This window comes from Roseococcus sp. SYP-B2431 (genome assembly GCF_004336745.1).
Lineage (GTDB): Bacteria > Pseudomonadota > Alphaproteobacteria > Acetobacterales > Acetobacteraceae > Roseococcus.
Window position 1 is genome coordinate 611233 of record NZ_SJXD01000025.1, and the last position, 54915, is coordinate 666147.

The 54915-nt window shown below is 67.0% G+C and carries 54 protein-coding genes (2 of these 54 cut by a window edge); 30 read left to right on the plus strand and 24 right to left on the minus strand.

Annotated elements, in window-relative coordinates; genetic code table 11:
• Positions 1-1880: the beginning of a malto-oligosyltrehalose trehalohydrolase gene (treZ, locus tag EJV46_RS14180; RefSeq protein ID WP_240782553.1), read on the minus strand. 3661 nt of this gene lie to the left of the window's left edge; only the first 1880 of its 5541 coding nucleotides appear in the window; it begins with the start codon at positions 1878-1880; the stop codon falls past the left edge of the window.
• Between the two features lie 438 nt (positions 1881-2318).
• On the opposite strand from treZ, the gene EJV46_RS14185 reads away from it, so the two are divergent.
• The 3 genes from EJV46_RS14185 to EJV46_RS14195 are packed head-to-tail and all read left to right on the plus strand — an operon-like array spanning position 2319 to position 5232.
• Positions 2319-3377, plus strand: a complete 1059-nt coding sequence (locus EJV46_RS14185) for a type III polyketide synthase (RefSeq protein ID WP_131549280.1) — start codon at positions 2319-2321, stop codon at positions 3375-3377.
• Entirely contained in the window at positions 3377-4048 is a 672-nt protein-coding gene (locus EJV46_RS14190; protein ID WP_131549281.1) for a methyltransferase domain-containing protein, read from the plus strand. Before EJV46_RS14185 ends, EJV46_RS14190 begins: the two co-directional genes overlap by 1 nt.
• 11 nt (positions 4049-4059) lie before the next feature.
• A complete protein-coding gene (locus EJV46_RS14195; RefSeq protein WP_165585539.1) occupies positions 4060-5232 on the plus strand; it encodes an NAD(P)/FAD-dependent oxidoreductase in 1173 nt (390 codons plus the stop codon).
• A 70-nt stretch (positions 5233-5302) separates the two neighbouring features.
• On the opposite strand, the gene EJV46_RS14200 is transcribed toward EJV46_RS14195, so the two are convergent.
• The 6 genes from EJV46_RS14200 to EJV46_RS14225 form a co-directional block, all read right to left on the minus strand.
• Complete coding sequence (locus EJV46_RS14200) at positions 5303-6265, minus strand: TIGR03885 family FMN-dependent LLM class oxidoreductase (RefSeq protein ID WP_131549283.1); 963 nt, start codon at positions 6263-6265, stop codon at positions 5303-5305.
• A gap of 5 nt (positions 6266-6270) precedes the next feature.
• Positions 6271-7029: a DUF72 domain-containing protein gene (locus EJV46_RS14205; RefSeq protein WP_131549284.1), complete on the minus strand. Its 759-nt coding sequence runs from the start codon at positions 7027-7029 to the stop codon at positions 6271-6273.
• 260 nt (positions 7030-7289) lie between these two features.
• A complete protein-coding gene (locus tag EJV46_RS14210) occupies positions 7290-8246 on the minus strand; it encodes a tripartite tricarboxylate transporter substrate binding protein (protein WP_131549285.1) in 957 nt (318 codons plus the stop codon).
• Positions 8247-8257: 11 nt separating this feature from the next.
• Positions 8258-9235, minus strand: a complete 978-nt coding sequence (locus tag EJV46_RS14215) for a tripartite tricarboxylate transporter substrate binding protein (RefSeq protein ID WP_131549286.1) — start codon at positions 9233-9235, stop codon at positions 8258-8260.
• A complete protein-coding gene (locus EJV46_RS14220; protein WP_131549287.1) occupies positions 9232-10221 on the minus strand; it encodes a tripartite tricarboxylate transporter substrate binding protein in 990 nt (329 codons plus the stop codon). The genes EJV46_RS14215 and EJV46_RS14220 overlap by 4 nt, the downstream gene beginning before the upstream one ends.
• 4 nt (positions 10222-10225) lie before the next feature.
• Positions 10226-11188 carry a tripartite tricarboxylate transporter substrate binding protein gene (locus tag EJV46_RS14225; RefSeq protein WP_131549288.1) on the minus strand — a complete coding sequence of 321 codons (963 nt, stop codon included), beginning with the start codon at positions 11186-11188 and terminating at the stop codon, positions 10226-10228.
• A gap of 198 nt (positions 11189-11386) precedes the next feature.
• Between EJV46_RS14225 and EJV46_RS14230 the strand changes: the two genes are divergently transcribed.
• The 6 genes from EJV46_RS14230 (at position 11387) to EJV46_RS14255 (ending at position 16602) form a co-directional block, all read left to right on the plus strand.
• Positions 11387-11989: a TetR/AcrR family transcriptional regulator gene (locus EJV46_RS14230; protein ID WP_131549289.1), complete on the plus strand. Its 603-nt coding sequence runs from the start codon at positions 11387-11389 to the stop codon at positions 11987-11989.
• 131 nt (positions 11990-12120) lie between these two features.
• Positions 12121-13191 (plus strand): amidohydrolase family protein, encoded by a 1071-nt coding sequence (locus tag EJV46_RS14235; RefSeq protein ID WP_206020813.1) that lies wholly within the window; start codon positions 12121-12123, stop codon positions 13189-13191.
• Positions 13188-14294, plus strand: coding sequence for an amidohydrolase family protein (locus EJV46_RS14240; protein ID WP_206020814.1), 1107 nt, complete (start codon positions 13188-13190; stop codon positions 14292-14294). The genes EJV46_RS14235 and EJV46_RS14240 overlap by 4 nt, the downstream gene beginning before the upstream one ends.
• Position 14295: 1 nt before the next feature.
• Positions 14296-14709 carry a Rieske (2Fe-2S) protein gene (locus EJV46_RS14245; RefSeq protein ID WP_131549290.1) on the plus strand — a complete coding sequence of 138 codons (414 nt, stop codon included), beginning with the start codon at positions 14296-14298 and terminating at the stop codon, positions 14707-14709.
• Positions 14710-14725: 16 nt separating this feature from the next.
• Positions 14726-15685, plus strand: coding sequence for a tripartite tricarboxylate transporter substrate binding protein (locus EJV46_RS14250; RefSeq protein WP_165585541.1), 960 nt, complete (start codon positions 14726-14728; stop codon positions 15683-15685).
• A 17-nt stretch (positions 15686-15702) separates the two neighbouring features.
• On the plus strand, positions 15703-16602 hold the full coding sequence (locus EJV46_RS14255) for a TauD/TfdA family dioxygenase (protein WP_131549292.1): 900 nt from the start codon (positions 15703-15705) through the stop codon (positions 16600-16602).
• Between the two features lie 424 nt (positions 16603-17026).
• On the opposite strand, the gene EJV46_RS14260 is transcribed toward EJV46_RS14255, so the two are convergent.
• Positions 17027-17656, minus strand: a complete 630-nt coding sequence (locus EJV46_RS14260) for a TetR/AcrR family transcriptional regulator (RefSeq protein WP_165585542.1) — start codon at positions 17654-17656, stop codon at positions 17027-17029.
• Between the two features lie 156 nt (positions 17657-17812).
• On the opposite strand from EJV46_RS14260, the gene EJV46_RS14265 reads away from it, so the two are divergent.
• Both EJV46_RS14265 and EJV46_RS14270 read left to right on the plus strand, forming a co-directional pair.
• The gene (locus tag EJV46_RS14265) at positions 17813-18805 is read left to right on the plus strand and encodes a tripartite tricarboxylate transporter substrate binding protein (protein WP_131549294.1); all 993 of its coding nucleotides are present in this window, start codon (positions 17813-17815) and stop codon (positions 18803-18805) included.
• 32 nt (positions 18806-18837) lie between these two features.
• Complete coding sequence (locus EJV46_RS14270) at positions 18838-20565, plus strand: amidohydrolase family protein (RefSeq protein ID WP_131549295.1); 1728 nt, start codon at positions 18838-18840, stop codon at positions 20563-20565.
• Between the two features lie 1145 nt (positions 20566-21710).
• Here EJV46_RS14270 and EJV46_RS14275 read toward each other — a convergent pair.
• Complete coding sequence (locus tag EJV46_RS14275; RefSeq protein ID WP_131549296.1) at positions 21711-22613, minus strand: LysR substrate-binding domain-containing protein; 903 nt, start codon at positions 22611-22613, stop codon at positions 21711-21713.
• Positions 22614-22689: 76 nt separating this feature from the next.
• On the opposite strand from EJV46_RS14275, the gene EJV46_RS14280 reads away from it, so the two are divergent.
• Positions 22690-24492 (plus strand): acyl-CoA dehydrogenase family protein, encoded by a 1803-nt coding sequence (locus EJV46_RS14280; RefSeq protein ID WP_131549297.1) that lies wholly within the window; start codon positions 22690-22692, stop codon positions 24490-24492.
• Between the two features lie 43 nt (positions 24493-24535).
• On the plus strand, positions 24536-25525 hold the full coding sequence (locus EJV46_RS14285; protein ID WP_131549298.1) for a tripartite tricarboxylate transporter substrate binding protein: 990 nt from the start codon (positions 24536-24538) through the stop codon (positions 25523-25525).
• A gap of 102 nt (positions 25526-25627) precedes the next feature.
• On the opposite strand, the gene EJV46_RS14290 is transcribed toward EJV46_RS14285, so the two are convergent.
• Together EJV46_RS14290 and EJV46_RS14295 are read right to left on the minus strand one after the other, a co-directional pair.
• Positions 25628-25867 carry a hypothetical protein gene (locus EJV46_RS14290; RefSeq protein WP_131549299.1) on the minus strand — a complete coding sequence of 80 codons (240 nt, stop codon included), beginning with the start codon at positions 25865-25867 and terminating at the stop codon, positions 25628-25630.
• A 605-nt stretch (positions 25868-26472) separates the two neighbouring features.
• Positions 26473-27438, minus strand: a complete 966-nt coding sequence (locus tag EJV46_RS14295; protein ID WP_165585543.1) for a tripartite tricarboxylate transporter substrate binding protein — start codon at positions 27436-27438, stop codon at positions 26473-26475.
• Positions 27439-27588: 150 nt separating this feature from the next.
• On the opposite strand from EJV46_RS14295, the gene EJV46_RS14300 reads away from it, so the two are divergent.
• The 7 genes from EJV46_RS14300 to EJV46_RS14330 all read left to right on the plus strand — a co-directional run bounded on the left by EJV46_RS14300 (position 27589) and on the right by EJV46_RS14330 (position 33412).
• Positions 27589-28236 (plus strand): TetR/AcrR family transcriptional regulator, encoded by a 648-nt coding sequence (locus EJV46_RS14300; protein ID WP_165585544.1) that lies wholly within the window; start codon positions 27589-27591, stop codon positions 28234-28236.
• Between the two features lie 67 nt (positions 28237-28303).
• The gene (locus EJV46_RS14305; protein ID WP_206020815.1) at positions 28304-29371 is read left to right on the plus strand and encodes an amidohydrolase family protein; all 1068 of its coding nucleotides are present in this window, start codon (positions 28304-28306) and stop codon (positions 29369-29371) included.
• On the plus strand, positions 29371-30483 hold the full coding sequence (locus EJV46_RS14310; protein WP_131549302.1) for an amidohydrolase family protein: 1113 nt from the start codon (positions 29371-29373) through the stop codon (positions 30481-30483). Before EJV46_RS14305 ends, EJV46_RS14310 begins: the two co-directional genes overlap by 1 nt.
• Positions 30480-30914 carry a Rieske (2Fe-2S) protein gene (locus EJV46_RS14315; RefSeq protein WP_240782554.1) on the plus strand — a complete coding sequence of 145 codons (435 nt, stop codon included), beginning with the start codon at positions 30480-30482 and terminating at the stop codon, positions 30912-30914. Before EJV46_RS14310 ends, EJV46_RS14315 begins: the two co-directional genes overlap by 4 nt.
• Positions 30914-31219 carry a non-heme iron oxygenase ferredoxin subunit gene (locus EJV46_RS14320; RefSeq protein WP_131549303.1) on the plus strand — a complete coding sequence of 102 codons (306 nt, stop codon included), beginning with the start codon at positions 30914-30916 and terminating at the stop codon, positions 31217-31219. Before EJV46_RS14315 ends, EJV46_RS14320 begins: the two co-directional genes overlap by 1 nt.
• Positions 31219-32418, plus strand: coding sequence for an NAD(P)/FAD-dependent oxidoreductase (locus tag EJV46_RS14325; RefSeq protein WP_165585545.1), 1200 nt, complete (start codon positions 31219-31221; stop codon positions 32416-32418). The genes EJV46_RS14320 and EJV46_RS14325 overlap by 1 nt, the downstream gene beginning before the upstream one ends.
• Positions 32419-32449: 31 nt before the next feature.
• Complete coding sequence (locus EJV46_RS14330) at positions 32450-33412, plus strand: tripartite tricarboxylate transporter substrate binding protein (protein ID WP_165585546.1); 963 nt, start codon at positions 32450-32452, stop codon at positions 33410-33412.
• Between the two features lie 867 nt (positions 33413-34279).
• Here EJV46_RS14330 and EJV46_RS14335 read toward each other — a convergent pair.
• The 8 genes from EJV46_RS14335 to EJV46_RS14370 all read right to left on the minus strand — a co-directional run bounded on the left by EJV46_RS14335 (position 34280) and on the right by EJV46_RS14370 (position 41245).
• Complete coding sequence (locus tag EJV46_RS14335) at positions 34280-35374, minus strand: alpha-L-arabinofuranosidase C-terminal domain-containing protein (RefSeq protein ID WP_131549306.1); 1095 nt, start codon at positions 35372-35374, stop codon at positions 34280-34282.
• Positions 35375-36093: 719 nt separating this feature from the next.
• Positions 36094-36429 carry a hypothetical protein gene (locus EJV46_RS14340; RefSeq protein WP_131549307.1) on the minus strand — a complete coding sequence of 112 codons (336 nt, stop codon included), beginning with the start codon at positions 36427-36429 and terminating at the stop codon, positions 36094-36096.
• Between the two features lie 1111 nt (positions 36430-37540).
• Complete coding sequence (locus tag EJV46_RS14345; RefSeq protein WP_240782555.1) at positions 37541-38152, minus strand: alpha/beta fold hydrolase; 612 nt, start codon at positions 38150-38152, stop codon at positions 37541-37543.
• 25 nt (positions 38153-38177) lie between these two features.
• Complete coding sequence (locus tag EJV46_RS14350) at positions 38178-38993, minus strand: isocitrate lyase/phosphoenolpyruvate mutase family protein (protein WP_240782568.1); 816 nt, start codon at positions 38991-38993, stop codon at positions 38178-38180.
• Between the two features lie 2 nt (positions 38994-38995).
• On the minus strand, positions 38996-39466 hold the full coding sequence (locus EJV46_RS14355; RefSeq protein WP_165585547.1) for a cupin domain-containing protein: 471 nt from the start codon (positions 39464-39466) through the stop codon (positions 38996-38998).
• 17 nt (positions 39467-39483) lie between these two features.
• Positions 39484-40227 (minus strand): SDR family NAD(P)-dependent oxidoreductase, encoded by a 744-nt coding sequence (locus tag EJV46_RS14360; RefSeq protein WP_131549308.1) that lies wholly within the window; start codon positions 40225-40227, stop codon positions 39484-39486.
• Positions 40228-40327: 100 nt separating this feature from the next.
• On the minus strand, positions 40328-40543 hold the full coding sequence (locus EJV46_RS14365) for a DUF1127 domain-containing protein (RefSeq protein ID WP_131549309.1): 216 nt from the start codon (positions 40541-40543) through the stop codon (positions 40328-40330).
• Positions 40544-40660: 117 nt separating this feature from the next.
• Positions 40661-41245: a LysE family translocator gene (locus tag EJV46_RS14370; RefSeq protein ID WP_131549310.1), complete on the minus strand. Its 585-nt coding sequence runs from the start codon at positions 41243-41245 to the stop codon at positions 40661-40663.
• A 208-nt stretch (positions 41246-41453) separates the two neighbouring features.
• On the opposite strand from EJV46_RS14370, the gene EJV46_RS14375 reads away from it, so the two are divergent.
• Both EJV46_RS14375 and EJV46_RS14380 read left to right on the plus strand, forming a co-directional pair.
• On the plus strand, positions 41454-42896 hold the full coding sequence (locus EJV46_RS14375; protein ID WP_165585548.1) for a PLP-dependent aminotransferase family protein: 1443 nt from the start codon (positions 41454-41456) through the stop codon (positions 42894-42896).
• Entirely contained in the window at positions 42893-44116 is a 1224-nt protein-coding gene (locus tag EJV46_RS14380; protein ID WP_240782556.1) for an MFS transporter, read from the plus strand. The genes EJV46_RS14375 and EJV46_RS14380 overlap by 4 nt, the downstream gene beginning before the upstream one ends.
• Positions 44117-44135: 19 nt before the next feature.
• On the opposite strand, the gene EJV46_RS14385 is transcribed toward EJV46_RS14380, so the two are convergent.
• From EJV46_RS14385 to EJV46_RS14395, 3 genes are all read right to left on the minus strand, one after another.
• Positions 44136-44768 carry a glutathione S-transferase family protein gene (locus EJV46_RS14385; protein ID WP_131549312.1) on the minus strand — a complete coding sequence of 211 codons (633 nt, stop codon included), beginning with the start codon at positions 44766-44768 and terminating at the stop codon, positions 44136-44138.
• A gap of 33 nt (positions 44769-44801) precedes the next feature.
• Positions 44802-45407: a LysE family translocator gene (locus EJV46_RS14390; RefSeq protein ID WP_240782569.1), complete on the minus strand. Its 606-nt coding sequence runs from the start codon at positions 45405-45407 to the stop codon at positions 44802-44804.
• A gap of 72 nt (positions 45408-45479) precedes the next feature.
• Entirely contained in the window at positions 45480-46376 is an 897-nt protein-coding gene (locus EJV46_RS14395) for a LysR substrate-binding domain-containing protein (protein WP_131549314.1), read from the minus strand.
• Between the two features lie 123 nt (positions 46377-46499).
• Here EJV46_RS14395 and EJV46_RS14400 point away from each other — a divergent pair, with 123 nt between their 5' ends.
• Both EJV46_RS14400 and EJV46_RS23280 read left to right on the plus strand, forming a co-directional pair.
• Positions 46500-46766 carry a DUF1127 domain-containing protein gene (locus EJV46_RS14400; RefSeq protein ID WP_240782557.1) on the plus strand — a complete coding sequence of 89 codons (267 nt, stop codon included), beginning with the start codon at positions 46500-46502 and terminating at the stop codon, positions 46764-46766.
• Between the two features lie 8 nt (positions 46767-46774).
• Entirely contained in the window at positions 46775-47080 is a 306-nt protein-coding gene (locus tag EJV46_RS23280; protein WP_240782558.1) for a DUF1127 domain-containing protein, read from the plus strand.
• 20 nt (positions 47081-47100) lie between these two features.
• Here EJV46_RS23280 and EJV46_RS14410 read toward each other — a convergent pair whose 3' ends face one another.
• Positions 47101-48300: an MFS transporter gene (locus EJV46_RS14410; protein WP_165585549.1), complete on the minus strand. Its 1200-nt coding sequence runs from the start codon at positions 48298-48300 to the stop codon at positions 47101-47103.
• A 142-nt stretch (positions 48301-48442) separates the two neighbouring features.
• Here EJV46_RS14410 and EJV46_RS14415 point away from each other — a divergent pair, with 142 nt between their 5' ends.
• The 6 genes from EJV46_RS14415 (at position 48443) to EJV46_RS14440 (ending at position 54684) form a co-directional block, all read left to right on the plus strand.
• A complete protein-coding gene (locus EJV46_RS14415; protein WP_131549316.1) occupies positions 48443-49333 on the plus strand; it encodes a LysR family transcriptional regulator in 891 nt (296 codons plus the stop codon).
• Between the two features lie 546 nt (positions 49334-49879).
• On the plus strand, positions 49880-51418 hold the full coding sequence (locus EJV46_RS14420) for an ABC transporter substrate-binding protein (protein WP_240782559.1): 1539 nt from the start codon (positions 49880-49882) through the stop codon (positions 51416-51418).
• Between the two features lie 36 nt (positions 51419-51454).
• On the plus strand, positions 51455-52237 hold the full coding sequence (locus tag EJV46_RS14425) for an SDR family NAD(P)-dependent oxidoreductase (RefSeq protein ID WP_131549318.1): 783 nt from the start codon (positions 51455-51457) through the stop codon (positions 52235-52237).
• The gene (locus tag EJV46_RS14430; protein ID WP_131549319.1) at positions 52234-53001 is read left to right on the plus strand and encodes an SDR family NAD(P)-dependent oxidoreductase; all 768 of its coding nucleotides are present in this window, start codon (positions 52234-52236) and stop codon (positions 52999-53001) included. Before EJV46_RS14425 ends, EJV46_RS14430 begins: the two co-directional genes overlap by 4 nt.
• 178 nt (positions 53002-53179) lie before the next feature.
• Entirely contained in the window at positions 53180-53959 is a 780-nt protein-coding gene (locus EJV46_RS14435; RefSeq protein ID WP_206020816.1) for a DUF3489 domain-containing protein, read from the plus strand.
• Positions 53959-54684: a recombinase family protein gene (locus EJV46_RS14440; RefSeq protein ID WP_131549320.1), complete on the plus strand. Its 726-nt coding sequence runs from the start codon at positions 53959-53961 to the stop codon at positions 54682-54684. Before EJV46_RS14435 ends, EJV46_RS14440 begins: the two co-directional genes overlap by 1 nt.
• A 39-nt stretch (positions 54685-54723) precedes the next feature.
• On the opposite strand, the gene EJV46_RS14445 is transcribed toward EJV46_RS14440, so the two are convergent.
• Positions 54724-54915, minus strand: partial view of a DUF6644 family protein gene (locus EJV46_RS14445; protein ID WP_131549321.1) — the final stretch only. Its footprint extends 276 nt past the window's final position; the window shows 192 of its 468 coding nt (coding positions 277-468); the start codon falls outside the window, past its right edge — the gene reads right to left on this strand; the stop codon is at positions 54724-54726.

The window sequence follows — 54915 nt, forward strand, 5'->3', positions numbered from 1 at the left end:
TTCCAGCCGGCATCTCGCCAGGCATAGGAAGCGGGGTCGATGACCTCGCTAGGCCCGTGCACATCCTCCGGCTGGTAACGGGACGCCGGATCGGGGGCCTTCAGCCCATCCGGCAGCACGAAGCGATAGTGCGAGCCGGCGCGCGCCCGATCGGTGACGAGGGCGTGCCAACCGTCGCCGAGCGCCTCCATGGGCCGCGGAGGTGTGCCTTCGATCTCGATCTGCACGGCCGCATGCGACGGTGCCCAGAGCCGGAAGCGCACCTGGCCGTCCGGCTGCAACTCCGCGCCGAAGGGCATGGCATGCGCCCGCCGCGCCGGTCCGTTATTTTGCAGCAGCGCCAGCACGCCTCGCAGCGGAATGGCGAGCCAGTCGGGGCGGTTGGCAAGTTCATAGGCGACCTCGTAGAGCGCCTTTTCCAGCATGAAGAACCGCAGCAGCCGCTCGGCCTCGGAGCGCTCTCGCGGAAGGCTGGGGATATCGGTGGCGGCTGCCCAATAGGCCTGGGTGAAAGCTTGCGAGGCCAAGGCTTCCCAGTCCTTGATTCGGGGGGCGGCATCCGGCAGGGCGCGGGCCGCAGTGGCTGCGGCATAGGAGATCGAGCGCAGCAGGCCAGCGACGTCGCGCAGCACCGCCTGCTTGGCGCGGCGCTCCGCCAGCGGCCGCAGCGGCTCGCCCTCGAAGTCCACGATGACCGCATCGCCCGCCGTGACGAGAACCTGCCCGAGGTGATAGTCGCCGTGATGCCGCGTGCGGACGAAGCCGCGCGCCTCGCGGATGCCGTCATGCAGCGCGGCCCCGATCGCGGCCCGCTGCCCCAGCACCTCTGCCGCGAGGCTTCGCGCTTCGCCGCGCAGGCGGGGCAAGGCGCCCTCAAGGCCCGTCAGGGCGCGGCCGATCATTGCCTCCGCGGCGGTCGCCCAGGCGGCGATGTCCGCAGGCCCCACGGCTTCAGGGCCGAAGGCCTCGTCCGCGGTGGGCGTGCCGAAAGCCCGATGCATCTCCGCCGTGCGCGCACCGAGGCGATGAAGCCAGGTGGTCGCCTCCGCCTGCGCAGCGTCGTCGCCGGCCAGGCGGTCCAGGATCCAGGACCAGCCATCGCCTTCGTTGGGCACAAAGCGCTGCAGGAGGGCCAAGGTGCTGCCATCCAGCTCCAGCCAGCCGAGCATGGCCGGCGTGGCAGAAAAGCCGGCTACGTCGGTCAGGAAGCGCCCGACCTCCAGTTCCGGATGGATGCCGTCCTCCAGCTTCCGGATCACCTTGAGAATGAGGTCCTCGCCCAGCCTGATCGACGTGTTCGACTGCTCGGCACTGCCTCGACGGATGTTCCAGCGTCCTTGCATGTCAAGTGTCTGAAGTTGGGCTGTGATGCCACAGCTGAGCGGGTCCGGTGCTGCCCCGCTCAACAGCATTTCGGCGAAGCCCCGGACGAAACGGTCGTCAGCGAAAGCTTCGACCAGCTGCATGCCGCCGCCATCTCTCGCCCGGCCAAGATCCAGTATGACATCGCCGTCCGGCGCGAGACCGGTTGGGAGCAGGGCCAGCGGGACGAAGAGCCGCATCTGCGGCTGTCCCGGGGGTGTTACCCGCCAGACGGCGATTGCGGCGGCGACATCCTCTGTCGTGAGGGGATGCAGGCGATCCAGGGCGACATCCGGGGGGCCGGCATCCTTGGCGGGGTACCAGCGCTTCGACAGCAGGAATCCCGCCATGGCCGCCTGAGCCCCGTCGAGGACAGCGCGTGACCAAATTTGTTGGAGGGGATCGCCAGGTAAAAGGCCATCTCGGGCGTTATCGGACACGGCAGACTCTGCAATTCGGATGTGGAGCAGAGCAAACTGCCGTGGAAGGCGAGGGTTGCTGTAATAGAGATAGGTCATTTCGGATGTATCGCAAATGTTAGTACGAGAAATTACCTTCTGAACCAGGGAGGCATGCTCCTCCAATCTGCTTCATGCAAATATCGCTTTCGGCCACCGATATGAGCCTTGCCGGCCGGCCAGGGGCCAAGCAGACCACTTGGCTAAGTCGCTTGCCCGGGCGGGGACGATGCCGGGGTCCCGGCCGTCGCTCGCGAACGAAGGCAGGCTCCCTCCTTCAGATGTCGCAAGCGCCGCTCAATCGCCGGCCGCAAATCCAATTGGCGCATCAGATGTTGGCAAAGAATGCGGGCGACACAGCAACCGGCCCCGAGCCCCGCCGTTGGGGTGAAGACGCAATAGTGGGTGCATTTGCATCTGCCCGACGCTCTCCCGCGTTGAGCTTCTTTTTACCGGCCCCTGAGTCAGTGACTCCGGCCTGCACAGGCAAGAGGAAGCATGGGCCTCCCGCACATCAACCGAATCGCCACGGCCGTGCCCCGACACGAGGTTCACGAGGCATTCCGGGCCTTTGCGGAACGTCAGCTGCAGGAGCCGCACTCGAGAGAAGCCTTCGCCCGGTTGGCGCAGCGCGCGCAGATCGCCTCGCGCCACTCCGTCCTGGAACCCTTGCCGGATGCGACGGGCAGCGTCTGCGGCTTCTACACCGTCGCCGCCTTCCCGAGCACCGGCGCGCGGATGGCGCGCTTCGAGGCGGAGGCCCCGCATCTGGCGGAGCAGGCCTGCATGGCCTTGGGAATGGAGACGGAAGGGTCAGCCGTCACTCACCTCATCGTCGCGACCTGCACAGGCTTTGCGGCCCCCGGTCTCGACCATTGGCTGATGCGCCGCTTCAGCCTGTCGCCCAGCGTGGAGCGGAGCATTGTCGGCTTCATGGGGTGCCAGGCCGCGATCAACGCGCTCAAGCTCGCCTGGCACATCGCGCGCGGCGACCACAGGGCGCGGGTGCTCGTGGTGAATTTGGAGCTCTGCACGCTGCACCTCCAGCCGGCCCGCGAGGCGGAGCCCCTGCTTTGCTCGCTTCTCTTCGCCGACGGCTGCTCGGCGGCGCTCGTCAGCCAGGATGCCCGCGGCCTGCGGATGGACGGCTTCCACGCCACGGTGATGCCGGAGGCGGCGCATCAGATCACCTGGCGCATTGCGGACAGCGGCTTCGACATGCGCCTCTCCGGCCTCGTGCCGCTGACCCTGGCGCGCGCCCTTCCGGACCAGATCGACGCGATGCTCGGCGGCATGCCGCCGGCCGAGGTCTCGCATTGGGCCGTCCATCCTGGCGGCCGTTCCGTTCTCGACGCCGTCGCCCATGGCCTTGGCCTGCCGGCGGCCGCTCTGGACACGAGCCGGCAGGTGCTGCGCGAGTTCGGCAATATGTCCTCGGCGACCGTGATGTTCGTGCTGGAGCGCATGATGCGGGACGCTCTTCCAGGCTCGCCGGGATGCGCGCTGGCCTTCGGGCCGGGCCTCTCGGCGGAGTCCATGCGCTTCACGGCTGCGTGATGCTGCGCCAGCGCTCGCGCCAGCCGGAGTGGATGGACGATCCGGAGGCGGCGGGCTTCGACACCGCGCTGGCCGAGTTGGCCCTCATCAACCGACTCAGCCTCGCCGCGCGGCCGGTGCTCGGCTTCCTCGACCGCGTGGCGGCGCGCCAGGGCGGCCGCCCGCTTTCGATCCTCGACGTGGGTGCAGGCGGGGGCGACCTGCTGGCCCGCATCGCGGTCTGGGCGCAGCAGCGGCGGATCGCGGTGGAACTGACCGGGCTGGATGTCAGCCCATGGGCAGCCCGGCATGCCATGGCGCGCGGCGTTCCCGCGAAGTGGATCACGGCCGATGCCTTCGCGGTGGAGGGCAGCTACGACGTCGTGCTGTGCAGCCTCTTCGCGCATCATCTCGACGACGCCGCCCTCGCGCGCTTCCTGGTCTGGCTGGAGGCGAGGTCGCGCGTCGGCTGGCTGATTTCGGACCTGCACCGGCATTGGCTCCCATGGGGCTTCATCTGGGGTGCTTTCCGCCTGCTGCGCCTACATCCGATGGTGGTGCATGACAGCACGGTCTCGATCGCCCGCGGCTTCACGCGGGCCGATTGGCGGCGTCTGCTGGCGGAGGCTCAGGTTGAGGCGCAGCTGCGATGGGCCTTCCCGTTCCGCTGGCAGGTGAGCGTCGTGCGGTGACAGAGGGGGCGATGACGGAGACGGCGGTAATCGGCGCGGGTCCGGCCGGCTGTGCCGCCGCCATCACCCTCGCCCGCGCAGGCCGGCAGGTCACCCTCATCGACCGCTGCGCCTCGGCGCCGGAGAGCGTCTGCGGCGAGTTCCTGAGCGAGGATGCCGTGTCGCTGCTGCGCGGGCTGGGACTGACTCCCCTGTCGCTCGGTGCGGTGCGGCTGCATGGCCTGCGCGTGGCCGCAGGTGCCCGCGTGGCCGCCGCCTCCCTGCCATTCGCGGCCTACGGCCTGCCTCGGCAGCGGCTGGATGCGGCGCTCCGCGATCTGGCCATCTCGTGCGGCGTCAAGCTTATCGCCGGCGTGACGGTGCAGGGCGCCGATCCCGCTCCGGAAGGATGGTCGCTCCGCGGCACTCCGGTGCGCGCCCGGCATGCCGTCCTGGCGACGGGCAAGCATGCCTTCCGCGGCCAGCCAAGAGCCTCCCGATCTCGAGCGGTCGGGCTGAAGCTGCATCTGGAAGAGCTCCACCTCGCGCCCGAGATCGCGCTGCTGCGCTTCCAGGGCGGCTATGCCGGTCTGCAGCCCGGACCGGACGGGAGGGCCAACCTTTGCCTGGCGCTGACCGGACCGGTGCCATCCGGCACCGAAGGCCTGCTGGAACGGGTCCGAGGTGGATCCGCCCTGGCCGGGCGATTGCTGGCGGAGGCCCGGCCTGCCTGGACCAGGCCCCTGGCCGTCGCGGGGCTTCCCTTCGGCTTCGTTCACTGCGGTACGGGTGATCTGTACCGCGTGGGAGATCAGCTCTCCGTCATCCCGAGCCTGGCTGGCGATGGGATCGCCATGGCGCTCGCTTCCGGCATCGCGGCGGCGGAATCCATTGTCCTGGGCCGGAATGCGGCGGAGTTCCATCGGGCATGGGGGCGGCGCATCGCGCCGCAGATGCAGCTCGCCATGGCCGGCGCGTGGCTGTTCCGCTCGATGCCGGCTGTCTTCATGGCCGCCCTGGGCAGCGCTGCCTTTCGGGGATTGATGCGGGCTACCCGGCTGAGTGGCCAATCGGCGGCAAGAGCCGACGCCGTCAGCCTGTCCAGGGCCGGCCTATCCGGCGCCTTGGGCGCCTCAGGATTCTACGGCCCGATCCGTGGCACTGCGCCGGATCCGCCCCGACCGCCGGGAAGAGCGCGCCCATGATCCGGCCACGCCCGCTGCCGTCATGGAAATGCCGAGGAGCGGCGAAATGCCGAGGCGCCGCATCTGCCGCTCACCTGAACGCGGGAAGCACCCGCGCCCCGAACGTCTCGAGGAAGGCCTGCTGGTTTCGGCCGACCTGGTGGAGCTGCACCTCCTTGAAGCCGATCTCCGCCAGTTCGGCGATGCGCCCGGCATGCCAGCCCGGATCGGCCGAGATCCATACAGCGTCCCGCACGTCCTCCGGCCGGACGAAGCGCGTGGCGATGTCGAACTGCTCGGGCGTGCGGAGTTCCCAATTCACATCGCCGCCCAATACGTTGGTCCGCCATTGCTCATGTGCGCCGGCCAGCGCCTCCGCCTCAGTTGGCGCCCAGTTCAGCGTTACCTGCGCGACGAGCCGCTTGCCTGCGCCGCCGCCACGGCGGAAGGCCTCGACGACGCGGCGCATCCGCTCCGGGTCGGCCGAGACCGTCAGCAGCCCGTCCGCCCATGCGCCGACCGCCTCGGCCGTCTCTTCCGTTACGGCGGCGCCGAGCAGCAGCGGCGGCTCGGCGGGCCGGCTGTAGAGCTTCGCTTCGACGACGGTGACGAGCCCGTGATGCGTCACCGTCTCCCCGTCGAGCAGCGCGCGAATGACCTCCGCGCATTCACGCAGCCGGCGGTTGCGCATCCCCTTCTCGGGCCAGGCCAGGCCGGTGATGCCCTCGTTCAGCCGTTGCCCGCTGCCCAGCGCGAGCCAGAAGCGGCCAGGGAACATTTCCGCGAGCGTCGCGGCGCCCTGCGCGATCACCGCCGGGTGGTAGCGGTAGCCCGGGGCCGAGATGACGCCGATGGGCAGGCGGGTCCGCGCCAGGGCTGCTCCGAGCCAGGACCAAGCGAAGCCGGAATGGCCCTGGGCGGCGCCCCAGGGGCGGAAGTGATCCGAGGACATGGCGCAGTCGAAGCCCGCGGCCTCGGCCGCCTGTGCCAAGTCCAGGAGCTCCGAGGGCGGAAACTGCTCGTGCGAGGCGTGGAAGCCGATGCGGAGGGACAAGGCGGTCAATCCTTTTGTGGACTTTCATACGCCGGCCGGAGACTGATCCACTCCCGCAGTTCCAACGCGTTCCGTGTGGCCTCACCAAGCGTCGTATTGTCGAAGATGCACCAACATTGCCTCCCGGCCTTCGCATCGAGGCAGATTTGCGCGGCCAGTCCAGCAATCGCGTCGGCGGAATAGGCAGATCGATATACGTCCGGGGCGCCATGCAGGCGCCGATAGGTCATGCCGAGCCAACCACCCGGCGAGGCTGCGCTGGGAACGATCGCGGGATCGGCTGCGACCCGCGCAACCTCGTATTTCTCCAACTGCTTCTCTGCCTCATCCGTGAACCAGGTTCGATGGCGAGGCTCGCAAACCACGGAGTCGAAGCGCCTTCGGATGGCACCGAAAAAATGGTCGGCAACGCCAGCGCTGAAAGCAAGTGACGGTGGAAGCTGTACGAGCACAGGCCCCAGGGCAGGGCCCAATTCGCTGACTTCCTCGCGAAAACGATCGAGTAGCTCCTCAGCGCCGACCAGCTTAAATTCGTGAGTAATGGATTTGGGGACCTTCACAGAAAATCGAAAATCACCAGGTACCGTGGCCGCCCATCTGCGATATGTGGCGGGACGGTGCGGCCGATAGAACGATGAGTTGATCTCCACAGCCCGGAGTTGCTGTGCATAGCGCGCTAGGTGCGAGCCCTCGGCCGGAAAGCAGCTTGAATGCTGCTTCGGAATTGCCCAGCTTGCCGTTCCTACGAAGCTGCCGCCGACCATCGCGCCTTCCCGGGATCTGAGGTTGTAGCGCCAGCAGAGCAAAAGCGTTGCACGACCCGCCACATGGCCGCGACCGTATGAACGCCTGCTTGCTATCTCACCTGAGCGCCCGGGGCGCGACGGCGCGATCCCTTATCCGAAAGCGCGATGCGCGGCATATCGGAGAGGCGGCCGCGAGGGCTGGTGCCGCTCATCGGCGATGCTGGCGAGGGCAGACTGGAGCAGGGATAGGAACCAAGACGACAGTGTTCTCTGGCCCATCACTCCGCGCGAATGTTGGAAGCCTGGATAATTTGCCGCCAGTTCGTGCGATCGGCGGCAATACGCCGGGCGAAAGTTTCCGTGTCTTCAAAAAGGGGCGTGATGCCGCCGTCTGATAGCCGCTGCCGCAGTTCACCACTGGCTAGCACCTGCTGGATCGCCGTCAACCAACGCGCCATGGCCGCCGGCGGGATGTCACGCCGTGCACAAAGGCCGAACCAGCCCACGACCTGGAAGCCCGGCACGGTCTGGCTGACGCGCGGCGCGTTCGGGAAGATGGGCGAGGGCGTTTCGTCAGCGATCGCGAGCAGCCGGAGGTCGCCGCCCTGCACCTGCCGCGCGATGTCGGCGATGTTGGTGAGGCTGAAATCCACCCGTCCTGCCAGGATCTCCACCATGGCCGGCGCAGCGCCACGAAAGGCCACGTGCTCCATCTGCGTGCCCGTCATCTGCTTGAGCAGTTCGCCGCCCAGATGCTGCGCGGCTCCGACGCCAGGGCTGGCGAAGGTGATCTGGCCGGGCCGGCTGCGCGCGTCCGCAATGAGGTCGGCCAGGTTCCGATACGGGCTTTGGGCGCGGACGACGAGGCCGTAGCTTGATAAGCCCACCATCGCGATCGGGCCCAGATCCACTCCGGGATCCACCGGCATGGTCATGCCGACGAGCTGGGGGGTGATGGTGACGGTGCTCATCGGGCACACGAAAGCAGTATAGCCGTCTGCGGGGCTGTTCACGACAGCCTCTGCCCCGATCACCCCGTTCACTCCAGCGCGGTTCTCCACGACAATGCGCTGGCCGAAGATGTTGCCGATCTTCTCCGCGAAGAAGCGCGCCACGAAGTCGTTAGAGCCGCCGGCAGCAGAGCCGCTGATGATGCGGAGCGGACGGTTCGGAAAGTCCTGGGCCGCCGCCGGTCCGGCAAGGAGCAGGAGGGCGCCGAGGATGAATCGGGTCATGCGGGTTTCCTTCAGCCGGCTGTGATGCCGCGGTCGCGGATCAGGCGGCCGAGCCGCTCCACGTCGCCGCGAACGAGGTCGCCGAGCGCTTCCGGCGTGGTGACCTCGGAGATGAGGTCTGGGGTCAGCATTGCGCGGAAAGGGCCGCTGCGCATAGCGTCGGCAAGGCCTTCGTGGAGCTTCCGGATGACGGGCGCCGGGGCGCCTGCCGGCATCAGGAACGCGTGGAACCAGGTGTAGACCATGGATTCGAAGCCCTGCTCACGGAAGGTCGGCAGGTCCGGCAGGCCGGGCAGGCGCTCCGGGGTGGAGATGCCGATGATGCGCAGCTCTCCCGAGCGATGCTGCTCCAGCAGATTCATGGTCGCGCCCACGACGACGGGGATGGTGCCGGCAAGCACGTCCAGCACCGCCGTCGCCTCGGAGCGGTAGACGATGTTCTCGAAGCTTGCGCCGCTTTCTGCGGAGAGCATCTCCACCAGCAGATGGGAGGGCGTGGCGCGGCCGAGCGTGCCGTAGCTGATGGAGCCGCGCTCGCGCGAGAGCGCGACCAGCTCGCGCAGGTTCCGCACCGGCAGGCTCGGAGAGACCCCCATGGCCGTCGCGCCTCGATAGGCCACGGTGAGCGGCTGGAAGTCCGCATTGCGGAAGGGCAGGCGGGGGACCATCAGCGTGGCCAGCACCAGCGCCGAGGAGATCATATGGCCGATCGTGTGGCCATCTGGGGCGGCGCGCGCGAGCTCGCCCGCGGCGATCACGCCATTGGCGCCCGGCTTGTTGTCCACGATCACTGGCTGGCCGAGGCCTTCGCGGAGGCGATCCGCGACGAGGCGGTCGAGGATGTCGGTGAAGCTCCCGCCCTGAGCCGGGCAGACGATCCGCATCGGCCGCGAGGGGAAGGTGCCCGTGTTCTGCGCGAGGGCCGGCATGGCGAGCCCGAGCGTCGCGCCGGCGGCGACGAGGCTGCGGCGGGTGGTGGAGCGGATCATCGGTTCTCCCTTCCAGCGGCGCCGCGCAGCAGCCCCAGCGTGTTCAGCACGCCGCGTTCCTGCGAAGCGATGCGGCGCATGGCCGCATCGAAGTCCGGCCCGTCGACGAAGCCGGGCGTCAGGTCGAAACGGTCGAAGACCGCGCGCACGCCCGGGTCCTGCATCGCCTCGCGCATCGCGACCTGGAGCGGGCGGGCGGCCTCTTCCGGGATGCCGTGCGGCCCGATGATGCCGAGCGAGGCGGTGCCGTCGAATTCATAGCCGAGCTCGTTGAGTGTCGGCGTGTCGGGATAACGCGGGATGCGCCGGGCGCTGCTGCTGATCGCCAGCAGGCGCAGCGACCCGTCCCGCACCGCTCCGGCCCAGAAGGCACCGTCCGATATGACGTTGACCGAGCCTGCGAGCAGCGCGCCCAGCACGTCGCTGCTGCCGCGGTACGGCACGAAGACCGCCTCGATCCCCGCCTGGCGCGCCACGATCTCCATGGCGATGTGTCCGCCCGTGCCGATGCCCGAGGCCGCATAGATCAGCTGGCCGGGATGGGCACGGGCCCAGTCCATCAGCTCGGCCCAGCTGCGCCAGGGCGCGTCGGCCTTGACCGCGATGCCCACGGTATAGCCGCCGAGCTGCGCGACATAGCTGAAATCGGCCATCGGATCGTAGGTGACCGAGGGCGTCATATAGGCAGCGCGCAGGACGCTGACCGTGCAATTGCCGAGCGTATGGCCGTCGGCGCGCGACTGGACGACGGCCTGGGCGGCGAGCGCGCCCCCGGCGCCCGAGCGGTTGTCGACGATGACCGGCTGGCCGAGCCGGCGCGCCATGAAATCGGTCACTGCGCGCAACGGCAGGTCTGTCGAGCTGCCGGCCGGGCCGGTGCAGAAGACCCGGATGGGGCGTTGCGGAAAGCCCTGGGTGCGGCCGGGGCGTGGTGCTGCGAGCGGGGCGGCCATGGCCGCCGCAAGGGTGAGGCGTCGGGACGGCATCGCGTCAGCCCGCCGTGATGCCGCGTTGCTCGATGAGCGTGCGAAGGCGCCCCTGATCCTCGCGGATCAGCGCGCTGTAGGCCTCCGGCGAGATGAGGTCCGGCACGAGGTCGGGGCTCAGCAGCGAGAGGAACGGTTGGGTCCTCATCACCTCGCCGATGGCGCCGTGCAGCCGGTCCACGATGGGCCGCGGCGTGCCGGCGCGGACCACGAAGCCGTGGAACCAGGTGTAGACCATCGACTGGAAGCCCTGCTCCCGGAAGGTCGGGATATCGGGCAGGCCGGGCAGCCGCTCGGCGGTGGAGACGCCGATGATCCGGATGGCGCCGGCACGCTGCTGCTCCATGAAGTTCATCGGCCCGCCCACCGCCACCGGGATGGTGCCGGCCAGCACGTCGAGCACCGCGGGCGCCTCGCCGCGATAGACGACGTTCTCCAGCGTCAGGTTCGTCTCGGCGGAGAGCATCTCCATCAGGATGTGAGCGGGGCTGGCCCGGCCAATGGAGCCGTAGCTGAGCGAGCCGCGCTGCCGGACATAGGCCACGAGGTCGTTCATGTTCTCGATCCCGAGCCGCGAGCTGACGGCGATGGCCATGGCGCCGCGGTAGATGGTCGTGATGGGCTGCAGGTCGTCCAGCGTGTAGGGCAGGCGCGGCACCATCACGGGCGCCAGGGTCAGCGACGCGGAGATCAGGTGGCCGAGCGTGTGGCCGTCCGGCGCCGAGCGCGCGATCTCGGCTGCGGCGATCACGCCATTGGCGCCGGGCTTGTTGTCGACGATGACGGGCTGGCCGAGGCTCGCCAGTTGGTCGGCGAAGACGCGGTCCACCAGGTCGGTGAAGGAGCCTGGCGGAGAGGCGCAGACGATCCGGATTGGCTTGTTGGGAAAGGCCTGGGCCAGGGCCGGGCTGGCGAGCGCGCCCAAGCCGACCGCCAAGGCGCCACGGCGCCCAAGGGCATGTGCCATCCTGTTCCGTCCCTCCTGGCCCTGTCCGCGAGGTTCGACCCTTGCGGCAGAAGCCGTTCTTGCCTGTCGAGCAGGTAGGGCGAGGCTTCCATTATCTTACTTACTCGTCAACAACAATATGCCGGAGCGGCATCGTGCTTGACGGCGGGCAGGCCGTGGCGCCATGGCGGGGCGGCGAAGGCGAAGGACTCCTGCAAGATGTCGATGCGCGACGAGATCCTGCGCGTGGCCACGGAACTCTACACTCTCCGCGGCTACCGTGGTGTGAGCTTCAACGACATCGCCGAGGTGCTCGGGATCACCACCACGAGCATTCATTATCACTTCAAGAACAAGGTCGGCCTGGCCAAGCAGGCGCTGGACGAATATGCCGCGGGGGTGGAGCACGAGATCCGCGCGATCTGGACGGATCAGAACACGACGCTGGCGCGCAAGATGCAGGCCTCGCTCGACTTCAACCGGCGCTCCTATTTCCGCTTCAACAGGCAAGGGGAGGAAGGGCGAGTCTGGAGCCTGCTGAGCCGCTTCGCCAACGAGCTGGACGCCTTCCCGCCGGAGTTCCGGGCGCGCATTGGCGCCTTCCGCGCGGAGGTCCAGGCCTGCGCGCGCCACGGCCTCGAGATCGCCACCGCGCGGGGGGAATACCGGGCCGAGGTACTCCGGACGGACATGTCCCGGATGCTGGCGCAGAGCTTTCTCTATGCCGGCTACATCGCGCGGGACGGCGGCAACTTCGAGGCCGTGGAGCGCAACTATCGCCTTGTGATGGATCTGCTCAAGCGTTCCTACGGCACGGGCTAAGCGGCCGCCACGGCTCCGAATCGCCGGTCCCGCCGTCGCCCGCGAAGTCGTATTGTCGACGACAATGTTATTGACGAGTAAGTCTACGCCTGCCTAGCTTCGCGCCCAACGACGAACCAAGGAGGATGCGCGTGGGCTTCGATGGTCTGATGCCGATCGACTGCGATATCCATCCAGCGGTGCCCGGCATGCAGGCGCTGTTGCCCTATATCGACGACCACTGGCGCGAGACGATCATCTCCCGCGGCATCGACGGGCTCGATCTCAACCTCTACCCGCCAGGCGCTGAGATCAGCTGCCGGCCGGACTGGCGGCCGGAATCCGGCAAGCCCGGCACGAGCTTCGAGCAGCTTCGCACGCAGGCGCTGGACGGCTTCGGCGCGCGCATCGCCATCTGCAACTGCCTCTATGGCGGCCCTGCCATGTACAGCGAGGATCTGGGCGCGGCGATCTGCCGCGCGACCAACCTCTGGATGGCCCGAGAGTGGCTGGACCGCGACCCCAGGCTGCGTGCCTCCATCGTCGTACCGGTGCAGAGCCCCGAGCTCGCCGTCGAGGAGATCGAGCGCTGCGCACCGGACCGGCGCTTCGTGCAGGTGCTGATGTTCGCGGCGGGCGAGCAGCCGCTCGGCCGCCGGCCGCATTGGCCGATCTACGAGGCTGCCCAGCGCCACGGCCTGCCGATCGGCATTCACGCCGGCAGCTCGCACCGTCACCCTAATTCCGGTATCGGCTGGACGCAGTACCTGCTGCAGGACCACGCGGCCTTTGCGCAGACCTTTCAGGCGCAGCTGCTGAGCCTGTTGGCCGAGGGCGTCTTTAGCCGTTTTCCCACTCTGAAGTTCGTCCTCATGGAATCCGGCTTCACCTGGCTGCCGCCTTTCATGTGGCGCGCGGTCAAGATGTGGCGTGGGCTGCGGCGTGAGATCCCCTGGGTCGACCGCTCGCCAGCCGACATCATTCGCGAGCGGGTGCGCATCACCATCCAGCCCGCGGACGCGCCGCCCGACCCGGCGCAAATGCGGCGCACGCTGGAGATGATCGGCGCGGACGAGATGTTTCTCTTCTCCTCCGACTATCCTCACTGGCGCTTCGAGGGCGAGGCAGCCTTGCCTGGCGGCTTCTCGCCGGAACTTGTGAGAAAGATCCTCGTAGACAATCCGCTTGCGACCTATCCCCGCCTGAAGGAGGTACTGTCATGAACGACGGACCCGTGATGCAAGCCGAACGGCCTGCGGCGCAGAAGATCGGGATGATCGACTGCGACATCCATCCGATGATGCGGTCGCCCGCGGACGTGCTGCCCTACCTCTCGACGCGCTGGCGCGAGCATTACCAGACCATCGGGCCGCGCTATCGCCAGCCCTTCCTGGGATCGAGCGCCTATCCGAAGGCGACCCCGCAGCTCTCGCGTCGCGATTCCTGGCCGCCGGCCGGCGGCCCGCCCGGCTCCGACCTGGACTTCATGCGGGAGCAGCACCTGGATCCGCTAGGGATCGAGCTGGGCATGCTGCAGCCGCTCTTCCCGCGCGGGATGGACGAGCGGAACCTCGACTTCGCCGCGGCCATGTGCCGGGCGGTGAACGACTGGCAGGTGGAGGCCTGGACCTCGAAGGAGCCGCGCCTGAAGGCCAACATCACCGTGGCCTGCGACAACCCGATCGCCGCCGTCGAAGAGATCGAGCGCTGCGCGAAGAGCGGGCACCATGTGCAGGTCTCCTTCGCGACGCGTGCGATCGAGCCGCTGGGCAGCCGGAAATACTGGCCGATCTACGAGGCCGCGGAGCGCCACAACCTGCCGCTCGGCCTGCACAGCGTGGGCAATAACGGGAATGCGGTGCAGCCGGGCGGCGCGCCCTCTTATTATTTCGAGGAGCATCAATGCGTCTCGCTCAGCCTGCACGCGATGGTCGCGAGCATGGTGATCGAAGGCGTCTTCGAGGCGTTTCCGCAGCTCAAGCTGATCGTCATCGAGGGCGGTTTCGCCTGGGCTGCTTCACTTGGATGGCGGCTGGATGCGCATTGGCAGCGGTTCCGTGCCGAGGTGCCGCATCTCAAGCGCCCGCCGTCGGAATACCTGCGCCGCAACGTCTGGTACACGACGCAGCCCATGGATGAGGCGGAGAAACCGGCCTACCTGCGCGACATGATCGATTGGGTGGGCTGGGACCGTGTCCTCTTCGCGACGGACTACCCGCACTGGGATTCCGACGATCCTCGATTCTCGCTGAAGTTGCGGATGAGCGAGGACGAGCGCGCGCAGATCCTGGGCGGCAATGCCCGGGCGCTCTTTGGAATCGCGTAACATGGCGCGTCATGTCGTGGCCACGACGGGCGAGATCGCGCCCGGCAGCAGCAAGCTCGTCACGGTGCGCGGGCGTTCCGTCGCGCTCTTCAATCGCGACGGCGAATATTTCGCGATCAGCAACACCTGCCCGCATGCCGGCGGAAGCCTGTGCCATGGCGCGCTCGTCTCGCTGGTGCAGTCCTCGCGACCGGGCCAGTACGAGCTCTCGCGCCGCGGCGAGATGCTGCAATGTCCGTGGCATGGCTGGGAGTTCGACATCCGCACCGGCCAGTCCTGGTGCGACCCCGAGAGCTTCCGCGCCCGCGCCTATCAGGTGACCGTCGAGCCCGGCGAGACTCTGGCGAAAGGCCCCTATGTGGCCGAGACCTTTCCCGTCGCGGTTGAGGGCGAATATGTCGTCGTCGAGTTCTGAGATTGGCCGGCGGCCCTTGCTGGCCGCGCCCTTCCTGGTGCTGGCGACCTCGGCCCGCGCCGCCGACTGGCCGCAGCGGGCCATCCGGCTGATCTGCCCGTATCCGCCCGGCGGCATCACCGACATCGCCTCGCGCCTGATCGCGGCCGAGTTGCAGGCGGCGCTGGGCCAGCCGGTCGTCGTGGAGAACCGGGCCGGCGCCTCCGGCAGCATCGGCGTCACGGCGGCGGGCCAGGCTTCGCCGGACGGCTACACCATCGTGATGGGCACCAACGCCACCTTCGGCACCAATCCCAGCACCTTCGCCTCCTTGACCTATGACCCGATTCGTGGCTTCGAGCCGATCGTCGCGGTGGCGCGCGGGCCGCTCATCGTGCTCGTCGCGAACCGGCTGCCCGTCAGGTCGATGCAGGAGCTGGTGGATTACGCGAAGGCACGGCCGGGGGAGGTGACCTACGGCTCGCCGGGAATCGGTGCCCCGGTCCATCTGACGACGGCGCTGCTCGGCAGCCTCACGAGGACGGAGCTGGTGCATGTCCCCTACCGCGGCAGCGCGCCGGCGCTGAGCGACCTCGCGGCGGGCCACCTCGCCATGATGATCGACAACTTTCCCTCTGGCATCGCGCTGGCGCGCTCCGGCGGGGCACGGGCGCTGGCGATCACCAGCCGCGAGCGCAGCGTCCTCGCGCCGGAGATTCCCACGGTCGCCGAGGCGCTGGGCATTGAGTTCGAAGCCGGCTCGTGGGTGGCGCTGATGGCCCCGGCGGGCACCAGCCCCGCCATCGTCGTGCGGCTGAACGCCGAGGGCCGTAAAGCGCTGGAGAGCGAGGCGCTGCGCGAACGCTTCGCCGCCTCCTGGCTGGAGCCGATGGGCGGGTCGAGCACCGATCTCGCCGAGCTGATCCGGCGCGAGATCGCCCAATGGCGCGGGGTCGCGCAGCGCGCCGGCATCACGCCCCAGAATGCCACGAACTGAACGGGAGGAATTGACTCATGGCTGTCACCTTCAAGCCCCTCAAGGGCGACGACTTTGCTGCCGAGGCCGGCGGCGTGGACATCTCGCATCCCCTGGACGCCACGGATATCGCGGTGATCGAGAAGGGCATGGACAAGTACGCGGTCCTGGTCTTCCGCAACGCGAAGCCGCTGGAGCGCGAGGCGCATATGCGCTTCACGCAGTATTTCGGCGAGTTGGAGGAGGCTTATCAGGTGCCGCAGGCCGGCGGCGCCGGCACGCGCCGTCTGGCGGAGGGGCTGGGCGATATCTCCAACCTGACGCAGGACGGCAAGCTGATGGCGCGGGACGACCGCCGCCGGCTCTACAATCTCGGCAATCTGCTCTGGCACAGCGACAGCAGCTTCAAGGCGGTTCCGGCGAAGTATTCGATGCTCGCTGCCCATGTCGTGCCGCCGGAAGGCGCCGGCGGCGCCACGCAGATCGCGGATATGCGCGCCGCCTGGGACACGCTGGATCCGGCGACGCAGAAGCTGGTCCGCGACATGGTGACCGAGCATAGCCTGCTCCACTCGCGGGCCGTCCTGGGCTTCGGCGACTTCACGCCGGAGGAGCGCGAGCGATACCGGCCGGTGCAGCAAAGGCTGGTGCGGCGCCATCCCGGCAGCCATCGGCTCTCGCTCTTCCTTTCGGCCCATATCGGTCAGATTCTGGGCTGGCCGCAGCCCGAGGCGCTGGCGCTGATCCGCGAGCTGACCGAGCATGCGACGCAGCGCGAGCGCGTCTATGCCCATGAATGGCGCGTGGGCGACCTGCTCGTCTGGGACAACCGCACCACCATGCACCGGGCGACACGCTTCGACGACCAGACCTATCCGCGCGACATGCGCCGAACCACGCTGACCGACGTGGCCTCCACCCTGGAACAGGCTGCCTGATCGGGAAACCAAGCGCGGGTGGGTGCGACGGGACACCGGATCGGCTGCCATTCGCTACGAAAGGAACGGCCAGGTTCCCTGCTGCAGCTGATCGCCGAGAAGCGGGTTCAATCCTGGCCGGAGCGTTTCGGCGCGGCCCTGGCGCCAAGGATGCCGCAGCCGTCACAGCGCTTTTCCGGACGGACGGGCGCTGGCGCGATGTGCTGTGCTTCACTTGGTCCATCGTCACGCTGGAAGGGCGAGACGCGATCGCGGCCATGCTCGCATTCCAGCTTGGCCGTCGCAGCGCCGCGGGGCTTTGCGATAGAGGCTGGCAGCATGCGCGAGGCCGACGGTGTCGCCGGATGCTGTGTGTTCAACGCAGAGTGGGATAGTGACGGAGGTTCGTGGCGCGAAAACGCTGCATGCGTGGGCGGATCCGCCCCTACCGTTTGGCGCGCCTTGAAGGCCGACTTTGGACTCCATATGCAGCACGCATCATGTTGTGTACGGCGGCGTAGTTTCGGATCGCCCCGGCAAATCCGCCCGTGTCACGCGCGATATGCGGCGCGTAGAGGAAGGCGCTGCTCAGGATCCGCGCCATCTCCGCTCGGGGCGCGTCGTCTCGGAACTCCCCCGCGTCCATGGCGATGTCTACACCCCGACTAACGAAGGCGTGTGCATCGCTTCGGAATGCGGTGATCCGCTTGCGGATGTCGTCATCCAGCGCATCCGCATCGCTGGCGAAGCGAGACATCAGGCTCCAAGCGCGGCCAGGGGGACCATCGCCGTTAAATCGGTTGTAGCTGTCCTGAGTGAAGGAGATCGTGGCTTTGATCTTGCTCTCGAGATTACTGCCCTCGTCGCACCAGATGCACCGCATTCGCTCGGTCACCTGGTCGGCATATGCCTCGAGCGCCGCGGATGCCAGGCCGAGCTTGGTGCCGAAGTGGTAGTGGATGTTCGCCGTTGTCATGCCAAGCGAACGCGCGATGTCAGCGTAGCTCACGCCATTGAACCCGTGTCGAGTGAAGAGGTCGGTGGCGATTGCCAGGATGTCGTCTCGAGCGGCCATGATCGCCCTAATTGACATCGCGGGCGCAACTTTCCAAGGGACGGACTGCGCGGCACCCTGATTGACTAGTTAATAGATTTGATGGTTTTATCTGCGTGCGCACCGGCATCGGTGAGAACGGCATAAGCCGCGGTGGAACGAACGTCAGGAGTGGAAATGTCCATATCGCAGATTGCGCGCCGTCGAGTGCTGGCGGCGCCTGCCGCGCTGGCTTTGGCAGCCGAGTCGAGCAGCTCGGCATTCGCTCAGACCCCCGGATTTCCGTCTCGACCGATCCGCATCGTCGCGCCTGGATCCGGGGGGTCTTGGTCAGACCTCATTTGCCGAGTCGTCGGTGAGCACATGCAGGTGTCGCTGGGGAACCCGGTCATTGTTGACAACCGTCCAGGCGCCCAGGGCGTCATCGCGGCAGGTGAGGTGGCCAGAGGGGCGAAGGACGGCCATGTCATTGGCTACGCCATCACCTCAGCGCAGGTGCTCGCGCCACTGATGATCCCGCGGCTGCCCTATCGCAACGAAGATTTCCAATCGATCACCACCATCTTCCGAGGCGCGATGGCCCTGGCGGTGCCGGCTACGCTGCCCGTGCGCAACGTTGCGGAATTCGTCGCCCATGTGCGCAGCCAGGGAGGCCTGAGCTATGGCTCTAACGGTGTTGCTACCTCGTCACACCTGCTGATGGAGATGTTCCAGGCGACGGCTAACATTGCATTGCAGAACGTGGTGTATCGCGATGAATCAGCTGCGACGATGGATCTGCTGGCAGGGAATGTGCCGTCGGTGGTCACCGGCCTCACGCCGCTCCACCAGTTCCACAAGGAAGGCAAGATCCGCATCATCGGCATTTCCTCCGAAGAGCGGCTGGAGGGTGCGCCAGATATCGCGACCTTCCGCGAGCAGGGCTTCCCAGACCTCGTTTACACTTGGTTCCACGGCTTCGTGTCTCCGTCTGGTGTGCCACGTCCCGTCATCGATCGGCTTCGCGGGGTCATCCTCGAAGCCATGGAAACCCAGCGCTTCCGCGACCGCATGACGCCGGACTTGATCGTGCGCTCGAGTACCCCTGAGGAGTTCACCGCGGAGGTGCTCCGCGATCAGGAACGCCTCGGGGCAATCATTCGTGAACGCAACATCCGTCCCGCCGGTTGAACTCGGAACAACGCGGTCACAGGAGAAGATCCATGGGCGAGCAAGTGACCCTGATTCTACGTGGCGGAGCCGTAGTGGACGGAACCGGACGTCCACCCTTTGAAGCGGACGTCGCGCTGGCGGGATCGCGGATAGCTGCCATCGGTGCGGTGCCGCCGAGTGGCGCGGAAGAAATCGATGCACGGGGCCTGCTGGTGACGCCGGGTTTCGTCGATGTGCACACGCATTACGATGGGCAAGCGGTGTGGGATTCCCGCATGACGCCGTCAAGCTGGCATGGTGTCACCACGGCAGTGATGGGCAACTGCGGTGTGGGCTTCGCTCCGGTTCGCGAGCAGGACCGCCAGAGGTTGGTGGAGCTTATGGAGGGTGTCGAGGACATCCCCGCCCCCTGCCTCCACGAGGGCCTCGACTGGCAATGGGAGTCCTTCGGCAGCTATCTCGACGCGCTCGACCGCAATCCGCGCGACATCGATCTCTGCGCACAGCTTCCGCACGCCGCGCTGCGCATCTTCGTTATGGGCGAACGCGCATCCCGTCTCGAAGCGGCGACGCCCGAGGACTCGGCTGAGATGCGCCGCCTCACGGCGGAGGCCATGCGCGCGGGCGCCTTGGGCTTTTCCACCTCGCGCACGATCGGTCATCGTACCCTGAAAGGCGACCGGGCGCCCTCGCTTCGCGCCACAGAGGACGAACTCACCGCCATCGCTTGCGGCATGTCGGACGCGGGACATGGCTTCATGGAACTTGTCTCAGACTGGGACACGCCGGACGCCGCAACGGAGTTCGCGATGTTGCGCCGGGTGCTGAGCGTGTCGAGGCGCCCATTGCTCTTCTCCATGGCGGAACGGCACGACAAGCCGCAGCTTTGGCGCGAACTCCTCGCGATGACGCATGATGCGGTGGCGCAGGGGCTTTCGATCCGCCCCGTCATTCCGCCGAGGCCCATCGGCATCCTGTTCGGACTGCACGGCACGCAGAATCCATTCTCGGCCACGCCGAGCTACCGCGCGATCGCCGACCTTCCGGTGGCCGAGCGCGTGGCGGTCATGCGCGACCCGGAGGTTCGCAGGCGCATTCTCTCCGAAGACCCAGTGACCGGAAGCACCTTCCCGCTGCTCACCAGGCTCGGACACGAGCGCATGTTCCTTTTCAGCGATCCCCCGAACTATACGCCCGACCGGGAGAACTCTCTCGCGTCGATCGCCGCGCGCGAGGGGCGGAGCGCGCCAGAGGTGGCATACGACCTTCTGACCGCCGACGAAGGACGCAATTTCATCTTCGCGGCCCTAGTGAACTATGCGGGTTACACGCTCGATCCCTGCCGCGAGATGCTGGCGGATCCAGTCACGCTCGTTGGACTGGGAGATGGTGGCGCCCACGTGGGCTTTGTCTCCGATGGCAGCTTCCCGACCTTCCTCCTGAGCTACTGGGGCCGCGACCGGGGTGATGGCACTTTCCCCATCGAGGAACTCATCCGCCGTCACACTTCGGACACCGCCGCGGCCGTCGGCCTGAACGATCGTGGCGTCCTTGCGCCAGGGCTGCTGGCAGATGTGAATCTGCTAGATCTCGACCGCCTCCGCCTGGGGGCACCTTATATGGTCCATGATCTGCCCGCTGGTGGGCGCCGCCTCATGCAGCGTGCGGACGGCTACGCCGCGACTATCAAGTCGGGGTCCGTCACCTATCGCAACGGCGAACATACCGGCGCGCTTCCTGGACGGCTCGTTCGCGGACCGCAAGCGGGGTGGTCGTGAGCGCAGGCCTTTCGCACGGACGAAGGAACACGCTGTCTTTTGCGGCCGCGTGAGCATCTGCTGGGCTATGCCAGGCACCTATCGCCCGTGAGGCCGCGTCGCAGGTTTCGGTTGTTTCGGCTGTTGCCCGACGTCGGGCCGAGGGCAGCCCGCGCGGGTGGCTCGAGCTTGGGGACGTCAAGAAGCTCGAGCTTCAGGCAGGTGAGCTTGAGCGTTACGGCTCCGACGGGGCCGTGCTGAAGCTCCTGCGCGAGCCGTACGCCGGCCGCGTCTTGCCCGGGTTCGAGGAGATCGACCTCGGGTTTTGGGAATTGGAAACTCTGGTCCGGAAGGGCGCCCCAACTGGAAGGCAGCCCTGGAAAGCGAAAAGGGCGTCTACCTCATCACCGACGCTGTTACGGGCCGCCGCTATGTCGGCTCGGCTGCGGGCGAGGGCGGCATCTGGTCTCGGTGGTGCAAACTATGCGGCCACGGGACATGGCGGCAATGTGGAGCTGCGTAGCTCGCGACAGACTCGAGCCTCGCCTATATCCGCCAGGCTTTTCGCTTCGCCCTGCTGGAGCACCGGCCGGTTGGGGCGGCGGACGATGTCATCCTTCGGCGGGAGGCCTATTGGAAGCGGGTCCCTGCTGACGCGGGATGAGTTTGGTATGAACCGCAATTTAGGGAAGGCGCCGGGCGGCACGTGCGGGCGTTCATGAGCACCATCGGCATCGACTACTCCGGCGCGGAGACTCCCACGTTGAGCCTGAAGCGGGACACCCGAGGGAACCGGCCGAGCATCCGAGATTCGAGTTTCCGGTACCCTGTCCCCCGCTGCCTCGGAGCCGAAGCGGGATACTCGCTCATCGATTCTTTGGTCGGGCGGTGAAATGCTGAATCCGAGCAGGGCAGCCGTACTGGAGATAGCATAAAACAAGGCCTTAGACCTTGTTGGAAAATCGGCCACCCTCAAAGTTCGGAAACTCTCTGCTCTCCGGAGACCGAAAGCTCGCCCCGTTGCGCGTTCGCACCATCGAGGTCAGCGCGGTAAGGCCGGCCGAACCTGGGCCACAGCGCGGTGTCGTCCAACGAGAGAATGTTTGTCCGGGGAAAGACTGGAGCAGCGATAGGAACCGAGGCGACAACGTTCTCTGGGCGGCTGGCTAGGCTGGGCGGCTATAGGGTTCTGGACTACGATGCAGTTGCTCACAAAGCCAATCGGCAAAGATCGCCAGCGACGGATCCTCCGCGAGGCGTGCGTCATATTGCAGCACAAAGTTCCGGTGCGTCGGCCGTCGGGCTGGATGCGCGATGGCCAGCCGGCCGGCGGCCAGATCTGGGCCAAGAAGGCCCTCAATGGCGATGGCCAGGCCCAGATCCGCGGCCGCCGCCTCGAGTGCCAGGCTCACGCCGTCGAAGGTGCTTCCGCCGCGCACTGGGATGGCTCCCAGACCGGCGTGGTCCAGCCAGCGTCGCCAATCCTCGGGGCGCGCCCGCGTGTGGAGCAGGGTCACGCGCGCGAAGTCGATAGGGCCATCCTTCAGCCGTCGCGGCGCAGCGACGGGCACCGTCGTGATGGGCATCAGTGGGCGCATGACCAGCCCCATCTGCTTCCTTGCGCCGGCAACGACGATGGCCGCGTCGAAGCGTCCGGGAAGGAGATCAAGCGGGCTGGTGCTGGCATGGACATCGACATCGAGGTCGGGATGAACTGCCCGCAGGCGTGGCAGCAGCGGCAGCAGAACGCGCGAAAGGAAATGACTGTAGACGCCGATCGCCAAGCGGCGGTGATGTCTGAGACGCACGCCGGTGGCCGCCTCCGCCACCCGGTCGAGCGCCTCGCGCGCACCCTCCGCCATGGTGCGGCCGACCGGCGTGAGCTCCAGTCCGGTGGCACGCCGGATGAACAGTACCGCAGATAGATCAGCTTCCAGCCGTCGCACGAGGCGGCTTACCGCCCCCGGCGTGACATGGAGCTCCGATGCGGCGTGGGTCATGGACAGATGACGGGCCGCCGCTTCAAAGGCGCGGACAGCATACAGCGAGGGCAGGGAACGACCCGGCATGGCTTTGAGTCTAACTCAAAATGCTCAGCTTTGAAATCGTTTGCGGCGGGCGCCGAAGGCATGGACGCTGCCCGCCATGAATGAGATCACGATGGTGACCCGCCCGACCCCCGACCCGGCCGACCAGGCCCGTCGCGGCGCCGTGGCCCGCCGATCCCAGCACCTTGCGCCCGATTGCAGCGGCCTCAACTTCTTCGAGATCGACCGCAGCCTGTGCGACCTGCTCCCCCTCTACATGGAGGATCCCCTGCTGGCGCATCTCGCGCCGCATCTCCAAAGGCTGGGCGTGCTGGCCGGCAGCCGCCTGAACGACCTCGCCCACCTCGCCGACAGGCACCCGCCCCAGCTCCATCAACGCGACCGCTACGGGCGGGATGAGGAGTGGATCGAGGCCCATCCCGCCTATGACGAGATCCGCCGGATCGCCTTCGGCGAGTTCGGCATGCACGCGATGACGCACCGTCCGGGCGTGCTGGGCTGGGACCGGCCCATGCCACTCCTGGCCAAGCAGGCCTTCTTCTACCTCTTCGCGCAGGCGGAGTTCGGCGTGCTCTGCCCGGTGAACCTGACCGACTGCACCTCCGACCTGATCGCGCGATACGGCAGCGAGGAGCTGAAGGCGCGCTATCTCGATCGCCTATGGACGCAGGACATGGACCGCCTCCTCTACGGCGCGCAGTTCATGACTGAGAAGATCGGCGGATCGGATGCCGGGTCTGCCGAGCTGGTCGCCGTGCGGGATGGCGAGCATTGGCGGCTCTATGGCGAGAAGTGGTTTTGCTCCAATGCCGACGGCGATGTGTGCGTGCTGCTGGCGCGGCCGGAAGGCGCCGTGGCGGGCAGCCGCGGGCTCGGTCTCTTCCTGCTTCCCAGGACGCTGCCCGACGGAAGCCGCAACAGCTACCGGATCGTGCGGCTGAAGGACAAGCTCGGCAGCCGCTCGATGCCGAGCGGGGAGATCGTCTTCGACGGTGCCGTCGCCTACCAGCTTGGCGCAATCGATCGCGGCATGAAGCAGATGCTGGAGATGGTGAACCCGAGCCGGGTGTCGCATCTCACGCGCGCGGCGGGGATGATGCGCCGCTGCCTGAACGAGGCGATGCAGGTGGCGCGCCATCGCAACGCCTTCGGCAAGCGCGTGATCGAGCATCCGCTAATGCGCCGGCAGCTCGTGAAGATAATGATCAAGACGGAGCAGTCGCTCTCCGCGGTGATGCTGGCCTCGGTGCTCGACCCCTCGACGCAGCAGGCCGCGCCCAAGATCGCGCGGCTGCTGACGCCGATCTGCAAGTACCGCGCCTCGCGCGACAACATCGCCGTTGCGACCGCGGCCATGGAGGCGCGCGGCGGCAATGGCTATATTGAGGATTGGGTGAACGCCCGGCTGGTCCGCGACGCGCATCTGGGCGTGATCTGGGACGGCACCAGTAGTGTGAACGCGCTGGATGCCATCCACCGCGCCGTTCGAAAGGAGCGCGCGCACCACGCCCTGGGGGAGGAGCTCGTCCGGCGCCTGGCCGAGGCCCGGGGCCTGCCAGGGCAGTTCCGCACGCGCATGGAGGGGACGCTGGCCCAGGCGATCCGCCTCGCCGAGCAGGTCGCCGATACGCCGGAGCACGAGCGCTTCGTTCGCGTCGCCGCCAGCGCGCTCTACCATGTGACCACCGCCATCCTCATGATGAACGAGGGCTGCCGCCTCGGCGCGGCGGGCGGCGATGCCCGGCGCTTGCTGATGGGGCGCTTCGTGCTGGAGCACCGCCTGGCCGATCGGCCCAAGCTGGCCGTGGAGGATGCGCGGTGGGAGGAGGAGGCGATCTCGCTGCTGCTCGAGGATGCGCCGGTTCCGCTGGACGCCGCGGCCGCGCTGATGACCGCCTAGCCTCGGCTGCCGCACAAGGCGCGCCGGCACAAGGGAACGATAGATGACGACTAAGATCTTTCGGCGCGGCGTCCTCGCCGCCGCGGGCCTCGCGGCTCCGGACCTGGCGGGAAAGGGCTGGGCGCAGTCCAGCTATCCCAACCGGCCGATCCGGATCGTCGTGCCTTTCTCGCCCGGCGGCACGACAGACCTCCTGGCTCGGATCGCGGGGCAGCATCTGTCCGACGCCTGGGGACAGCCGGTCGTCGTCGAAAACCGTAGCGGGGCAGGGGGCAATATCGGCGCGGAGTTCGTCGCGAAGGCGCCGCCGGACGGATATACGCTGCTCTTTGCGACGGTGGGCGCATTGGTGACCAACCAGTACCTTTACCGGCAGATGCCCTATGACAGCGCTACCGCCTTTGCGCCCGTGGCCCTATTCGGCGAAGTCGCCAATGTGCTGGCTGTGCATCCAAGCCTGCCGGTCAACTCCGTCTCGGAATATGTGGAGCTTTGCAAGGCGAGGGGCGCCGGCGGCCTGAGCTTCGGCTCGCCCGCCATCGGCGGCAGCGGGCATCTGGCCATGGCCTACTTGGAATTCAGGGCCGGATTCAAGGTGGAGCATGTCGTCTATCGGGGCAGTTCCGACGTGCTGAAGGACCTCCTGGCCGGGCATATTCCGAGCACGATGGACAATCTGCCGCCCTATCTCCCGCATTTCCGCACCGGGGCGCTCCGGCCCCTCGGGGTCACTTCCTCGCGGCGTTCGCCGGCCATTCCGGAACTGCCAACGATCGCGGAGCAAGGCTATGCTGGCTTTGACGCGGCACCTTGGTGGCATGTCTCGGCGCCCGCGGGCACGCCCACGGAGATCCTTCGGAAGCTCTCCGATGAACTGGTGCGGGCCATGACGCTGCCCGATGTGATCCGGCGTGTCCGGGAGTCAGGTGCTTCGGAGCTTGGAGGATCAGGAGACGAACTTGCTCAGCGCATCGTGACCGAAACTCCAAAGTGGAGACAGATCGTCGCGGCTGCGGGCCTTGAACCGCAGTGAAATGCCGATCCGCTCCGCCCGATTCACCCCCGGCCGGCTGGGGCTGGATTGAGCCGCTGACTCCGTAAGCTCCGCCGCGCGGGCGCCGACCGCGTTCCGTCGTTAGCCCGCCTCGGCCTGATCGATTTGCCGCCAGGTGTCCTGAAGAAAGGCGGCAGACGGGAGATCGCCCAGGCCCGTAAACACACCTCGCTCGCGGAAGGTTCGCGCCACGATGTGCCAGTCGACCTCATCGTTGGCGACGAACTCGGCGAGATCATGATGGTTCGCACGCATCCACTTCGCAACGCTGGATTGCAGCCATATCGTATTAGCTGAATGTCGTTTTGCGGCTGCACTCATTTTGGGATCCTGGTGGGCTGAAGCGGCGCTTCACCTCGGGAGGCTCAAGGGAGAGTTCAATGATTTGGACGACGGCCGGTGAAATTTAGGCGGGGCACTAACGCCACCCCCAGGCGCCACTGACGAGTGAGCAGGCGATGGACGCGCAATTTTTTCTGCTGCCCGCAGGCCCACGTCCCAATATTTGATAGGTGTTGAGGCGAGCGCGGACGCTTACGCTATCGCCGCTGCGGCGGCGCTGAAGGAAGCGCTATTTTGCTGGGGGACGCCCTGGCGAATGGACCATGGCGGGTTGCCCGCGGAGCGATGAAGCCGGTTCGAATCCGGCCCGCAGTAGCGTGGCCCGGCACGGTCCACCGGCCAGGCCACGCATTGATCGGGGATCCGAAGCGGCCGTTCCCGCCACCATAGGCAGGACGAACCCGCCCCACCGGCCTCAAACGCCCCGGGAGGCTGTCCGCGTCTTTTTCATGAGGCGGTCGCCAGGATTGCCACCCAGCACCCAACCGTGGCCTGCGGGTCAGCCTGAGGTCGATCCGCAGGCAGCCGCCGCGCCAAATCGAGCAGCCTCGCGGCTATGGTGCAGAAGCTGGCGCTGGGGCGGCCTATTGCAGCCGGATGCCGCGAGTCTGAACCAGCTCGCCGAGCTTCGATGTCTCTCGACTCAGCATCCCAGCGAACTCGGCCGAGCTCAGCACGAACGGCTGCATATCTGGCGTCATCCGCGTCCGAAGCTCCGGGCTCTGTAGCCCGGCGCCGATGCTGCGGTGCAGGCGAGCGGCCACTGCCTCCGGCGTCCCCGAAGGCATCATGAGCCCATGGAAATAACTATAATCGATGGGAAATCCGGCTTCGGCGAAGGTCGGCAGGTCCGGAAGGTCGGGTAGTCGCTCGGGTGTGGATATTCCGATGATCCGGGCGTTGCCGGCGCGGTGTTGCTGAAGCACGTTCATGGTCGAGATGCAGACGGCTGGCAGGTTGCCCGCGACCATGTCGGTGACAGCGAGAGTCTCCCCGCGGTAGCCGACATTCTCTAGCTCGATGCCGGTGAGGCCCCGCAGCATCTCCATCAGAATTTGCCCAGTGCTGGCATTGCCGAGCGTGCCGTAGCTGAGCGTGCCCTGCCGCTTCACGTAGTCTACGAACTCACGGACATTGCGGACCGGTACGTCCTTGCCGACGGCGAGGACCATGGGGGCCTTGAAGGTGGGTGTAAGCGGCAGGAAGTCGCTCAACCGGTAGGACAGGTTTGGGATGAGCAGCGGGTTCAACGTCATCGCCGCATAGAGCATATAGCCGATGGTATAGCCGTCCGGGGCCGCGCGGGCGATCGCCTCGCTGGCGAGGATCCCATTGGCGCCTGGCCGGTTCTCGATGATGACCGGCTGGCCAAACTCCGCGCGCATGCCCTCAGCGAGGAAGCGCGAGATAGTGTCGGAGATGCCGCCGGCGGCGACGGGAACAATGATGCGCAGCGGCCGATCCGGAAACCGCGCTTGGGCGAGGGCTGGCGCTGCGAGGCTGGCGAGGCCGGCTGCGAGAATCGTGCGGCGCGGTAAGCTAAGGGTCACTGGGGTTCCTCCGGACGATTTTTGGCGGCCAGAGCCGCGCATTGCCCCGATGAAGCCCGCCACTTACTTGTGCGTCAAGAGCGATGTCCCGCGGTGTCGGGAGAAGGATGCGGAATGATAGAGCGTGTTGAACCGATAGGCCGAGTGCCGATGCGCGACGAGATCAAACGCGTCGCCACACGACTGCTGATGCTGCGCGGGTACCGAGGGGTGAGCTATGGCGACATCGCTCAGGAACTCGAGATCACCACGACCAATATCCATTACCATTTCGGCCCCAAGGCGCGGCTCGTGGCTACGGTGATGCATGACTACGTCGAGCAGGTTGGCGGCCGATACCACGGTATCTGGACCGCGGCGCGGACCGGCCTGACCTCGAAGGTGGAGGCTACGGTCGCCTTCAACCGCGAAGCATTTACGCGCCTCAATCCTCACGGCAGCGAGGGCAATTCCTGGAGCCTCATCACCCGGCTCTCGGCCGAGGGCGAGGCGCTGGACGATCTGATGCGCGAGCGGGTCCTGGTCTTCCGCCGCGACATCCAGGCGAGCGCCATCACCGGCATGGAGCAGGCCGTGGCCGAGGGTGAGCTGCGTCCCGAAGCGCCGTGCCACCAGCTGGGTCGGCTGATGGCCAGCTGTTTTCTCTACGCAGTCCATATCTCACGGGACAGCGGCGGATTTCGTGGACTGTCGCAGCACTACGCCGCCCAGCTCGACCTTATCGAGCGGAGTTGGGGCACGGCTGCGAGACCAGCCGTGGTTGGGTCCGGAACGTCGGGAGGACTTATTGACACGTAAGTTTTAGACCGATAGCTTCCAGGCAATTACCGCGGGCCAATTCCGCGTTGCTCAGGGAGGTTCTCGGATGGGGCATATCGCCGCCACTGGTTTGATCGACTGCGACATCCATCCCGCCGTCCCCGGCATGAAGGCGCTGCTCCCCTATTTCGACGCACATTGGCAGGAGGTGATCGACGCCCGTGGCGTCGACGGGCTCGACCTTGCTTACTACCCGCCCAGTGCGCCGATCAGCGCCCGCCCGGATTGGCGGGTCCCCGGCCGCAAGCCGGGCTCCACGCTCGCGGACATGCAATCCCAGGCGCTCGACGCCTTCGGGATCAGCCGGGGCATTCTCAACTGCCTCTACGGCGGACCGGCCATGTACAGCGCCGACCTCAGCGCCGCGATCTGTCGTGCGACCAATGCCTGGGTCGCCGCCGAATGGCTCGACAAGGACGACCGGCTACGCGCCTCCATCGTCATCCCCATCCAGAACACCGAGCTCGCGGTGGACGAGATCGAGCGCTGGGCGCCCAACCGCCGGTTCGTGCAGATCCTGCTGCTGGGTGCGCACGAATCCCTGCTCGGCCAGCGTGAGCACTGGCCCATCTACAAGGCGGCTGAGAAGCATGGACTCCCTATCGCCATCCATGCCGGCAGTGCCATGCGGCATGCGCCGACCGCCAATGGCTGGCCGTCCACGCTCTATGAGGAGCATTGCAGCTTCGCGCTGACCTTCCAGAGCCAACTCCTCAGCCTTATCGCCGAAGGCGTCTTCACCAAATTCCCAGCGCTGCGCGTGGTGCTGCTGGAATCCGGGATCTCCTGGCTGCCGAGCTTCTTCTGGAGAGGCACGAAGATGTGGCGCGGCATGCGCAAAGAGATTCCCTGGGTCGACGCCTCTCCCGCGGCCATTGTGCGCGACCGCGTTCGCTTCTCGCTGCAGACATGGGACCTGCCGCCGGATCCGACGCAGCTCGACCAGCTGCTCGAGCAGATCGGCGCAGACGACATCTTCCTCTTCTCGACCGACTACCCGCATTGGCGCTTCGATGGTGGCGATCCGACCCGGGGCCTGCCTCCAGCCTTGCTGGGCAAAGCCCTGCGCGACACGCCGCTGGCCACCTATTCCCGCCTGAAGGAGACCGCGTGATGAGCAGCTCCACCCTCCACGCTCCGACCAGAGCAAAGGACCCCACCCTTAAGCTGGTGGATTGCGACATTCACCCGACGGTCCGGTCCATGAAGGACCTGCACCCCTACATGTCCACCCGCTGGCGCGAGCATCTCGCCACCTTCGGCCAGCGCTTCCGCCAGGCTTTCGTCGCCTCCACCGCTTTTCCCAAGGCCACGCCCCAGCTTGCCCGCCGGGATGCTTGGCCCGAGGACGGCAGCCCGCCCGGCTCGGACCTCGCGATGATGCAGCGCCAGCACCTCGACGCGAACGGCATCGACCGCGGCATGCTCTTTCCGCTCTTTCCGCGCGCGCTGGACGAGCGGAACATCGATTGCGCGCATGCCGTTTGCCGCGCCATCAACGACTGGCAGGTAGCCGAGTGGATCGAGCCGGAGCCTCGCCTCAAGGGCACCATTACCGTGATGGCCGAGGACGCCGACGGCGCTGTCGCGGAGATTGAACGCTGCGCCAAGCTGAAGGGCTTCGCGCAAGTCGCCCTCGTGACGCGGCCGATCGAGCCGCTCGGCCGGAAGCGCTACTGGCGCATTTACGAGGCCGCCGTGCATCACGGCTTCCCGCTAGGGCTGCACAACTCGGGCAATAACGGCCATTCGGTCACTGCCGGCGGTGCGCCCTCTTTCTATTTCGAGGAGCATCAGGCGGTCTCCATGAGCCTGCACGCAATGGCGACCAGTTTCATCATCGAGGGGGTGCCAGAGCGTCTGCCGGAACTGAAGATCGTGGTGGTCGAAGGCGGCTTCGCCTGGGCCGCACCGCTGGGCTGGCGCATGGACGGCCTCTTCGACCGCTTCCGCGGCGAAGTGCCCTATCTGAAGATGAAGCCGTCGGAGTACCTGCGCCGGAACTTCTGGTGGACCACCCAGCCCATGGAAGAGCCGGAGAAGCCCGAGGAGCTGCGCCAGATGCTCGACTGGATGGGCTGGGACAAGATCGTCTTTGCCTCCGACTATCCGCATTGGGACTCGGACGACCCTCGCCATGCTTTCAAGATCCGCATGAGCGAAGCCGAGAAGCGCGGCATCTTCGCCGGCAATGCCGAGGCGATCTACGGAGAACGGCTGGCATGAGTGCGTCCGCGACCCTGACGCGACATGTGGTCGCCAAGGTAGGGGAGATCCCGGAACGGGGGAGCAAGCTCGTGAAGGTGAAGGGCAGGCCTATCGCGCTCTTTCACGTGGACGGCGAATACTTTGCCATTAGCAACGTCTGTCCGCACGAGGGCGGCAGCCTGTGCCACGGGAAGCTAGTGGGCCTGATCCGCTCCAGCGAACCGGGAGTCTATGAGCGGACACGACCGTTCGAGATGCTGCAATGCCCTTGGCATGGCTGGGAGTTCGATATCCGCACGGGGCAATCCTATTGCGACCCCGACAGCATTAAGGCGCGGTCCTATGCCGTAACGGTGAAGGACGGGGCAGAGCTCGCTGAGGGACCTTTCGTGGCGGAGACATTCCCAGTCTCGGTGGAGGACCAGTATGTGCTCATCGAGATGAAATGATGACTTGGCACGACGTGGCGCCGGAAGGCGATTTCGAGCCGGACGTACCGAAGGTGGTGCAGGTCGGCGACGACCGCATCGCGGTCTTCCGATTGGACGACGGCTTCTACGCCATCAGCGACATTTGCACCCATGAGTATGCGCTGCTCTCCGACGGGTTCTGCGAGGAGGGCAAGATCGAATGCCCGCTGCACCAAGCCTGCTTCGACATCCGCTCCGGCAAGGCATTGGACGAGCCTGCCGAGATCGACCTCCACACCTATCCTACCCGCGTCGAGGGCGGCGTGGTGCAGTTCCAACTCTGATGCGAACGGTCATCATCGGTGCGGGCCAGGCTGGTCGCCGCACGGCGGAATTGCTGCGCGGGTTGGACGCGGAGCGCGAGATCCTACTGCTCGGCGAGGAGGCGGAGCCGCCCTATGATCGACCGCCGCTCTCCAAGGAGATCCTGCTCGGCGAGGAGCACCCGCGCGGGCTGATGCAGCGAGATATCCACGCCTATGAGACCCAGCGCATCGCGCTGCTGCTCGGTGAGCGGGTGGAGGGCATCGACGTGGGCACGGCGCGCGTGGCGAAGGCGGACGGGGAACGCATCGCATTCGATTCTCTGGTGATTGCGACCGGCGCGCGGGCACGCGGCCTTCCAATTGCCGGCGCCAACGACCCGCGCGTGCTGACCTTGCGCAGCATGGCCGACGCCCGCGCGCTGAGCGCGCGACTGCGGCCTGGCCTTCGCCTCGCGGTAGGGGGCGCGGGGCTTATCGGTCTGGAAGTTGCAGCGGCCGCGATCCAGCTCGGCTGCGCGGTGACTGTGCTGGAGATGGGCGACCGCGCCATGGCGCGCTGCGTGCCCGAGACCATCAGTTCGCGGATCGAGACCTGGCATCGCGCGGCGGGCGTCGTGTTGAAATTCGGCTGCCGACTGACTGCAATCGAGCCCCGGCGCGAGGCGCTTCGCCTCTACACCAGCGGTGGCGAGATCGAGGCCGACCTGCTGCTCGTCGCCATCGGTGCCGTACCCAATGACGAGCTGGCGCGTGAGGCGGGCATCGCCGTCGAGGACGGGATTCTCACAGATGCCTCTGGCCGCACCTCGCACCCGCAGGTCTTCGCTGCCGGCGAGGTCGCGCGCATTCGTCGCCCCAGCGGTCGCCATGTCCGCTTTGAGACCTGGCAGGTTGCGCAGCACCAGCCGGTGGCGGTCGCTCACGCGCTCTGCGGAACAGAAAGACCCTATGCCGAATTGCCTTGGCACTGGACGGACCAGTTTGGGCACAACGTCCAGATCTTGGGCGCACACAGCTCCGGCCTCGATTGGCTCCTGCGCGCAGAGGGTGAACGTCTCTCCTGTCTGGGCCTCGATGCCGATGGCCGCGTTCAGGGGGCTGTGCTCATCGACAATGGCCGCGAGGCGACGCCGCTGCGGCGGATCATCGCCGCCGGTAAGCCGCTCGGGCGCCAGAGGTTGCTGGATCCTTCGGTGCCTCTACGCCAGCTCTGCTGAGCAATCCAAGAATTCTCGGGAGGATAAAACAATGAAAACGACACGGCGCCTGATGATCGGCGGCACGCTCGCCGCCCCGCTGACTGCCCGCGCGCAACCGCGGCTGATCGACAAACCTGTCCGTTTCGTCGTTGCCTATACGGCAGGCGGCGCGGCCGACGTTACCGCCCGCACCGTGGCGCAGCGGCTTACCGAAAAGATCGGCGTGCCCGTCGTGGTGGAGAATCGGCCGGGTGGTAACACGTTGATCGCGACGCAATCCGTGCAGCGAGCGCCGGCTGACGGTACGAGCTACCTCGTGGTCTCGCTTAACTTCGCGTTGAACCGCGTGCTCATTGCTAACCTTCCCTACGATCCCTTCGGGGATTTCACGGCGGTCGGCCTAATGTCCTCCGCTCCGAACATCCTGGTCGTGCACCCCTCCTTTCCGGCGCGCAATGTGCAGGAATTCGTGGCCGAGCTCCGGAAGCGCCCTGGCGAGATCGCCGTGGCGCATACCGGCGTGGGCACGATCACCCATCTCGCCGGCGAGCTGCTCTACGATATGTCGGACACGCGGGTAAACCTCATCGCCTATGGCGGCAGCGCGCCGGCACATAGCGATCTGCTGGCAGGACGGGTTTCGGCCATGTTCGACAGCAGCAGCATCCAGCACATCGCCGACGGGCGCTTGCGCGCGCTCGGCATCACCGGCGCTCAGCGGCTCGCGATCCTTCCAGATGTGCCAACGATCGCCGAACAAGGCTTCCCGGGTTACGAGGCGAGTTCCTGGTACGGGCTCGTAGCGCGCCATGGAACCTCACCGGAGATTATCCGACAGGTCTCGGCGGAGGTCCAAGGCATCATGCGTCTGCAGGACGTTCGGGAGCTGCTTGGACAGCGCGCATACATTCCAGGCGACACCACAGCCGAGCAGTTCGACGCCTTCATGCGCCATGAGGCGCAGCGTTGGACAGATCTCGTGCGCAAGCGGAATATCCGGGCGGATGTTTGATTAGCGATCAGCCTCAGGTTAGGAACAGAGATCAGCTTCATTTCGGCATGCTTCCGCGGCACGTCTTTCTCCCGCACGCTTAGAATGAGCGCCGAGCTGAGTTCGGGATTCGTTCGGGGAAAACCGGTATGTCACGGTTGCATGGTAACGCCAGGCGACTGATCCGGACGCACCTGATCTGCTCACCCCAGCCCTTGAGCCTCTTCAAGCAGCGCGCCTCAAAAGCTGCGCGGTATCGCGATCTGTCAATGGCGGCAGGTTCGAGCGACCGCGGATCGTCCTTGGGTGATCGGGGGGACAGTGACGGGTGCGCCGGCCCAGCCTTTACGCATAGGGCATGACAGCCGTCACCCTCACTGCTCCGTAGCTAGCAAGCCACCAAGATCCGGCCTTATCTGGCGAGCTTCGATAATTCGGCGGTGAAGCTTTGGTCGGGCGGATCTCTCTCATGCTGCCAGCTCGGGCGCCGTGAAGCTCTCAGTCCTTCGGCGGTTGAGAGCTCAAAGCAAATCCACCATGCGAAGCAAGCGCTGGCCTTCCTCGGGACAGAACAAATGCTCAACGACGCGCAGCACTTAGCGCGGCCTCGCTGGTCTGGGCACGCGGGGCTCGGGCTCGTAGCACCCGGCTGATCAGCCAGGCGAGCAAGCACGAGGCAATGCTGGCTCCAGCGCCGACGAACCTGCCCGCTGCCGCGCGACAGGCGGTCTCCCGCAACATGCTCAAGAACTCGCTGCTGGAGGAGCTTTCGACGGCGACCGAGCTCCGCCACCTTACCTGGCGGGAGGACGAGAAGGTGCCTGGCTTGCTCCGCGCACCATTGCCGGTGGCCTGGATGAACGGCATCGAGCCCAGGCTGCTGCTGGCTCAGTTCGGGATTAGGTCGACTTCTACCACACTCACCGACGCCGCCGGAAAGCGCCAGGTCACGTTAGGGCCCGGCAAGACAGGCAGTTCAACTGGGGTGAATACGTCAGGCTGGTCCTGTGTGACGGCCTGCCGGGGGCTTGCCGGTGAGATCTCCAGGATCCGGCCTCCTGCGACGGACCGTCCGTCGATCGCGAGAGTCGCTTCAACTGCGCCGTTGTAACGAATGTTCGCAACGTGCAGAAACACCCGCTCGCCCGTCCGACTGGCCGCGATGTCGAGGTCCGGCGGAGCCGTCGTTACGGCGATCGCTTGCTGTCCGCTGTGCCGCCCGAAGAGCCGCATCACAGAACCGGCAGGTGTCAGGTAGCTTATACCGCGTGGCACTTGCAGCCGAAGAGCCGCGACGGTCCAGCGAGTGGCACAGAAGTCGGCGGCCGTGGCGATCCGAACGCGGTCACCGTGCCGCTGATAGATATTGAGTGCACGCGCGTGATAGGCCCCGGTGAGCCACTCCTCCAGTATGGCATTGGCGTTGTGCGGAACGAGGCTGAGGTGCCCTTCGGTCACAGCTATGCCGGTTCGCGCTCCCTGTGCGCGGATGACATCCTCGAGTTCCACAATCCTGTCCTCGATGCCCCCCGACATTTCCATCAGCTCCGCCCAGGCCTGCGCGGGATCTTGCTGGTAACGCGTGCCCCTGAGGACCGTGTCCGAAGCCCGGGGGATCTGTTGCATCATGTGAATCGCAATGTCGTCGATATATCCGCCCGCCTGCCGCAGCATATCGGCCGCCCAAAGAGAGCGGTCATCGCCAGAGCCTCGGTCGCCCCAGGCGATCAGCCGGATTGAGGGGTCGCGTGCTCGCATAGCCCTCGCGAAGGAGACGGTGTGAGCAATGGCTTCGGTTTTCGAGAAGCCGCCGTCACCGTATGAGGTTTCGTTGCCGATCTGCCAAATATTGACGTCGTGTGGCGTAACAGCACCGTCGGCTCGCCGTGCGCCGTGCGCCGTGATCGGGATCGTTGCAGTAGGATACCCAGTCGGCGGCTTCTCGCTCGTCTCCGGTGCGGTCACCTTCTCGGGTGTGCGCAAGCGATCTGTGACCGTCGCTTAGGAAGTTCACGCAGAGCATCGGCGCAGCCCACACGCGGCGGCAGAGGTTCACCAGCTCTGCAGTCCCCACACGGTTCCCAGCCTCCCCATTGGTGGTTCCGCATCGCGCGCCTGCTAGCCACCGGGCCAACGCCCTCACGCCAACGATAGTATCGGCTTACCAGACCACCCCATCGTATTGCTCCTGGCGCTAGATCTCTGGCGGCGTCCACGAAGTCAGGTCGCCAATCGTCAAGATCATAATCCCAAGCTGCGTCGACAGCGCTGTCGGTATCACCGAGTGGCTCCGTGAACTGCATGTACAGGTAGGGTGAAATTGCGAATAGCGGCGTGAGGTCGATGCGGATGAGGCCCGGTGGTTCCCGCCTAGCCGCAGCGGCCATGCTCGATTGATCCGCTGCCGCTCGGTCAATGGCCGTGACGGCACCAGAGGCAGCAAGCAACCGGCGTCGAGTGGCATCCATCGCACTCCTTCGCCCATTGCAGGGCACAGAGAAGGTGACGGGCTGCTGGCCCGGCAAAGCCAAGCTTCGAATCGGTTGATCGTCCTCGCGGCTGGCCGTCCCGGGCAGTCCGAAGCACCTCGGTGCCAGAAAGAAATCCAGCGCTCGAGAACTTAGTACCTGCGTGAACGAACCTCCGTCAGACTGGCGGCCCGTCGCTGCGAGCGTCTCTCCGGATGAGCGTCCCGAAGTTCTTCACCGGTGACGCTCCTGGGAAAGCCGGCGGCGCTCCACGTCCAACTCGCGCTGACGCTCGGCGAGGCGTTCCTGCCGCTGCATGATCTGACGTCGTTCCTCACGGGAACTCTGGCGGGGAGCACGCTCATAGCCGCGTTCCTCCCGTCGTTCGCCACGTCGACGGCCGGGACCCTCGTCCCGATAGTCCCGGCGGCCGTCGTCGAGCTGCTGCTGCTGTGGCTGGCCAAGGACCTGGGGCGCAACCTGGCGAAGAATATCGGTCAATTCTTGTGCTCGAACTGACGTGATCGAAAAGGCGAGCGCGATGGGGATCGCAGCGATGATGAATTTCATAGGTGTTCTCCGGCTGGTTTGAGGGTTGGAGAGGCGGCGACTGGTTCTGCAAAAGTGCTGGTGAAACGGGCACATCTAGGCTCATCCGTATGCAGGTGACCGCTCGGTGCCGCCCGCGTCTTCACGGTGCGCCGAAACGGGTCGCGGCCGCCCGATGTCGAGGTCTGGCCAGCGAAGCCGCTACCGTGCTCAACCCAGGCTCTCACGCATCGAGCCTCGGTTTGGAGAACGCAGGAAACGGTGGAACGTTGTGCAGGCCCGGCCGAGCACGGGTACTACCGGGCAAGTGCGCGTTCCAGCGGACTCAGCGCAACCGGACAGCACAGCGACGGATCAAAGAAGGTCGCAGCGAAGGCGACAATGGCGCCTGCAGCTGAGCTCAGGAGCAGCTAGGGAGAGCCCGCGGCAAGAGGCGGTGCTGGCCGGCGGAGGTGACGGCCAGCGCCCGCGCGCCAGCCTAGCCGATGGGGGAATGGGGGCCAACCGCCACGGTGGCTAAATGGTGGTTCCAGATTTGCCCGGTAGGCGATCGAGATTCGCAACCAGCCGGCGCATCTCGGAAGAAAAATTCGTCAATTTTAAACTTAAAGCTTGTAGACTAAATCACCCGAGTCCCGAGCTTCGGAGACTTCGCGTCGCCAGAGAGCAATTTCCAGGGTCGCTGCGTTCTCCAACCCTCAAGCCTCCCCAGCAAAACCCCAGGAAACCTGCGGTTCAGAGCGGCAATGGGGCAAGGGAAATGCGAGCTTGGGAAACCGACTGGAGCAGCGGTGGGAACCGGAATCTAACCTTCTCTGGAGACAAGAGAGCCGCTGGTTACCTTCGAGCCCCGATCGTGTCCTGCGGCACATTTGCTGAGGCTATTGGGATGTCGGCTCGCTGCTCCACGGATTGATGCCATCTCTGAGCCACTGAATGGTGGAAGCCCAGAACGTCTCTTCATGGCGAGCATGAAACAAACCAAAATGGCCAACCGCCTCGCTGCCGAGCGAGCGCGGCTGCAACACGACCATCGTGCGGGGTGAGTGGCAGTAATACGAAAGGCCGCGTCGCATGGCCGCCGGTGTCGCATATTCATCGTCCGCGGTAGCGACGGCCAGGATGGGCGCCTTCACCGCAGCGAAGCGTCTGAGAAGCGCGGCCCGCTCTCCTGCTTCGTGGCAAGTCTCGAATCGAGAACCACGAAAGCTCCATTCATTGGCGACGCCGGCCGGCAGATCCTCCAGCCAGCCCAGCCGCCGACCTGGAAATAGCCAAGCGCCGCTGTGAGCATGGGCATCGCGACATGCCATTTCAGCAGCAGCCTCAATCGGCGATGCGCGGCGTAGTCCCGCCAATAGGCGTACTGCGCCCCGACGGTCAGGATGCGCGACAGGGCAGGTGCAGCCTCGGCGTATCCCGGCAGGAAACCGCCGATGCTGTGGCCGACCACATGAAGCGGCATGCCATGCCGGGCATCACACAGGAAGCGCAACGCCGCATCGAAATCCAGCATTCCCCAATCCCGCCAGCGGTAGCCACAACCGCGAAGGCGCGGAGGCCGCGACGCCCCGATGCCCCGGTAGTCATAGGTGAGGGCGTGGAAGCCATGGCGGGAGAGGAATTGCGCATAGCGATGATAGTACCGCGCGAGGACGCCGGTCGCCGGGTTCACCACACCGCCCCGAGCGCGGCCCCTTCGGCGTGCCACAGATGCCCGCCCAGCAGCACGCCATCCCGGCATGGGATGTTGACGGTCTCACCGCCACTCATCGCCCGAGGCGTTCGACCGCGGCGCTCCGGTAGCGGAAGCGCCCATCCCGCAGCACGGCCGCAGCCGCGGCGGTCCAGGCCTCCTCCGCCACCTTCGCCAGGGCGTGCCCCAGGCTGACCCGCCGGACGCCTGCCGCCCGAAGTTCCTCCAGGCTCCAATCCGGGCTTGTGGGCCCCATCAGCACATTCACCGGGCGCTTCACGGCAGCGCAGACGGCGCGCACGGCATCCATGCGGGGCAGGTTAGGCGCGAACAGGACATCCGCCCCTACTGCCTCGAAGGCGCGCAGACGCGCGATGGTGTCGCCCAAGTCCTCGCGCCCCCAGGCATGGTTCTCCGCCCGGGCGGTCAGCACGAAGCCCGTACCGCTCGCCTTTGCGGCAGCGGCCGCCGCAGCGACACGCGCGACTGCGAGATCGAAGTCATGGATCGGGCGCATCTCGTCGCCGGTGAAGTCTTCGATCGAGCCGCCCGCCAGCCCGGCGCTGATGGCCATGCGGATCGTCTCCGCGCAATCCTCGGGGCGTGGGCCGAAGCCATCTTCCAGATCGGCCGAGACCGGCAGCGAGGTCGCCGCCGCTAGGGCGGCGGCATGGGACAGCACCCTGTCCCGTCCGGCCTGATTGTCCGGCAGGCCGTATTCGGCCGCCAGCGCTGCGCTGCTGGTGCCGATAGCTGCAAAGCCCATCGCCTGGAGGCGCATGGCCGAACCTACGCTCCAGGCATTGGCGAGGACGAAGGGGCCGGCGCCCTCGTGCAGATCCCGGAACCTGGTTCCGGGCCCGCATGCCATCACGGTTGATCCGGCCATCGTCAATACGACCTCCCGTCCTTGCGCCGGAAGCGCCAGCCGGCCCCGGTATTAACGGCGATAAGATCGTCAGCGGGGTAGGACACTTCGTCCCCCTCGGTGCGATCGCCCGACTCGAGATAGCGTGCGGCCTCGGTGCCACGGTTCTCCAGGTGGTGCGCAGGCCCGCCTGCGGGGAAGCCCGCGCAGTCCCCCGGCTGCAATAGCGTCTCCTCGCCGTCGCCGGTCACGAGCACCAGCCGGCCTTCCAACACGTAGATGAACTCGTCCTGGCGGCTGTGCGTGTGGTGCAGCGCGGAGGCCGCGCCCGGCGCCAGCTCGGTGAGGTTCACGCCGAAATTCCGCAACCCAAAGACATCGCCCAGGGCTCGCTTGACCCGACCGGCCATGCGCAGGGCGAACTCAGGTGGATAGTTCGAGGGCCGTGCCCGCGGCGCGACCTCCATGGCCGGTACTGCAACGGGACGTGTCATGGCCGTTTCTTCCTGGCTCACAAGCCGCCCGAGACGCGGAGCACGGTCCCGGTGCAGTAGGAGGCCGCGTCGGAGAGCAGCCAGCCCACCGCCGAGGCGATCTCCTGCGGTTCGCCCACCCTTCCCATCGGCACCCGCATGGCGACGCGCGCGGGGCGGCTTGGGTCCCCGGCCAGCGCATGGATGCCGGTGTTCACGGTACCGGGCGCCACGGCGTTCACTCGGATGCCGAGCGCCGCCACCTCCCGCGCCAGACCCAGCGTGAAGGCTTCGACGGCGGCCTTGCTGGCGGCGTAGTGCACGTATTCGCCGGGACTACCGGTCTGGGCTGCGATGGAGGAGATGTTCACGATAGATCGCCCCTTGGCCCCGGCCGTCCCGAAGCAGCGCAGGGCGGCCTGGGCGCAGAGCATGGTGCCTGTCAGGTTCACCTCGACGACCCTCCGCATCCAGACGGCGTCGAGCTCGGCGAAGGCACCAAGCGGCCCGGTGATGCCGGCATTGTTCACCAGCGCATGCAGGGCGCCGAAGCGGGCTTGCGCATCGGCCAGGAAGCGCTGAATCCCGTCCTCGCTTGTCACATCGAGCGGCATGGCGATCGCCTCGCTGCCTTCCTGGAGAATGGCGGAGACCACATCGGCCGCCTCCTCCGGATGCCGGCAGCCGATGGCAATCCGATATCCCCCGCGAGCGAGCTCGATCGCGATGGCGGCACCGATGCCCCGGCTGCCACCGGTGACGACGACCAATTCAGACGACATGTGGACCATCTCCCGTGCCTCAGCCTGGCGCGCCGATCCCCGGCGACAAAGTCAGAAATGCTTATTCGCCGCATCGGCAATCCTTCGGTTTCTGCGCACGTCACAATTGCCACCACCATTTGCGCTGCTCGTGCCAGACCGTGCTCCGACTTGCGCCGATGTCGCGCAGCATCCGCTCGTCCATCTCGGCCAGATGAAGGCGCTGGCGGTGACAGCGCAGGCGATGCACGAATCTCGCCCAGGCGCCGGCCAGCCGGCCGATGCGGCGGATGCCGGCGGCGACGCCGGGGCCCGAAGGGGCGGGACGGTTTTCCATGACCGCATCTTCCGCCTTGCAACCGCCCCCGACAGGCCACGGCCGGCCTGCTTGGCGTCGAACTGCATCTCCACCCGGCCAGCACGGTTTCTGCCATGGGGATGCGAACCGGAATGCTCAAAGCCAGATGGGAATGATCGAGGCGGCGAGCAGTGCGCCGAGCGTGCCATTCACGATCGCCCATTGCTGCCTGCTGTGCAGCCGGCGCCCCATCTCCTGGCCGGCCATGCACCAGAAGGACAGCGCCAGCAACGCGCAGGCCCCGAAGCTGGAGCCCAGCAGCAGCGCCAGGCCGGCAGGCCCTTCCGCGAGCCCCGAGAAGGATGCAGCCGCGCTGAGTGTGACGGCCCAGGCCTTGGGGTTCTGCAAGGTCAGCAGCAGCCCCAGCAGCACCCCGCCCGGCGCCGCAGTGCTACCACAGGGTGGCCCGGCCCGAGCGATGCGCCCAGCGAGCCAGAGCAGATAGGCCGAGCCCAGCACTCGCAGCATGTCCTGGACCGAAGGCAGCACGAGGAGCGCCGCGCCAAGACCGCTGCCGACGAGGCATCCCAGCAGGCCGAGTCCGGATCCCAGGCCCAGGACGAGCGGCAGCGACCGCAGAAAACCAAATCGAGCTCCCGAAGCGATGGCGAGGACGGTGGCAGCACCTGGCGTGAAGGCGGCCACTGCGGCAAAGGCCCATAACGGCCAGATCGCTGTCATCGGATGCTCCGAACGGGATCGCGCAGGGTCGGCCGCCCTCGGGTTGTCGGCCAGGCACGGATGCCACGAACTGTGCTGCCGGAACGCCGCCACAGTTGGCCGGGACGGGGCCCCACCATGCCTTGCCTGGCGCGCCTTGCCTGCGGATGCTCGCGTAAAGCGATGAGGTGGAGGCAAGAGCATGGCTAGGGAATCGCCATCTGTCGCAGTGGCCAAGCCGCCGCTGCGGCTGGTCCTCGGCGGGCATGCACGGCTTGCCGTGGAGGTCGACCGCAGTGCGTCGCAACCGCTGGCCGACCAGATCGCGAGCCAGCTGGCCACGCTGGTCCGGGCCGGCACCCTGCCGCACGGCGCCCGACTGCCGTCGATCCGAACCCTGGCGCGGCGCAGCGGCATCGGCGTGCACAGCGTGGTGGAAGGCTATGCGCGGCTGATCGACATGGGGCTGGCCAGTTCGCGCGCCGGCTCCGGCGTCTACGTCGTCCGTCCCTCCGAGCTGCCGCCGCCGGCGCCGCTGCCTGTCCCCGATCCGACCCTGGCCGAAGGGATCGCGATGGCGATGCTGGAAGCACGGGAGGATGTGCTCTGCCCCGGTGGCGGCGTGCTGCCCGAAAGCTGGACAGAGGCCGCCTGGCAGAGTGGTGTGCTGGCCCGCTTCCATCGCAACCTGTCCGCTCATCTGCGCCGCGCGGCGCCGCCGCAAGGCGGGCAGGAGATCCGCGAGCACATCAGCCAGCGCCTCGCCTCGCGCGGCATCGTGGCCGCCCCGGAAGCGCTGCTGATGACGGCGGGCGGTTCCCAGGCGCTCCAACTCGTCATCCAGACCTTCCTGCAGCCGAGCGATACGGTGCTGGTGGAGGATCCCGGCTACTTCATGCTGTTCCCGATGCTGGAGCAGCGTGGCCTGCGCTTGGTCCCTGTCCCGCGCCTGGCCGACGGCCCCTGCCTGGAGACGCTGGAACGCGCCTGCCGGACGGAAGCGCCGAAGGCGTTCTTCGTGCAGCCGGTGTTGCACAATCCCACGGGCGGAACCGCGACCGCGGCCAACTTGCATCGCCTGCTGCGCATCGCCGAGCGGAACGCGCTGCTGCTGGTGGAGGATGACGCCCATGGCGACCTGCACGGCGGCGAGGCGGTGCGGCTGATGCAGATGGATGGCGGCGCCACCGTCCTCCACATTGGCAGCTTCACCAAGCTGGTCGGGCAGGGCCTGCGGACCGGCTTCGTGGCGGCGTCGCGGGAGCGCGCGCAGGCGCTGCTGCGGACGAAGGTGACGACGGCCCTGACCGGATCCAGCGTCGAGGAGCGACTGCTGCTCGAACTGCTCTCCTCCGGCCAGTACAGGCGGCACCTGGAGACACTCCGGGCGCGGCTCTCGGCCGCGAGGGGGCTGGTGGCGACGCGGCTGCGCGGGCTGGGCTTCGGCATCGCCGACGGGGATGATGGCATGTTCCTGTGGGCCGAGGCGCCGCGTGATGCATCCGCCGGGCTGATTCCCGCCGCCCGCGCACGGGGGCTGGCTCTGGCCGGCGGCGCACTCTTTCGGCCCGGCCGGCAGCCCAGCCGGCACTTCCGCTTCAATGTTAGCCGCAGCACCGATCCGCGGATCATGGAGGTGCTGGCGGCGCTGCTGCCGGGAGAGGGCAAGTGAACACCACTGCCCGCATGGGCGCGACCTCGGCCATTCTCGCCGGCTGCGCCATCATGAGCATCGCCATGGGCGCCAGGCAGAGCTTCGGCCTCTATCTGGAGCCGTTGGCCCAGGGCTTTGGGCATTCGCTCGGGCTGATCGCCTTCGCCATCGCCCTGCACAATCTGGCGTGGGGGTTTGCCCAGCCATTCGCCGGCGCAGCGGCGGACCGTCTCGGGCCTGCACCCGTGGTCGCGGTCGGTGCTGTGCTCTACGCGCTGGGGCTCGCGCTCGTTGCCCTGTCCGGCACGACGACGGCGCTGCTGGTCGGCATGGGGGTGCTGGTGGGCATGGGCGTCAGCTGCACCACCTTTGGCGTGGTGATGGCATCCTTAGGCCGGGCCGTCGCGCCGGAGCAGCGAAGCATGGCCATGGGCCTGGCCAGTGCGGGCGGTTCCCTGGGCCAAGCGCTGTTCGTGCCATTGGCGCAGGGTGTGAACAATCATGCCGGCGTCACTGCCTCACTGCTGACGCTTGCCACGTGTCTGCTGCTGGCTGCTCCGCTGGGCATTCTGTTGGGCCGCGCCCCTGCCGCCACAGTGGCGGCCGAGCCCGAGATGACGTGGCGGTCAGCCGTGAGGCAGGCGATGGTGCATCGCAGCTTCCGTCTTCTCACCCTCGGCTTCTTCACCTGCGGATTCCAGCTGGCGTTCATTGGTACCCATCTGCCGGCCTATCTTACGCTGTGCGGCATGCCCTCCGGCTCTGGCGCCATGGCGCTGGCGGTGATCGGGCTGTTCAACATGCTCGGCAGTTGGGCGTGCGGCTGGCTCGGCGGACGTCTGCCGCAGCAGCAGGTGCTGGGCTGGCTGTACCTGCTGCGCGGCATCGTGATTCTGCTGTTCTTCATGGCACCGAAGACTGGGCCAGTGGTGTTCGCCTTTGCCGCCGCGATGGGGCTGATGTGGCTGGGCACGGTGCCGCTCACGAGCGCCCTGGTGGCCAGGCTGTTCGGCGTGCGGCATCTGGGCATGCTGTTCGGCCTGTGCTTCCTCAGCCACCAGTTGGGATCCTTCGCTGGATCCTGGTCAGGAGGTCTGGTGTTCGACTTGACCGGTTCCTACGGGGTGGTGTGGATTGCGACCGCATTGGCCGGCTTCGTCGCGGCCGCGCTGCATTTTCCGATCGATGCGCGCCCCAGCCAAGCGGTGTCCGTGACGGCTGCAGCCCCGGCGCCCTGACGCGTCAACGCGGCGCACGCTATTTCCGCCGCGGTGGATCGAAGGTCTGCACCACAGCCTCGAACACCTCCATTGCCTCGCAGTTTGCTGCGTGCGCCGCCAGATGCGGATGACGTCCGGGCGCATGTAAGGCCGGATGCGCTTCGGAAAGGAAGCGCAGTGCACAGCCGACTGCGATATCGGCGTGACCCAGCGCGGTGCCTGCCCAGAATGGCTGCATGCAGGCCGCTCGCTGAGCCTCCAGGGCATCCAGAACACCGGTGATCTGCGCCGCGCAACGTGACATCCAGACTTCGGACGGCCGATCGTGCAACACCTGCTCATAAACCAGGCTGACCATCTTGTCGCATAACCCGGTCGCCAGGGCGGTGATGCGCAGCTGGGCCCTGCGCGCGGCGCCGGATGCGGGCATCAGCGCGCGTTCCGGGCCCGCGATGTCGTCCAGATGGTCGAGGATGGCCACGCTGTCGATGAGGGTCTCGCCATCGTCGAGAATGAGGGTGGGCACGCGCCTGAGCGGATTATGCGCGGCCAGGCGATCCGCATCGCCGAAGGTGGACCAGGGCAGGTGCTGATAGGACAGGTCGTAGAGCCGCAAGGCGATCGCGACGCGCCGCACGAAGGGCGAATCATACTGGCCGATCAGAATCATTCTCGCTTCCACGGATTGAATGGGCCGGCATCCTCACCGCCCCAGGATCACGGGCAGCATCGAGGCGATGAGAAGGCTTGCCATCAGCACATTGAACATCCGAATACGACGCCGTGACCGCAGAATCCTCGCCGCACCCAGCCCGACCAGCGTCCATGCCAGCGTGGACACCATGCTGACGCCGAGGAAAACGAGTGCCAAGATCACGGCAGCGTCCGCGCCATAGGCGACCGCACCGCTGCCCGCGGCCAGCCAGGCCTTCGGATTGACCCATTGGAACAGCGCCGCGCCCGCGAATCCCAGCGGGCTTCCGGCAACCTCGCTGCCGCCACCAGCCATGGCGGGCTCCGCGCGGGCCAAACACCAGGCGAGCCACAGCAGATAGCCGAAGGAAAGGTAGCGCAGGACGAGCAGCGCCCCGGGATAGGCAGTCAGAAGGACTGCGGCGCCGAGCGCGGCGGCAAGCACCAGGGAGGCCATGCCGATGGCGACGCCAGCGATCTGCGGCAGGGTCGCCCGAAGCCCAAAGCTGGCGCCGGATGCGGCGGCCATGGCGTTGTTCGGCCCCGGCGTCATCGCCATCGAGACCGCGAAACCGAGGATCGGCAGCAGGCCAGGATGGGTTCCATCCTGCAGCATCACGAACGGGAAAACAGGCTAGCGTGCGCCGAGGGTAGCGGCGAGTCACGGGGCGACCCCAGAGACTTCTCCTCACGGCTGCTGAGCGCTGTTCATGGCCGCATTCGCGTCCAGTTCCTCACGCAGCCAGTTCGCCAGCATCCGGCCCTCCGGCCGCCGCAGCAGGCCCGGGCGGGTTACCAGCCAATAGGAGCTTCCGCCTTCGACCGGGTCATCCAAGGCGCGAAGCTGACCGGAGGCGATGTCGTCCGCGCAGGGCGGCAGCCGCGCCAATGCGACACCCAATCCCCGCCCCGCCGCGTCCAGCGCCATCTGAATGGTGTCGAAGCGCAGCCCACGGGAATGGTCGGGCGGCGCGACCGCCCGCAACGCGGCCCATTCGGCCCAGTCCTCCTCGGTGGAGGTGACATGGATGGCCGGAAGCCGGGCCAGTGCCTGCGCGAGCGACATGCGGCAATCTGGCGCCACGACCGGCACGAGCCGAACCTGCGCCAGGCGATGCCATTCAGCGGGGCCGGTTCTCGCCAGGGCCATACGAATGGCGAAGTCAATGCGCCCATCGCCCAGCTGGACATGCTCTCGCTCCGTCGAAATCGCCAGGTCGAGCAGGGGATGCCGCCTTCGCAATTCCGGCAGGCGCGGTAACAGCCACCTGGCGGCAAAGGTCGGGGCGATGCTGCCGACGAGCCGGTTCCGCGGCTGCTTCCCACTCAGCGCTTCGACGCAGCGCGAAAGTCCCTCGAAGGCACGGCTCGCCTCTGCGAGCAGCGTCTCTCCGGCGGGGGTAAGCGCCAGGCCGCGGGGCGATCGATGAAACAACGACAGGCCCAACGCATCCTCGAGGGCGCGGACGCCGTGGCTGACCGCACTCGGCGTCACGCCCAGTTCGGTCGCAGCGGCGGTGAAGCCACCATGGCGGCCGGCGGCCTCGAACAGGCGAAGGGCGGCAAGCGGCGGAAGCCTGTGCATGGTTGCTCCTGTTCTACGGGTCGGCTGACGCTTCCTCGCCGCCGACAACCCGGATGACTCCTGCTCACAGGCGGTGATGAATTTGCGTTCGCGGGCGCCACGGTGCCTCTGCAGGGTATCGGCATGAAACCGCTCCCGCCCGCCCTGCCCAAAGCCACCTTGCGATCGATGATCCCGGCGGAAGCCGCAGCTTGGAGTCCTGCCAAGTGGCCCCCGCTGCGCTGCGTCCTGGTGCTGATCGAGCACGGCATCGCCGCCATGTGGTTGTGGACGGAGCGTGCGCGACAACGTCGTCGCCTCGGGGAACTCTGCGACCGGCTGCTGAACGACATCGGCACAACGCGCCACGACGCGATGGTCGAGGCACGCAAGCCGCGCTGGCGCCGCTAGAAGGCGAGATGTCCATGCACAACGAGGGACGTGAGCGGCGCTTCTCACCACGGATCCGGCCCAGCCTGCGCCGGGAGGAAGGAAGCCATCTGGTCAGCATCGTCGCCCAGCGGGCCCACCGGTTGCGGGCACGGGCGATGCGGATGGCCGCTCGGCGCGCCCTGAGGCGACTGCTGTCTCGCCTGCGGCGGTGGCGACAACAGCGCCTGGAAGCACAGGAGTTGGCGGCGCTGTCGGACCGCGAGCTGCGGGACATGGGCGTCACCCGCTATGACGCCCGGCATGAGGCCCGCGAGGCCTATTGGTGGCGATAGCGGAGCATAGCGTTGGGCTTTCACGCTTGTGCCCTGCCTGCCCGGGTGATGGCGCGCAGCGGCGGGATGCAGAGCAGGCAGAGCACCGCGACAACGGCCATGCCCGTCGTGTAGCTTCCGGACCACTCCCGTCCCCAGGCGACCGCCAGCGGGCCGAAGGCGCGCGCAATGGCATGAACGGCGGAGAGCAGGCCCGAGATCGAGCCGTAGCGGCTGGCGCCGAAAAGATGGGCGGGAAGCGCGCCGCGCATGATCGTCAGCACGCCATTGGCGGCGCCGAACATTACCAGCGCAGCGCCCAGCATGAGGGGCGAATGCCCCAGCCCGAAGGCGAGGAACGCAGTGCCGAGAAGGGCGAGGGACAGCGCTGTCATGGCGCCCAGCGAGATGCGGGCGCCGAGCGCGAATTCCAGCAGGCGCCCGCCCACTTGGGCGATGCCGAGGAGGGAGGCCAGCAGCACCGCCGATCCGCCGACACCCTTCTCCACCAGCAGGGGCACCAGATGCACGGCGACGATGCCACTGGCCAGGCCCATGGTCGCGTAGCTCAGCAGCAGGGCGACATAGACAGGGCGCGGCGATACTGCCTCGGGGACCGATCGCGACGATCCATGGCTGCGCGGCGCGGCGGCGCCGGGCATCAGAAGATGCGGCAGTGCGCAGGCGAGCGTCGTCGCAGCGAGCACCGTGCAGGCCTGGCGCCAGCCGATCGCATCCACGAAGAAGGCGGTCACGGGCCAGAACACGGTGCTTGCCAGCCCGCCGGCAAATGCCACCACCGCCATGCCCCGCCGCGCCGACCCCGCGCCGAAGGATAGCGTGACGGCGGCAAAGGCCGCCTGGTAGAGCGCGGCCGGCAGGGTGGCGCCGATCAGGATCCAGGCAGCATAGAACTGCCACACCGCCTGCGCCTGGCCGGCCAGCCAGAGGCCCAGTGCGGCGACAGCCGAGCCCAGGACCATGACCCACCTGGCTCCGACACGGTCCAGTAGCACGCCCACGATCGCCGCCGTGCAGGCCTCCGCCACCAGCGCTGCCGAGAACGCGCCGACCACGACGTCGAGCGTCCAACCAGTTTCTCGCATGATCGGCGGTAGGAGGATGGAGAAGCTATAGAACAGCGTTCCCCACTGGATGGTCTGGGTGAAGCCCAAGGCGATCGGGATGTGCCAGGGCAGGCTGGCGACCCCCGATTCGCCCGCCGGCTGTGCGACCGTCATGCCCCTGGATCTCGCTTCATAAACGCCTCCGGCTTCTAATCGCATTGTGCGGAGGCAAATGCCGCGGAGAAGAAAATCTTTCCGATGCGCCGCATTCATATAATATTCCCTTGTGTCCCTCCCCGCCTTCAGCCTGCGCCAGATGCGCACCTTCCTCTCGGTCGCCGAGACCGGCAGTGTCTCGGCATCGGCCAGAGCGCTCGGCGTGACGCAGCCCGCCGCCAGCCAGCAGCTGCGGGAGATGGAGCGCCGGCTGGGCGTGCGCCTGTTGGAGCGTGCAGCGGGCCGTTCCATTCCCACCGCGGCCGGGGAGGCGCTCATTCCCGCGGCCCGGCGTGCGCTAGCGGCTGCGGCCGACGCTGAGGATGCGGTCGTCGCACACCGCGAGGGCGCCGTCGGTCGCATTCGCCTCGGAACCGGTGCCACCGCCTGCATCCATCTGCTGCCGCCGGCGCTGGCGGCGTTGCGGCGGCGGGTGCCCGGCGTCGAGGTCATCGTCGAGACCGGGAACACGCCCGAAATCGTGCAGCGCGTGGATGAGGGACTACTGGACATCGCCGTCGTCACCCTGCCGGTGTCGCGCCGCAGAAGTCTTGAGTTCACCCCGCTTGTCAGGGAGTCGTTCCTAGCGCTCGCTCCGGATGGGCTTGTAGCTGGGTCAGGGCCGATTGGGGCGGCCGCGCTCGCTCGTCTGCCACTGATTCTATATGAGGCAGGCGGCGTCATGCGCCGGCTTGTCGACGACTGGCTGGCCCGCGGAAACACTGACCCGCATGTCACCATGGAACTCGATAGCATCGAAGCGATCAAGGTCCTGGTAGCGATCGGGCTAGGTGCTTCCATTTTACCAGAATTTGCGCTCAGGCAGCCGATATCCGGCACGCTCTGTTATCCGCTGCGCCCGGCTCTGGCCCGGCAACTGGCCATCGTGCTGCGGCGGGAGAAGACCCGTGACAGGGCATTGAGGGTGTTTCTCGAAGAGGTGACGAAGCTGACGTCAAAGTCACCGGCTCAGGCGAATGCTGCGCGATAGTCGCATTCGTCGGCATCGAGATTGCTCCGGTGGCAACGCGAGAGATGCTCGCTCTATTGGCCACGCCATCAAGGGCCCGCACGAACAGCCGCCCGCTATCGAGGCGCCGCCCGCAAATCAGCAATTTAGTGATGCGGAGATGCCTGGCTTTCTCCGCGCAGCAGAGCGAATGCTCGTCTACGCGCAGCACTTCGCGGGGCCTCGCTGAGCGGGGTCCGGGCTCGTAGCACCTGCCTCATCGGGTGCGGAACCGGAGCTCGACGACGACGAGCTTTCCGAGACGGTGGCGGTCATCCTTAGCGGGCCGGTCGCCCGAGCGACGTTCTAGCGAGACGAACCGGCATCTGCAGCTTGGGTCAGAGTGAGCCAAGGTCACGGGCGGCAAGAACTCGGGGAAGCGATGAGATGGGCTTGCTCTCGCACGCGGTTTGGGCCCTAGTTACCAAACGAATAAAGCTAGTTGCAGATGTATAGGCGTAGGAAATCAGAATGAGCTTTCGTCTCTCATTGCGCGCACTGGCGCTCGCTTTTGTATCATTGGTTCCGATGAGCGCAGCACATGCGCAGCCGGAACGCCCGCTCCGGCTCGTCATGAACACCGAGCTCCAGGTCCTGGATCCGATCATGACGACCGCGTTCTCGACGCGGACCTTCTCCTATATGGTCTTCGACACGCTCGTGGCGGTCGACAGCCGGGGAGAGATGCGGCCCCAGATGCTGGATTCCTGGGAGATCAGCACTGACCGGCTGACCTATACCTTCCGGCTGCGGCCGGGCCTGGAATGGAGCGACGGCAGGCCCGTCACGGCCGAGGACTGCATTGCCTCGCTCCGGCGCTGGGGCGCCCGCGACGGCCTCGGCCGCCAGCTCATGCAGGCGACAAAGGATCTCACGGCCGTCGACGCCAGCACCTTCCGCCTGGAGCTCAAGGAGCCCTTCGGCCAGGTCATCGAAGCGCTCGGCAAGACCGCAATGCTGGTGCCCTTCATGATGCCGGCGCGGATCGCCAATACGCCGGCCACCACGCAGATCACGGAGATCGTCGGCTCCGGGCCCTATCTCTTTGTGCGGGAGGAGTGGCGCCCTGGCGACCGGGTCGTCTTCCGGCGCAACCCGCGCTACCGGCCGCGCAGTGAGCCGGCGGACGGCCTGGCCGGCGGCAAGGTCGTGCATATCGAGCGCGTCGAATTCGTCTCGATTCCGGACGCCTCCACCAAGGTGAATGCCCTGCTGGCCGGCGAGGTGGATCTCCTCGAGCGCGCCCCGCCGGACTTCCTGGCGAGGCTCCGCCGGGACCGGCGCGTGACGGTCACCGAGGCCCGCGGCGCCGGGCTCGAGCTCTATGGCGCCCTGGCGCTGAACCACCTGCAGCCGCCCTTCAACAACATCCGGATCCGGCAGGCCCTGCAGCTCGCCCTCCGCCAGCCCGAGATCGTCGCGGCCCTCGGCTTTCCGGACAACATGGTTCATCAGCAGTGCCTCACGCTGTTCCTCTGCGGCGGACCCTATGCCACGGATGCCGGTGGGGAGCGCTTCGCCCGGGAGGATCTCCCGCGCGCCCGACAGATGCTACAGGAGGCCGGCTATAACAACGAGCGCGTGGTCGTGCTGCATGCCTCCGATTCCGCGCTCATCGACCCGATCGGCCTCGTGGCGATCGAGCAGATGCGCCGCCTCGGCCTCAACCTCGACGTGCGCATCACAGACTGGGCGACGGTGTCGCAACTCCGCAACCAGCGCGGCCCGACTGGGGAGGGCGGGTGGAGTGCGCTGCCGCTTGTCTGGACGGGGTTCGACATGGCGAACCCAATGACTAACCCGGTGATCCTGTACAACTGCTCGGATGCCTTCCCGGGCTGGTGGTGCGACCAGCGCCAGGTTCCGCTCCTGCGGGAATTCGCCGCCGAGCCCGATATGGCCCGGCGGCGCGAGCTGGCCGCGCGGATCCAGGAGCTCGCGCGCGAGCATGTGAATCTCGTCACGCTCGGCCAGTTCGCCAGCCCGGCCACCTACCGGGCCGATCTCCAAGGCGTGATCGAGATGGGCGTGCCGGTGATGTGGAACATCCGCCGCGCGCAGCGCTGACCGGCATCGCCCCAAGGCACTAGGAGAAACAGAAGCATGATGCAGCTTGAGGGCAAGACCGCCCTGATCACGGGCGGCGCGAACGGGATCGGCGCGGCCATCGGCAAGCGCTACCTCGAGGCGGGCGCAAACCTCGTCGTTGCGGATCACCAGGATGTCGCGATCGACGCCTTCAACGCGGTGCAGGGCCCGGGCCGGATCCTGCCGCTGAAATGCGACGTGACAAAAGCGGGGGATTGTGAGGCGGTCTGCGCCGATGCGCTCGCCGCCTTCGGCTGCATCGATATCCTGGTCAACAATGCGGGCGGATCCGGGCCGACCCTCGCCAGGACGATCGAGGAGACCACCGACGAGATCTTCGACCACATCCTGGAGCTCAACCTCAAGCCGATCCTGCGGTTCAGCCGTGCCTTGCTGCCGGCGATGAAGAGGTCGGGCTGGGGACGCATCATCAACATGTCGTCGCGGGTGCGCTACGGCGTGGCGGGCTCCTTCCCGACCATGAAGTGTCCTCTGGGCTATGTCACGGCCAAGGGCGCCATGGTCTCGCTGACCACCCAGTTCGGGAAGGAGCTGGGTCCCTTCGGCATCACCTGCAACGCCATCGCGCCAGGCATGATCCTGCCCGGCGCGGAAGCGCGCATCACGAAGATCATCCGTGCCCAGCCGGAGAAATGGCAGCGCGAGCTGGTGAGTCGTATTCCGGTCGGGCGCACCGGAACCGGCGAGGACATCGCCGAGCTCGCCCTCTATCTCGCATCGCCCGGCTCGGGCTTCATGACGGGACAGACCCTGGACATCCATGGAGGGGTGCAGTGAGCGGAGATCGCCTGAAGGACAAGGTGGCGATCGTCACCGGTTCCGGCGACGGCCTCGGCGAGGCCATCGCGGAACGCTTCGCCGAGGAGGGTGCGAAGCTAGTCTTGGCCGATATCGATCCCGGTAAACTGGCGGGTGTCGCGGCACGGCTGCGACAGCTCGGTAGGGAGGTGGTCGAGGTCACGGGGGACATGACTGATGAGGCAGTGGCCAACAGCCTCGTCGAGACCGCCATCGCGCAATTCGGCGTGGTGGACGTCTTGGTCAACAACGTGGGCGGCAACAGGCCGGGCCTGCTTTGGGAGATGTCGGTGGAGGAGTGGGATCGCATCCTCACGCTCAACCTTCGCCCGACATTCCTCTGCACGCGCGCAGTCGCTCCGCACATGATCAAGCGGCGCTACGGGCGGATCGTTTGCACTTCGTCCGGCGCGCGTGAGGGCGCGCCCTGGTTGGCCGCAAGCGGCGCCGCCCCTTATTCGACGGCAAAGGCCGGGGTGCACGGCTTCGTCCGCGACATGGCCTTCGAATTTGGAGAGTACGGCATCTGTATCAACGCCGTTGGCGCGGGGGCCGTGAACACGAAGCGGCTGGGACCCTATTTCGAGAAGCTCGAAGCGACCAGCGATTGCAGCCCTCAGCGACTCACGCCGTTGCGCCGCGTCGCGCAACCGCGCGAGATCGCCAATGCCGTGCTGTTCCTGGCCTCCGATGAGGCCAGCTACATCACCGGCACCACGCTCAACGTGAACGGCGGCCGGTAGATTGGAGCCAGCGCATCGTTTCGATTTCCATGGGCGCAGATTATGCTTTTGGAACTCGGCTTGCCCTCCGAGCGACTGTGGAGTGAATGCTGCTGATTGAGGCACAGTTGATCGGCCTCGCTGAGCGGGGCTCGGGCTCGTAGCACCCGGCTGATCGGGTGCCGAACGGAGCCCGACCATGACGAAGCTTTCCTACAGGCAGGCCATCATTCTCAGCGAGGCCAGCCGCCACGTGGCGCTGCTGGGGAGCGCGCCCAAGCTGCCGGCCGCAGCACGTCAGACGGTCATCCGCAGCATGCTCAAGAACCTGTTGCTGGAGGAGGTGCCGGCGCCGGCCGAGCACGGCGACCGCGCTTGGCGCCAGGACGAGGGCGGCGCGCCTGTCGCCCTGCGCATCACGGCGGAGGGTCTGCGTGCCATCGGCATCGAGCCTGGGGAGCTCGGCGAGATCGCTTGCGAGCCGCGCGAGCTGACCCAGGGGGAGGAAGCCGAGGAACTGGCCTTGCAGCAGGAGGCGCTCGCGGCCGAGAACGCGGCCGAGGAGGCGCTGGAGACTGCGGAGGCTCCACGGGTCCGCCGCGGACTGCGGGAGGCGGCGTCGGCGGCGGTGGCGGCCTGGGAGGCGCAGGATAGCCTGGAGGCTGCGCTGGGGGCCCTGAAGGCTGCCCTGGGCCGCACGCATGCCCGGGCGGATGGCGGCCCGCGCAGAGCGCGCGCTGGCACGAAGCAAGAGGCGGTGCTGACGCTGCTGCGGCGGGGGGAGGGCGCGACCATCGCCCAGGTGATGGAGGCCACCGGCTGGGCGCAGCACACGGTCCGCGGCTTCTTCGCCGGGCTCAAGAAGAAGGGCCATTCGGTTGAGGTGCTGGAGCGGGTCAAGCAGGTCGGTTCGGGCAAGCAGGGTGCCAAGGGCAGCTACAGCATCTACCGCGTCGGCAGCCCGGCGGTGGCCGGCTGATGCGGGCTGGCAGCACCACGCGCTACGCGGTCGGGCTCTACCGGGTCTCGACCGCGGAGCAGGGTCAGAGCGGGCTGGGTCTGGAGGCTCAGCAGGCGAGCGTGCGGGCCTTTGTGGCGAGCCAGGGGTGGACGTTGGTGTCAGAGCATTCTGACATCGCCAGTGGCAAGGACGACCGACGGCCAGGCTTTCAGGCGGCGCTGCTGAAGTGCCGGCAGCTGGGCGCGGCCCTGGTCGCCGCCCGGCTCGATCGCATCACGCGTCGCGCGCACACGCTGTCGCAGCTGCTGGAGGACGGCGTCTCCATCCGGGCTGCGGACATGCCGGGCGCGGACGATCTGATGATGCGGATCTATGCGGCGATGGCTCAGAAGGAGCGGGAGCTGATCAGCGCGCGTACGAAGGCTGCGTTGGCCGCGGCGAAAACCCGGGGTACCGTATTGGGCGGGGATCGGGGCTACCGGCCAGAGCGAGGCCCTGAGGCCGGTGCTGCCGCTGTGGCGCGCCGACGGGCGGCGGAGCGCGCCTCGTATCGACTGGCGCTAGAGATCGAACGGGTGCGAGCTTACGGAGTGCAAAGCCATGCGGAGATGGCCCGCGTGCTGACGGCTCGAGGAGTGCCGACACCACGTGGAGGTAGAGTCTGGACCCATACAACTGTCGCGCGGGTGCTCCAGCGGATCCCAGGCTCGACGACGGCGGCCTGTCGCGGGCAGGTGCCGTAGTTCACAGCGCGATGCATCCGAATCTGCCCATCTCAGGAATCATTGCAGGAACCCAATCCAGCGACCTGCCAGGACGGCGCCTAGCCAGACGATCAGGGACACGGCCGCCGCCGCCCGAACCGATACAGCGGCTCGTTGGCCATCGCGGTCTTCCATCCACCGTGGCCTCAGGCGGAGGAATGCCACGTTCAGCAACCCTACGACAATCAAAGCGAGTTTCGCGAGGAACGC

Excerpts from the sequence above, each read along its gene's own strand:
- EJV46_RS14185 (WP_131549280.1), top strand. The coding sequence starts at position 2,319 with ATGGGCCTCCCGCACATCAACCGAATCGCCACGGCCGTGCCCCGACAC.
- EJV46_RS14190 (WP_131549281.1), top strand. The coding sequence starts at position 3,377 with ATGCTGCGCCAGCGCTCGCGCCAGCCGGAGTGGATGGACGATCCGGAG.
- EJV46_RS14195 (WP_165585539.1), top strand. The coding sequence starts at position 4,060 with ATGACGGAGACGGCGGTAATCGGCGCGGGTCCGGCCGGCTGTGCCGCC.
- EJV46_RS14205 (WP_131549284.1), bottom strand. The coding sequence starts at position 7,029 with ATGGTCGGCGGCAGCTTCGTAGGAACGGCAAGCTGGGCAATTCCGAAG.
- EJV46_RS14210 (WP_131549285.1), bottom strand. The coding sequence starts at position 8,246 with ATGACCCGATTCATCCTCGGCGCCCTCCTGCTCCTTGCCGGACCGGCG.
- EJV46_RS14215 (WP_131549286.1), bottom strand. The coding sequence starts at position 9,235 with ATGATCCGCTCCACCACCCGCCGCAGCCTCGTCGCCGCCGGCGCGACG.
- EJV46_RS14220 (WP_131549287.1), bottom strand. The coding sequence starts at position 10,221 with ATGCCGTCCCGACGCCTCACCCTTGCGGCGGCCATGGCCGCCCCGCTC.
- EJV46_RS14225 (WP_131549288.1), bottom strand. The coding sequence starts at position 11,188 with ATGGCACATGCCCTTGGGCGCCGTGGCGCCTTGGCGGTCGGCTTGGGC.
- EJV46_RS14230 (WP_131549289.1), top strand. The coding sequence starts at position 11,387 with ATGTCGATGCGCGACGAGATCCTGCGCGTGGCCACGGAACTCTACACT.
- EJV46_RS14240 (WP_206020814.1), top strand. The coding sequence starts at position 13,188 with ATGAACGACGGACCCGTGATGCAAGCCGAACGGCCTGCGGCGCAGAAG.
- EJV46_RS14245 (WP_131549290.1), top strand. The coding sequence starts at position 14,296 with ATGGCGCGTCATGTCGTGGCCACGACGGGCGAGATCGCGCCCGGCAGC.
- EJV46_RS14255 (WP_131549292.1), top strand. The coding sequence starts at position 15,703 with ATGGCTGTCACCTTCAAGCCCCTCAAGGGCGACGACTTTGCTGCCGAG.
- EJV46_RS14260 (WP_165585542.1), bottom strand. The coding sequence starts at position 17,656 with ATGGCCGCTCGAGACGACATCCTGGCAATCGCCACCGACCTCTTCACT.
- EJV46_RS14265 (WP_131549294.1), top strand. The coding sequence starts at position 17,813 with ATGTCCATATCGCAGATTGCGCGCCGTCGAGTGCTGGCGGCGCCTGCC.
- EJV46_RS14270 (WP_131549295.1), top strand. The coding sequence starts at position 18,838 with ATGGGCGAGCAAGTGACCCTGATTCTACGTGGCGGAGCCGTAGTGGAC.
- EJV46_RS14275 (WP_131549296.1), bottom strand. The coding sequence starts at position 22,613 with ATGCCGGGTCGTTCCCTGCCCTCGCTGTATGCTGTCCGCGCCTTTGAA.
- EJV46_RS14280 (WP_131549297.1), top strand. The coding sequence starts at position 22,690 with ATGAATGAGATCACGATGGTGACCCGCCCGACCCCCGACCCGGCCGAC.
- EJV46_RS14285 (WP_131549298.1), top strand. The coding sequence starts at position 24,536 with ATGACGACTAAGATCTTTCGGCGCGGCGTCCTCGCCGCCGCGGGCCTC.
- EJV46_RS14290 (WP_131549299.1), bottom strand. The coding sequence starts at position 25,867 with ATGAGTGCAGCCGCAAAACGACATTCAGCTAATACGATATGGCTGCAA.
- EJV46_RS14300 (WP_165585544.1), top strand. The coding sequence starts at position 27,589 with ATGCGCGACGAGATCAAACGCGTCGCCACACGACTGCTGATGCTGCGC.
- EJV46_RS14305 (WP_206020815.1), top strand. The coding sequence starts at position 28,304 with ATGGGGCATATCGCCGCCACTGGTTTGATCGACTGCGACATCCATCCC.
- EJV46_RS14310 (WP_131549302.1), top strand. The coding sequence starts at position 29,371 with ATGAGCAGCTCCACCCTCCACGCTCCGACCAGAGCAAAGGACCCCACC.
- EJV46_RS14315 (WP_240782554.1), top strand. The coding sequence starts at position 30,480 with ATGAGTGCGTCCGCGACCCTGACGCGACATGTGGTCGCCAAGGTAGGG.
- EJV46_RS14320 (WP_131549303.1), top strand. The coding sequence starts at position 30,914 with ATGACTTGGCACGACGTGGCGCCGGAAGGCGATTTCGAGCCGGACGTA.
- EJV46_RS14325 (WP_165585545.1), top strand. The coding sequence starts at position 31,219 with ATGCGAACGGTCATCATCGGTGCGGGCCAGGCTGGTCGCCGCACGGCG.
- EJV46_RS14330 (WP_165585546.1), top strand. The coding sequence starts at position 32,450 with ATGAAAACGACACGGCGCCTGATGATCGGCGGCACGCTCGCCGCCCCG.
- EJV46_RS14340 (WP_131549307.1), bottom strand. The coding sequence starts at position 36,429 with ATGAAATTCATCATCGCTGCGATCCCCATCGCGCTCGCCTTTTCGATC.
- EJV46_RS14345 (WP_240782555.1), bottom strand. The coding sequence starts at position 38,152 with ATGCCGGGATGGCGTGCTGCTGGGCGGGCATCTGTGGCACGCCGAAGG.
- EJV46_RS14350 (WP_240782568.1), bottom strand. The coding sequence starts at position 38,993 with ATGGCCGGATCAACCGTGATGGCATGCGGGCCCGGAACCAGGTTCCGG.
- EJV46_RS14355 (WP_165585547.1), bottom strand. The coding sequence starts at position 39,466 with ATGACACGTCCCGTTGCAGTACCGGCCATGGAGGTCGCGCCGCGGGCA.
- EJV46_RS14360 (WP_131549308.1), bottom strand. The coding sequence starts at position 40,227 with ATGTCGTCTGAATTGGTCGTCGTCACCGGTGGCAGCCGGGGCATCGGT.
- EJV46_RS14365 (WP_131549309.1), bottom strand. The coding sequence starts at position 40,543 with ATGGAAAACCGTCCCGCCCCTTCGGGCCCCGGCGTCGCCGCCGGCATC.
- EJV46_RS14370 (WP_131549310.1), bottom strand. The coding sequence starts at position 41,245 with ATGACAGCGATCTGGCCGTTATGGGCCTTTGCCGCAGTGGCCGCCTTC.
- EJV46_RS14385 (WP_131549312.1), bottom strand. The coding sequence starts at position 44,768 with ATGATTCTGATCGGCCAGTATGATTCGCCCTTCGTGCGGCGCGTCGCG.
- EJV46_RS14390 (WP_240782569.1), bottom strand. The coding sequence starts at position 45,407 with ATGCTGCAGGATGGAACCCATCCTGGCCTGCTGCCGATCCTCGGTTTC.
- EJV46_RS14395 (WP_131549314.1), bottom strand. The coding sequence starts at position 46,376 with ATGCACAGGCTTCCGCCGCTTGCCGCCCTTCGCCTGTTCGAGGCCGCC.
- EJV46_RS14400 (WP_240782557.1), top strand. The coding sequence starts at position 46,500 with ATGAAACCGCTCCCGCCCGCCCTGCCCAAAGCCACCTTGCGATCGATG.
- EJV46_RS23280 (WP_240782558.1), top strand. The coding sequence starts at position 46,775 with ATGTCCATGCACAACGAGGGACGTGAGCGGCGCTTCTCACCACGGATC.
- EJV46_RS14410 (WP_165585549.1), bottom strand. The coding sequence starts at position 48,300 with ATGACGGTCGCACAGCCGGCGGGCGAATCGGGGGTCGCCAGCCTGCCC.
- EJV46_RS14415 (WP_131549316.1), top strand. The coding sequence starts at position 48,443 with ATGCGCACCTTCCTCTCGGTCGCCGAGACCGGCAGTGTCTCGGCATCG.
- EJV46_RS14420 (WP_240782559.1), top strand. The coding sequence starts at position 49,880 with ATGAGCGCAGCACATGCGCAGCCGGAACGCCCGCTCCGGCTCGTCATG.
- EJV46_RS14425 (WP_131549318.1), top strand. The coding sequence starts at position 51,455 with ATGATGCAGCTTGAGGGCAAGACCGCCCTGATCACGGGCGGCGCGAAC.
- EJV46_RS14435 (WP_206020816.1), top strand. The coding sequence starts at position 53,180 with ATGACGAAGCTTTCCTACAGGCAGGCCATCATTCTCAGCGAGGCCAGC.
- EJV46_RS14440 (WP_131549320.1), top strand. The coding sequence starts at position 53,959 with ATGCGGGCTGGCAGCACCACGCGCTACGCGGTCGGGCTCTACCGGGTC.